The sequence below is a fragment of the Neobacillus drentensis genome (genome assembly GCF_021560175.1).
GTDB lineage: Bacteria > Bacillota > Bacilli > Bacillales > Cytobacillaceae > Neobacillus > Neobacillus drentensis_A.
Window position 1 is genome coordinate 57672 of record NZ_CP091110.1, and the last position, 57671, is coordinate 115342.

44 protein-coding genes, 9 tRNA genes, 6 rRNA genes and 1 other annotated feature (2 of these 60 cut by a window edge) are annotated in these 57671 nt (G+C 42.3%); of the genes, 58 read left to right on the plus strand and 1 reads right to left on the minus strand.

The window, feature by feature from the left end:
• The 44 genes from L1999_RS00295 to rrf (L1999_RS00510) all read left to right on the plus strand — a co-directional run.
• Window positions 1–778 carry the 3' portion of a ribose-phosphate diphosphokinase gene (locus L1999_RS00295; RefSeq protein WP_235741784.1) on the plus strand. 179 nt of this gene lie to the left of the window's left edge, so only the last 778 of its 957 coding nucleotides appear in the window; its start codon lies off the left edge, out of view; the stop codon is at window positions 776–778.
• Window positions 779–924: 146 nt separating this feature from the next.
• Window positions 925–1563 (plus strand): 50S ribosomal protein L25/general stress protein Ctc, encoded by a 639-nt coding sequence (locus L1999_RS00300; RefSeq protein ID WP_235741785.1) that lies wholly within the window; start codon window positions 925–927, stop codon window positions 1561–1563.
• A gap of 131 nt (window positions 1564–1694) precedes the next feature.
• Window positions 1695–2255 carry an aminoacyl-tRNA hydrolase gene (gene pth / locus L1999_RS00305; RefSeq protein WP_235741786.1) on the plus strand — a complete coding sequence of 187 codons (561 nt, stop codon included), beginning with the start codon at window positions 1695–1697 and terminating at the stop codon, window positions 2253–2255.
• A 133-nt stretch (window positions 2256–2388) separates the two neighbouring features.
• Window positions 2389–2619, plus strand: a complete 231-nt coding sequence (locus tag L1999_RS00310; protein ID WP_235741787.1) for an anti-sigma-F factor Fin — start codon at window positions 2389–2391, stop codon at window positions 2617–2619.
• Between the two features lie 190 nt (window positions 2620–2809).
• A complete protein-coding gene (gene mfd, locus L1999_RS00315; protein ID WP_235741788.1) occupies window positions 2810–6346 on the plus strand; it encodes a transcription-repair coupling factor in 3537 nt (1178 codons plus the stop codon).
• 205 nt (window positions 6347–6551) lie between these two features.
• Complete coding sequence (gene spoVT, locus L1999_RS00320) at window positions 6552–7088, plus strand: stage V sporulation protein T (protein WP_275677310.1); 537 nt, start codon at window positions 6552–6554, stop codon at window positions 7086–7088.
• A gap of 132 nt (window positions 7089–7220) precedes the next feature.
• A complete protein-coding gene (locus L1999_RS00325; protein ID WP_235741790.1) occupies window positions 7221–8864 on the plus strand; it encodes a putative polysaccharide biosynthesis protein in 1644 nt (547 codons plus the stop codon).
• Window positions 8848–10317 carry a bifunctional methyltransferase/pyrophosphohydrolase YabN gene (mazG, locus tag L1999_RS00330; RefSeq protein ID WP_235741791.1) on the plus strand — a complete coding sequence of 490 codons (1470 nt, stop codon included), beginning with the start codon at window positions 8848–8850 and terminating at the stop codon, window positions 10315–10317. The genes L1999_RS00325 and mazG overlap by 17 nt, the downstream gene beginning before the upstream one ends.
• Before the next feature lie 18 nt (window positions 10318–10335).
• Window positions 10336–10608, plus strand: a complete 273-nt coding sequence (locus L1999_RS00335; RefSeq protein ID WP_215045734.1) for an RNA-binding S4 domain-containing protein — start codon at window positions 10336–10338, stop codon at window positions 10606–10608.
• Window positions 10609–10684: 76 nt separating this feature from the next.
• On the plus strand, window positions 10685–10987 hold the full coding sequence (yabP, locus tag L1999_RS00340) for a sporulation protein YabP (RefSeq protein ID WP_215045736.1): 303 nt from the start codon (window positions 10685–10687) through the stop codon (window positions 10985–10987).
• Window positions 10984–11616, plus strand: a complete 633-nt coding sequence (gene yabQ / locus L1999_RS00345) for a spore cortex biosynthesis protein YabQ (protein ID WP_235741792.1) — start codon at window positions 10984–10986, stop codon at window positions 11614–11616. The genes yabP and yabQ overlap by 4 nt, the downstream gene beginning before the upstream one ends.
• A gap of 16 nt (window positions 11617–11632) precedes the next feature.
• Window positions 11633–12016 (plus strand): FtsB family cell division protein, encoded by a 384-nt coding sequence (locus tag L1999_RS00350; protein ID WP_235741793.1) that lies wholly within the window; start codon window positions 11633–11635, stop codon window positions 12014–12016.
• 95 nt (window positions 12017–12111) lie between these two features.
• On the plus strand, window positions 12112–12543 hold the full coding sequence (locus L1999_RS00355) for a S1 domain-containing RNA-binding protein (RefSeq protein WP_235741794.1): 432 nt from the start codon (window positions 12112–12114) through the stop codon (window positions 12541–12543).
• Window positions 12544–12810: 267 nt separating this feature from the next.
• A complete protein-coding gene (spoIIE, locus tag L1999_RS00360) occupies window positions 12811–15285 on the plus strand; it encodes a stage II sporulation protein E (protein WP_235741795.1) in 2475 nt (824 codons plus the stop codon).
• Between the two features lie 94 nt (window positions 15286–15379).
• Window positions 15380–16120, plus strand: a complete 741-nt coding sequence (locus tag L1999_RS00365) for a VWA domain-containing protein (RefSeq protein WP_235741796.1) — start codon at window positions 15380–15382, stop codon at window positions 16118–16120.
• Complete coding sequence (locus tag L1999_RS00370; protein WP_235741797.1) at window positions 16089–17102, plus strand: protein kinase domain-containing protein; 1014 nt, start codon at window positions 16089–16091, stop codon at window positions 17100–17102. The genes L1999_RS00365 and L1999_RS00370 overlap by 32 nt, the downstream gene beginning before the upstream one ends.
• A 328-nt stretch (window positions 17103–17430) precedes the next feature.
• The gene (gene tilS, locus L1999_RS00375; protein WP_235741798.1) at window positions 17431–18816 is read left to right on the plus strand and encodes a tRNA lysidine(34) synthetase TilS; all 1386 of its coding nucleotides are present in this window, start codon (window positions 17431–17433) and stop codon (window positions 18814–18816) included.
• Window positions 18817–18842: 26 nt separating this feature from the next.
• Window positions 18843–19382 carry a hypoxanthine phosphoribosyltransferase gene (hpt, locus tag L1999_RS00380; protein WP_235744199.1) on the plus strand — a complete coding sequence of 180 codons (540 nt, stop codon included), beginning with the start codon at window positions 18843–18845 and terminating at the stop codon, window positions 19380–19382.
• Window positions 19383–19506: 124 nt separating this feature from the next.
• On the plus strand, window positions 19507–21465 hold the full coding sequence (ftsH, locus tag L1999_RS00385) for an ATP-dependent zinc metalloprotease FtsH (protein ID WP_235741799.1): 1959 nt from the start codon (window positions 19507–19509) through the stop codon (window positions 21463–21465).
• Window positions 21466–21575: 110 nt separating this feature from the next.
• Window positions 21576–22343: a type III pantothenate kinase gene (locus tag L1999_RS00390; RefSeq protein ID WP_235741800.1), complete on the plus strand. Its 768-nt coding sequence runs from the start codon at window positions 21576–21578 to the stop codon at window positions 22341–22343.
• 33 nt (window positions 22344–22376) lie between these two features.
• On the plus strand, window positions 22377–23255 hold the full coding sequence (hslO, locus tag L1999_RS00395) for an Hsp33 family molecular chaperone HslO (RefSeq protein ID WP_235741801.1): 879 nt from the start codon (window positions 22377–22379) through the stop codon (window positions 23253–23255).
• A gap of 332 nt (window positions 23256–23587) precedes the next feature.
• On the plus strand, window positions 23588–24487 hold the full coding sequence (locus L1999_RS00400; RefSeq protein ID WP_345790870.1) for a peptidyl-prolyl cis-trans isomerase: 900 nt from the start codon (window positions 23588–23590) through the stop codon (window positions 24485–24487).
• A 199-nt stretch (window positions 24488–24686) separates the two neighbouring features.
• Window positions 24687–25613: a cysteine synthase A gene (gene cysK / locus L1999_RS00405; protein ID WP_235741802.1), complete on the plus strand. Its 927-nt coding sequence runs from the start codon at window positions 24687–24689 to the stop codon at window positions 25611–25613.
• Window positions 25614–25708: 95 nt separating this feature from the next.
• Window positions 25709–26554 (plus strand): dihydropteroate synthase, encoded by an 846-nt coding sequence (gene folP / locus L1999_RS00410; protein WP_235741803.1) that lies wholly within the window; start codon window positions 25709–25711, stop codon window positions 26552–26554.
• Window positions 26547–26906, plus strand: a complete 360-nt coding sequence (gene folB, locus L1999_RS00415) for a dihydroneopterin aldolase (RefSeq protein WP_235741804.1) — start codon at window positions 26547–26549, stop codon at window positions 26904–26906. Before folP ends, folB begins: the two co-directional genes overlap by 8 nt.
• A gap of 2 nt (window positions 26907–26908) precedes the next feature.
• Window positions 26909–27436, plus strand: a complete 528-nt coding sequence (gene folK, locus L1999_RS00420) for a 2-amino-4-hydroxy-6-hydroxymethyldihydropteridine diphosphokinase (protein ID WP_235741805.1) — start codon at window positions 26909–26911, stop codon at window positions 27434–27436.
• Entirely contained in the window at window positions 27388–27594 is a 207-nt protein-coding gene (locus L1999_RS00425) for a helix-turn-helix domain-containing protein (protein WP_215045771.1), read from the plus strand. The genes folK and L1999_RS00425 overlap by 49 nt, the downstream gene beginning before the upstream one ends.
• Window positions 27595–27611: 17 nt before the next feature.
• Window positions 27612–28613 carry a tRNA dihydrouridine synthase DusB gene (gene dusB, locus L1999_RS00430; protein WP_235741806.1) on the plus strand — a complete coding sequence of 334 codons (1002 nt, stop codon included), beginning with the start codon at window positions 27612–27614 and terminating at the stop codon, window positions 28611–28613.
• A gap of 286 nt (window positions 28614–28899) precedes the next feature.
• Window positions 28900–30384, plus strand: a complete 1485-nt coding sequence (lysS, locus tag L1999_RS00435) for a lysine--tRNA ligase (protein ID WP_235741807.1) — start codon at window positions 28900–28902, stop codon at window positions 30382–30384.
• A gap of 323 nt (window positions 30385–30707) precedes the next feature.
• Window positions 30708–32257 (plus strand): 16S ribosomal RNA (locus L1999_RS00440).
• A gap of 209 nt (window positions 32258–32466) precedes the next feature.
• Window positions 32467–35402, plus strand: a 23S ribosomal RNA gene (locus L1999_RS00445).
• A gap of 78 nt (window positions 35403–35480) precedes the next feature.
• Window positions 35481–35596 (plus strand): 5S ribosomal RNA (gene rrf, locus L1999_RS00450).
• A gap of 7 nt (window positions 35597–35603) precedes the next feature.
• Window positions 35604–35679: transfer RNA gene (locus L1999_RS00455), tRNA-Val, on the plus strand.
• A gap of 173 nt (window positions 35680–35852) precedes the next feature.
• A tRNA-Thr gene (locus tag L1999_RS00460) sits at window positions 35853–35925 on the plus strand.
• Window positions 35926–35939: 14 nt separating this feature from the next.
• Window positions 35940–36015, plus strand: a tRNA-Lys gene (locus tag L1999_RS00465).
• A gap of 35 nt (window positions 36016–36050) precedes the next feature.
• A tRNA-Leu gene (locus tag L1999_RS00470) sits at window positions 36051–36135 on the plus strand.
• A 28-nt stretch (window positions 36136–36163) separates the two neighbouring features.
• A tRNA-Gly gene (locus L1999_RS00475) sits at window positions 36164–36238 on the plus strand.
• A gap of 5 nt (window positions 36239–36243) precedes the next feature.
• A tRNA-Leu gene (locus L1999_RS00480) sits at window positions 36244–36332 on the plus strand.
• A 17-nt stretch (window positions 36333–36349) separates the two neighbouring features.
• Window positions 36350–36426: transfer RNA gene (locus L1999_RS00485), tRNA-Arg, on the plus strand.
• An 8-nt stretch (window positions 36427–36434) separates the two neighbouring features.
• A tRNA-Pro gene (locus tag L1999_RS00490) sits at window positions 36435–36511 on the plus strand.
• A 17-nt stretch (window positions 36512–36528) separates the two neighbouring features.
• A tRNA-Ala gene (locus tag L1999_RS00495) sits at window positions 36529–36604 on the plus strand.
• A gap of 164 nt (window positions 36605–36768) precedes the next feature.
• A 16S ribosomal RNA gene (locus L1999_RS00500) occupies window positions 36769–38318 on the plus strand.
• 209 nt (window positions 38319–38527) lie between these two features.
• Window positions 38528–41462, plus strand: a 23S ribosomal RNA gene (locus tag L1999_RS00505).
• Between the two features lie 78 nt (window positions 41463–41540).
• Window positions 41541–41656, plus strand: a 5S ribosomal RNA gene (rrf, locus tag L1999_RS00510).
• The 16S, 23S and 5S rRNA genes sit together here with 9 tRNA genes alongside, the layout of an rRNA operon.
• Window positions 41657–41725: 69 nt before the next feature.
• Here rrf (L1999_RS00510) and L1999_RS00515 read toward each other — a convergent pair.
• Entirely contained in the window at window positions 41726–42871 is a 1146-nt protein-coding gene (locus tag L1999_RS00515; protein ID WP_235741808.1) for an acyltransferase family protein, read from the minus strand.
• 236 nt (window positions 42872–43107) lie between these two features.
• Here L1999_RS00515 and L1999_RS00520 point away from each other — a divergent pair, with 236 nt between their 5' ends.
• The 14 genes from L1999_RS00520 to rlmB form a co-directional block, all read left to right on the plus strand.
• Window positions 43108–43569 (plus strand): CtsR family transcriptional regulator, encoded by a 462-nt coding sequence (locus L1999_RS00520; RefSeq protein ID WP_235741809.1) that lies wholly within the window; start codon window positions 43108–43110, stop codon window positions 43567–43569.
• Between the two features lie 27 nt (window positions 43570–43596).
• Window positions 43597–44145, plus strand: a complete 549-nt coding sequence (locus L1999_RS00525) for a protein-arginine kinase activator protein McsA (protein ID WP_235741810.1) — start codon at window positions 43597–43599, stop codon at window positions 44143–44145.
• Window position 44146: 1 nt separating this feature from the next.
• Complete coding sequence (locus L1999_RS00530; RefSeq protein WP_235741811.1) at window positions 44147–45217, plus strand: protein-arginine kinase McsB; 1071 nt, start codon at window positions 44147–44149, stop codon at window positions 45215–45217.
• Window positions 45218–45234: 17 nt separating this feature from the next.
• Window positions 45235–47676: an ATP-dependent protease ATP-binding subunit ClpC gene (gene clpC, locus L1999_RS00535; protein WP_235741812.1), complete on the plus strand. Its 2442-nt coding sequence runs from the start codon at window positions 45235–45237 to the stop codon at window positions 47674–47676.
• A 155-nt stretch (window positions 47677–47831) separates the two neighbouring features.
• Window positions 47832–49214 (plus strand): DNA repair protein RadA, encoded by a 1383-nt coding sequence (gene radA, locus L1999_RS00540; RefSeq protein WP_235741813.1) that lies wholly within the window; start codon window positions 47832–47834, stop codon window positions 49212–49214.
• A 3-nt stretch (window positions 49215–49217) separates the two neighbouring features.
• On the plus strand, window positions 49218–50294 hold the full coding sequence (gene disA / locus L1999_RS00545; RefSeq protein ID WP_235741814.1) for a DNA integrity scanning diadenylate cyclase DisA: 1077 nt from the start codon (window positions 49218–49220) through the stop codon (window positions 50292–50294).
• A gap of 204 nt (window positions 50295–50498) precedes the next feature.
• The gene (locus L1999_RS00550; RefSeq protein ID WP_235741815.1) at window positions 50499–51590 is read left to right on the plus strand and encodes a PIN/TRAM domain-containing protein; all 1092 of its coding nucleotides are present in this window, start codon (window positions 50499–50501) and stop codon (window positions 51588–51590) included.
• 58 nt (window positions 51591–51648) lie between these two features.
• On the plus strand, window positions 51649–52353 hold the full coding sequence (ispD, locus tag L1999_RS00555) for a 2-C-methyl-D-erythritol 4-phosphate cytidylyltransferase (protein WP_235741816.1): 705 nt from the start codon (window positions 51649–51651) through the stop codon (window positions 52351–52353).
• 136 nt (window positions 52354–52489) lie between these two features.
• On the plus strand, window positions 52490–52972 hold the full coding sequence (gene ispF / locus L1999_RS00560) for a 2-C-methyl-D-erythritol 2,4-cyclodiphosphate synthase (RefSeq protein WP_235741817.1): 483 nt from the start codon (window positions 52490–52492) through the stop codon (window positions 52970–52972).
• Between the two features lie 70 nt (window positions 52973–53042).
• The gene (gene gltX, locus L1999_RS00565) at window positions 53043–54500 is read left to right on the plus strand and encodes a glutamate--tRNA ligase (RefSeq protein WP_235744201.1); all 1458 of its coding nucleotides are present in this window, start codon (window positions 53043–53045) and stop codon (window positions 54498–54500) included.
• Between the two features lie 108 nt (window positions 54501–54608).
• Window positions 54609–54862, plus strand: a binding site (T-box leader).
• A 55-nt stretch (window positions 54863–54917) separates the two neighbouring features.
• Window positions 54918–55592, plus strand: coding sequence for a serine O-acetyltransferase (gene cysE / locus L1999_RS00570; protein WP_235741818.1), 675 nt, complete (start codon window positions 54918–54920; stop codon window positions 55590–55592).
• Window positions 55573–56970 (plus strand): cysteine--tRNA ligase, encoded by a 1398-nt coding sequence (gene cysS, locus L1999_RS00575; protein WP_235741819.1) that lies wholly within the window; start codon window positions 55573–55575, stop codon window positions 56968–56970. The genes cysE and cysS overlap by 20 nt, the downstream gene beginning before the upstream one ends.
• Before the next feature lie 3 nt (window positions 56971–56973).
• Window positions 56974–57381: a Mini-ribonuclease 3 gene (locus L1999_RS00580; RefSeq protein ID WP_235741820.1), complete on the plus strand. Its 408-nt coding sequence runs from the start codon at window positions 56974–56976 to the stop codon at window positions 57379–57381.
• A gap of 45 nt (window positions 57382–57426) precedes the next feature.
• Window positions 57427–57671 carry the beginning of a 23S rRNA (guanosine(2251)-2'-O)-methyltransferase RlmB gene (rlmB, locus tag L1999_RS00585; protein ID WP_235741821.1) on the plus strand. It continues 499 nt past the right edge of the window, so 245 of the gene's 744 nt are visible here — the first part of the coding sequence; the start codon lies at window positions 57427–57429; its stop codon lies beyond the right edge, outside the window.

Genomic DNA, 57671 nt, shown 5'->3' on the forward strand with positions numbered 1-57671 from the left:
TGTTATTCAATCAACTAGCTCGCCAGTGAATGAAAATATCATGGAAGTGCTGATCATGATTGATGCCTTAAAAAGAGCTTCAGCCAAAACCATCAACATCGTTATGCCTTATTACGGGTATGCTCGTCAAGACCGTAAAGCGCGTGCTCGTGAGCCAATTACTGCTAAATTAGTGGCAAACCTGCTCGAAACGGCTGGGGCAACCCGGGTTATCTGTCTCGACCTTCATGCACCGCAAATTCAAGGCTTTTTTGAAATTCCAACTGACCATCTAATGGGTGTACCGATTTTAGCGGACTATTTTAAAACCCGCCAATTTAATGGTGACGTGGTGATCGTTTCCCCAGACCATGGCGGTGTAACAAGAGCACGTAAAATGGCAGAACGTTTGAAGGCTCCAATTGCAATCATTGATAAACGCCGTCCAAGACCAAATGTTGCAGAAGTTATGAATATTGTCGGTAATATTGAAGGAAAGATTGCCATCTTAATCGACGATATTATTGATACAGCTGGTACGATTACTCTTGCTGCAAATGCCTTAGTGGAAAATGGGGCAAAAGAAGTTTACGCCTGCTGTACACACCCTGTATTATCAGGGCCTGCCATTGAAAGAATTCAAAACTCAAAAATAAAAGAATTAGTGATCACCAATTCAATTGAGCTTCCTGAAGAGAAAAACATTGAAAAGATTGTTCATCTTTCTGTGGCTCCATTACTGGGTGAAGCGATTATCCGTGTTCACGAAGAACAGTCTGTAAGTACACTATTTGATTAAAAGAAAAACGAAAGTATCTGTTAAATTTCACTAGAGCCGGACAACGTTTAAAGTACATTCAAATTTAACTTTGAAAAATTTTGTTTAGACCTTCCTATTTTAGGGCATTTTTATATAGACAGAAAAAAATAGGAGGGTATTTATATATGAGTACTGTTCTACAAGCAAAAGAGCGGACGGAACTCCGTCATTCGGCATTGAAAAAACTGCGCAATAATGGAAACATACCTGCAGTGATTTATGGGGCAAAGGTAGAAAGCAAACCAGTGTTTGTAAGTTCGGCTGATTTAACCAAAACAATCCGAACAGTAGGCAGAAATGGGATCATTTCCCTTGATATTGATGGAAACAAACACGATGTCATTTTATCTGATTATCAGGAAGATTCCTTTAAAAAGGAAATCCTCCATGTTGATTTCTTAGCGGTAGATAAGTCCTCGAAAATTAATGTCCAAGTGAGACTAGCACTAGTAGGGGAAGCAATTGGTGTAAAAGATGGCGGTGTTCTCCAGCAGTCCATTCACGAATTATCAATTACATCCACTCCGGATAATATCCCACAGGCAATAGAAGTGGATATTACAAACCTCCAAGTTGGAGAGACCGTAGTGGTTGGGGATATTCCTGAGATCGGCGGCTTTACCATTAATCATGAAGATGAGGAAGTCGTTGCATCCATATTGCCTCCAAGACAGGAAGAGGAAATTAACTCTGGTGAACAACAGCAAGATGGTCACCCTGATCAAGAAGAGGGAAGAGAGACCACTCCAGTCGGTGAAGAATAAATACGAGACGTAACCTATTTAAGGTTACGTCTTTTAACGCATAAATATGGAAATCATGTTATTATGGGAGAATGACGATGTTCCGAAAAATTTTTAAAAGGATGACTAAACCGGAAGAGGTGGGAACACAGATGAAATTAATCGTAGGTTTAGGTAACCCTGGGAAGCAATACGATCAGACAAGACATAATATTGGCTTTGAGGTAATCGATGCACTTTCCGACCAATTCTCAATCCCGTTAAATCAGTCAAAGTTTAAGGGGATGTATGGAATCGGACTTCATAACGGGGAAAAGGTATTACTATTAAAACCTTTAACCTATATGAACTTATCAGGGGAATCAATTAGGGCTGTAATGGATTATTATCAAATAGAGTTAGAGGATTTATTAGTTGTTTATGATGACCTTGATTTGCCAGTTGGTAAAATAAGACTCCGCCAAAAAGGAAGCCCAGGAGGCCATAACGGAATCAAGTCTACTGTTGCCCATTTAGGGACACAAGAGTTTAATCGAATTCGAATTGGCATTGACAGGCCAACTCCAGGGATGAGCGTACCAGATTATGTCCTTGGACGTTTTCGTGCGGAGGAAAGACCTTTTACCCAAGATGCAGTGAAGAGAAGTGCAGAGGCCTGTACCGCCTGGCTGCAGAGACCATTCTTACAAGTTATGAATGAATATAATCAATAATCGTTCATGATACAAGTCTTTTATTCATACATTGAAGAAAAACATCTGTTTACTCCTCTGTTAAATCTAGTGAATAACTTCCACTTGCCAGGTTAATACTAGTAGTGGAATCCTAGATCAGGGAGGGACAGGCATGGCCATCCATTATCATTGCCGTCATTGCGGTACAAAACTTGGTTCTATTGAACAAACATCGATTCATGCAGAAACACTAGGCCTTCATAAATTAACGGATCAAGAAAGACAGGAAATGGTCTCATATGAACCGACCGGTGATATTCATATCACGGCCATATGCGAAGATTGTCAGGAAGCATTAGAACGAAACCCTGATTACCATCAATATGATTTCCTTATTCATTGATATAGTTGTAAAAATTTTACTTAGATAATAGTCTAGCTTAGCGCCTTTCGCGGCTAGTTTGCGCCGCTGACCGGGCGCTTCCGCTATTCTACTCAGCTTTGGAAGCTCTCCAAAGCGTTTTTCTGTTTAAAAATTTACTCATATAAATATTGTTTTAATATAATTATTTTTTAGGAAGGGAGGAGAAACCTTGAATGGTTTAAAATCAATATTTTTAAAGCAGGAAGATGTTCACTCCATTATTGCTGGGATTGAAGAAGGATTAAAAGAACAACTGGTTGCAGGCCTTTCAGGATCATCACGTACAGTCCTAACTGCATCAGTTTATGAAAAGATGAACAGGCCGATCATGCTTGTTACCCATAATCTACTACAGGCTCAAAAGCTTTATGATGATCTTGTCAATCTATTAAGTGAAAAAGAAGTCTTTCTTTTTCCAGCGAATGAATTAATAGCCGCCGAGCTCAGCGTTGCCAGCCCGGAATTAAAAGCTCAGCGAATTGATGCCCTTAACTATTGGAGCAGACAAAATAAAGGGGTTTTAATTGTTCCAATTGCGGGTCTGAAAAAGATTGTTCCTCCTAAATCGCTATGGCAGCAATACCAGCTGTCGTTAAAGCTAGGAGAAGACATCGATATCGAAAAGTTGTTAAACACCTTTGTTAAAATGGGTTATATCCGCTCTGAAATGGTAACAACTCCAGGGGAATTTAGTGTAAGGGGCGGAATTATTGATATCTATCCTCTTACGGAAGCGGATCCACTGCGGATTGAACTATTTGATACAGAAATTGATTCCATCCGTTATTTCTCCCTTGATGATCAGCGATCTAAAGAAAAGATTCAAGAGGTGTTAATTGGACCAGCAAGCGAAATCATTCTTGAAGCCGAAAACTACAGCCGAATGATTGGGAAGCTTGAAGAAGGATTAGCTTTGTCATTACGGAAACTAAAAGATGATAAAGCAAAGATGCAGCTTAGTCAAAACCTCAGCTATGAGCTTGAACAGTTGAAGAACGGCCAAAAGCCAGATCAAGTCTATAAATATTTATCCTTAGCCTACGAGCGGCCTGCTAGTTTACTAGACTATCTGCCAAGTAATGGACTTGTGTTTGTAGATGAAATTAGCAGAGTTCAAGAGATGAATGATTCCCTTGTAAAAGAAGAAGCAGAGTGGTATACAGGGTTACTTTCTGAAGGGAAGATTATTCATGACCTGCATATTTCCCATGACTTACAGGCCATGCTGCAACGAAAAGAATTTCCGCTTCTCTATATGTCATTATTTTTGCGCCATGTAGCCAATACAAGCCCACAAAATATAATTAATATTACGTGTAAACAAATGCAAAATTTCCATGGTCAAATGCATGTTTTAAAAGCAGAAATTGACAGGTGGAAAAAAGGGAATTATTGCATTTTATTTTTAGGTGCGGATGAAGACCGGGTACAAAAATTAGAACGGGTTCTAGAGGATTATGAAATAAGTGCGAGCATGATAAAAGGTGACCAATCGCTCGTACCAGGTAAAGTTCAGATCATGCAAGGCAATCTTCATGCAGGATTCGAACTCTCGATTCAAAAAATTGCTGTCATCACCGAAGAAGAATTATTTAATAAACGCGTCAAAAAATCAACCAGCCGGCAGAAATTATCGAATGCTGAACGGATAAAAAGTTACTCCGAGTTAAAAATTGGAGACTATGTTGTGCATGTTAATCATGGAATCGGCAAATATTTAGGAATTGAAACACTCGTTATTAACGGTATCCATAAAGATTACCTGCATATTCGCTATCAAGGATCAGATAAACTTTACGTACCAGTGGAACAAATTGACCTGGTTCAAAAATATGTGGGATCAGAAGGAAAAGAGCCAAAGGTTTATAAACTCGGCGGCACTGATTGGAAAAAGGTTAAGAAGAAAGTTGAATCATCTGTACAAGATATCGCAGATGACCTGATTAAGCTATATGCCGAGCGGGAAGCAGCAGTTGGTTATGCCTTTTCACCTGACGGGGACCTGCAGCGTGAATTTGAAACTTCTTTTGCCTATCAAGAAACAGAAGATCAGCTGCGCTCGATTCATGAAATTAAAAAGGACATGGAAAGATCGCGTCCGATGGACCGTCTCCTTTGTGGTGACGTCGGTTACGGTAAAACAGAAGTGGCCATCCGTGCCGCATTTAAATCAATTGCAGACGGAAAACAAGTAGCCTTTCTGGTGCCAACAACGATTCTGGCACAGCAGCACTTTGAGACACTTAGGGAGCGTTTTCAGGATTATCCGATTAATATCGGTTTATTAAGCCGGTTCCGCACAAAAAAACAGCAGACAGAAACGATTAAAGGCTTAAAAGCAGGTTCAGTTGATATTGTTGTCGGTACTCATCGTCTGCTATCAAAGGATATTATCTATCGCGATTTGGGCCTATTGATTGTCGATGAAGAACAGAGATTTGGTGTTACACACAAAGAAAAGATCAAGAAGTTGAAAACAAACGTCGATGTGTTAACCTTAACGGCTACACCAATTCCAAGGACACTCCATATGTCCATGCTTGGCGTGCGTGATTTATCGGTGATCGAAACACCGCCGGAAAATCGCTTTCCAGTCCAAACATATGTTATGGAGTACAATGGTTCATTGGTAAGAGAAGCAATTGAACGTGAGCTTGCCAGGGACGGACAAGTATTCTTTTTATATAACCGAGTTGAAGATATCGAACGTAAGGCTGAAGAAATTTCCATGCTTGTTCCAGATGCCCGCGTAACGTTTGCACATGGACAAATGACGGAGAATGAACTGGAATCTGTTATGATTGGTTTCTTGGCAGGGGAATTTGATGTGCTCGTGAGCACAACGATTATCGAAACGGGTGTTGATATTCCGAATGTAAATACGTTAATTGTGTTCGATGCAGACCGAATGGGTCTTTCCACGCTTTATCAGCTCCGCGGCCGGGTTGGCAGATCCAATCGTGTTGCGTATGCCTATTTTACGTACCGAAAGGATAAGGTCTTAACGGAAGTGGCAGAAAAGCGTCTTCAGGCGATTAAGGAATTTACAGAGTTAGGGTCCGGATTTAAGATTGCGATGCGGGACTTATCGATTCGCGGAGCAGGGAACCTATTAGGTGCACAGCAGCATGGATTTATTGATTCCGTAGGATTTGACCTTTATTCTCAAATGCTGAAGGAAGCAATTGAAGAGCGGAAGGGCGACCTTGGAGGCGAGGTGAAAAAATCCGTTGAAATTGATCTGGAAATCGATGCTTATATCCCAGATACGTATATTAAAGATGGACATCAAAAGATTGAGATGTATAAACGGTTTAGAGGAGCCGATAGTCTTGAGGAGATTGAAGAGCTGCAAACAGAGATGCGTGATCGTTTTGGCGAATATCCGGTAGAAGTCGATTATCTATTCCAAATTGCTGAAATCAAGGTTTATGCTCTGTTAAACGGGGTTGAGCAAATTAAACAAGTGAAACAAGAAGTCACCATCCTTGTTAATGAGCAGATTACCGGCAATATTGATGGAAGTAAAATATTCCATATAGGCAGCCAGTTTGGCAGAAATATTATTCCTGGGATGGAAGGCTCTAAGTTAAAAATCATGATTAAGACAAAAGAGTACGAAACAGCAGAGTGGCTTCATGCTGTCCGGGAAATGGTCAAAGGAATACCATTGGCGAAAAGGGGCCAAGGCAATCCTGTGAATTAATGGTAATTTGGCATCTCATTTGAGCTCGACTAGTCCGATTTACCCACTATTTATATCCATAAATGTGATATTTCTCTTATATGTGAAAAAATATTATGTTTGTGAATAGAACTTTCCAGATGAAAGATACTAATTTCAAAGCTGGTGATGATTAACATCATTGCCAAGTTAGTAAAATCATCAGATGAAAGTGAGGCAACATTGGATGAAAGCAACTGGAATTGTTCGTCGAATCGATGATTTGGGTCGTGTTGTTATTCCTAAAGAAATACGCAGAACTTTGCGTATCCGCGAAGGGGATCCGTTAGAGATTTTTGTTGATCGAGACGGAGAAGTCATTTTAAAAAAATATTCACCAATCAGCGAGCTTAGCGATTTTGCCAAAGAATATGCAGAAGCCCTATTTGATAGCCTCGGTAATCCTGTTTTAATTTGTGATAGAGATACCTATATTGCAGTAGCTGGTGGTTCGAAAAAGGATTATTTAAATAAGAACATCAGTGAGTTAGTCGAAAAAACGATGGAAGAACGAAATTCCGTTCTACATACACAGCAAAGTGAAATGGCATTAATAGAAGGAAATAACGAAACCGTCTCATCGTACACCATTGGACCTATCATTGCAAACGGAGATCCGATAGGCGGAGTGATTATCTTTTCTAAAGAGGGTACTCTTGGTGAAGTAGAGCAAAAAGCAGTTGAAACTGCAGCAGGTTTCCTCGCACGACAAATGGAGTCTTAATATTGGATTTATAATTTAAAAAAAAGACAGCATCTGCTGTCTTTTTTATGTGTCTAGCCGCAGCCCCTGTTCAAGGCGCTTCCGCTTTTCTTATGCTATAATACCTTGGAGTTTTAATAAGCGGGTGAGAAAATGCAAAAGTCCATAAAACAATCAAAAGCCGTCTTCAAAGGGGCCTTCATTTTAACCATTGCGGCGATTGTTACAAAAATTTTAAGTGCCTTTTACCGAATTCCTTTTCAAAATATTGTTGGGGATGTCGGTTTTTACATATATCAGCAAGTATACCCGTTTTATGGCATGGCCGTGGTTCTGTCCACCACTGGTTTCCCAGTGGTGATCTCCAAGCTTTATGCAGAGCAGAAGGAAAAAGGAGACGTTGTACGGTCTCGCTTGCTTCTGTTTGCCTCGTACCTCTTTTTACAAGTTTTTGGGATCATTTGTTTTTGTATTCTCTATCTAGGGGCGGACGAAATCGCCGATGGGATGAACGATTCACATTTAACTGTTTTACTAAGAGTCGTCGCCATTGTGTTTTTAACCTTTCCCATCAGCTCTTTATTAAGAGGATATTATCAGGCAGTCGGCGATATGGTCCCAACAGCTTTATCACAAGTCGGAGAACAATCAATTCGAGTGTTGACGATTATCCTTTTGTCTTCGATTTTTATGAATAAAGGTCTGTCGCTGTATTTAGTCGGGGGCGGGGCGATGTTTGGCTCCATCACCGGAAGTATCATTTCCGCTATCATACTGTTTATGTTTTTAAGGATTCGTAAAGAATGGAAAATAATACAGCCTGTTAAAGGGATGTTTCTAAATTATAAAAAGGAAATAGGTGCTATTTGGAAGGCACTCTTTTTCCAAGGATTGATGATTTGTATCAGTGGAATGCTGATGATCTTTACCCAATTGGCGGATTCCCTTAATCTTTATTCCTTACTTGTTGCGAATGGAATGGAAGCAGAATTAGCCAAAAGCGTTAAAGGGGTCTTTGACCGTGGTCAGCCATTAATCCAATTAGGAACCGTTGCCGCAACCTCCATGTCACTCACCCTTGTACCGCTGATCACGAGAGCACGTTTAACCTCTAAGCCAGTGGAATTGCATAAACATATTCAATTAGCATTAAAGGTTAGTATTGTTGTTGGTGTCGGAGCATCAGCAGGTCTTTGGGCCATTATCGAGCCTACTAACATGATGCTGTTTGAAAATAAGTCAGGGTCATCTGTTTTGGGAATGCTTAGTTTTGTGATTTTTTTTACATCGATTATCTCAACGATCATTGCCATCATGCAGGGAATGGGAAAGGTATGGTATCCAGCCTTTGCTGTGATCATGGTCTTTCCAGTAAAATATCTATTAAATGTTTTGTTCATACCGGTAATAGGAATCAAGGGAGCGGCAGTTTCCTCGCTTATTTCATTAGCAATCGTTACACTAATCTTAATGAGTGGATTTAGAAAAATAACTACTGTACGAATATTCGTAAACGCATACCTAAGAACGGTTCTGACAGCAACGATCAGTATGGTCTTGTTTTTGAAGGGTTATTTATACATAACAGATTATTTCTTTGCTTATTTTGAAGTGGAGCGGCTGGGCGCCGCCATGCAATCGATAAGCGCAGTAGTAATCGGTGGTTTTCTGTTTTTGCTGATGATTATTCGCGGCGGGGTTTTTCGTGAAGAAGAACTTGCATTATTTCCGCTTGGCAGCAAATTCATTCATTTATTAGCACGAAAGGACAGGAGTGAATATGGTGAAAGAAATTGAGGTACTGGGATTGGGTGCTGGCGACTTAGAACAGCTGCCTGTTGGGGTATATAGAAAAATATTAAAGGCAAACCATCTATTCTTACGGACAAAAGAGCATCCAGTTGTCTCTAGCCTTGAAAAAGAAGGTCTAACCTATGTTTCATTTGATTCGGTCTATGAAAAGCATGATCAGTTTGAAGCCGTATATGAAGAAATTGTTCAAACCTTGCTGCAGGAGGCAATAACTGAATCGGTTATTTACGCCGTTCCCGGTCATCCACTGGTTGCAGAGCGCACCGTTCAGCTTCTTCTAGAGTATGGTCCCGAAAAAGGGATTCAAATCACTATTGGCGGAGGACAGAGCTTTTTAGATGCCATTTTTGCTTCATTAAAGATTGACCCGGTCGAAGGGTTTCAACTGCTAGATGGTACAGCACTTTTGGCCAGCCAGCTGCAGCTGGAGCAGCATATGTTTATCAGCCAGGTGTATGATCAATTTATCGCATCAGAGGTTAAACTTACCCTAATGGAAAAGCTGCCGGATGACTATGAGGTTTATATAGTGACAGCTGCCGGAAGCAGTCAGGAATCGATTGAAAAAGTTGCCTTGTATGAGTTGGACCGGAAAGTAACAGTTAACAATTTAACCTCTGTCTATGTTCCTCCTGTTAAGGATGAACAAATATTGTTGAAAGATTTTGCAAAGCTTCGTGGGATTATTGCCATCTTAAGAGGTCCTGAAGGTTGTCCGTGGGATAAGGAACAAACACATGAATCGTTAAAGAGGTACTTAATTGAAGAAACCTATGAAGTCATCGAGGCAATTAATAGTGATGATATTGATCATTTAGTTGAGGAATTGGGTGATGTACTGCTTCAAGTCATGCTCCATGCCCAAATAGGCGAGGATGATGGCTACTTTTCTATTGATGATATTATCGAGGGGCTGTCAGAGAAAATGGTTCGCAGGCATCCGCATGTGTTTGGAAATAGAAAGGCAGATACAGCGGAACAAGTGGTTCAGAACTGGCAGGAGATTAAGCAGCAGGAAAAAGGAAGTCAGCAGCCTGCCTCCCTATTAGAGGGTGTTTCACTGGCACAGCCAAACTTGCTTCGTGCCTATGAACTGCAAAAGAAAGCAGCAAAGGTTGGCTTTGATTGGAAGGAAATTCAACCAGCGCTCGAGAAAGTAAAAGAAGAGCTGGATGAATTTGTGAATGAGCTTGATGGAACAGAGGAAGGCCTTCTCCTTGCTAAAAAGGAATTCGGCGACCTGCTATTTGCTTTTGTGAATGTGGCGAGATTTTTAAGCATTCATCCGGAAGAAGCCTTATTTGAAACAAATGAAAAGTTCATCCGAAGGTTTCGCTATGTGGAAGAAAAGGTAAAGAATAGTGGTCGGTCATTTGAAGAGCATACACTTGAACAGCTCGATCTATATTGGGATGAAGCGAAGGAAAAAGGTTTATAAAAGAGGGGGGAAGTGCAAATGCGCTTAGATAAGTTTTTAAAAGTTTCAAGAATCATAAAGAGAAGAACTCTGGCAAAGGAAGTTTCGGATCAAGGCAGAATTGAAATTAATGGTAAAGAGGCAAAGGCCAGCTCTACGGTTAAAGTAGGCGATGAATTAACCATTCGCCTTGGACAGCGGAAGATGACTGCCCGAATTGATCGAATTCAAGAAACATCGCGTAAGGAAGAAGCGGCTGAAATGTATACGATTTTACAAGAAGAGAAGCTGGGCTCTCAAGACCCTTTTTAGGTAACTGTTCTAATTTAACTTTTCCTCACATAAAAATGTACAAAAGGGTTGTACAAATGATTGTGAGGGATGAAAAATGAGCCAATATTATGATAGCAATCCACCAAAAAGCACTGTTCCTGACCATGATGTCATTATGAGAGGAAGAAAGCTGCTTGATATTACGGGAGTAAAACAAGTAGAAAGCTTTGATAATGAGGAATTCTTATTAGAAACAGTAATGGGGTTTTTAGCGATCAAAGGACAAAACCTGCAAATGAAGAATTTGGATGTCGAAAAAGGGATTGTCTCCATTAAAGGAAAAATCTTTGACTTAGTTTATCTGGATGAACAGCATGGGGAGAAAGCTAAAGGCTTCTTTAGCAAGTTATTCAAATGACCCTTTCAACGCAATTTCTTACCATGCTCTCCATGATTGGCATGGGGTCATTGTTCGGCGCCATGTTTGATACGTATCAACGGTTTTTAAATCGTCCAAAACAAAAAGCTTGGATCGTCTTCATAAATGATATTTTATTTTGGGTTATTCAAGCTTTAATTATTTTCTATACCTTATTCATAGTAAATAGCGGTGAATTGCGTTTTTACATCTTTATTGCACTGCTATGTGGATATGCTGCCTACCAGGCATTGTTAAAAGGTATTTATCTTCATCTCTTAGAGATGGGGATTCAATCAGTGATCGCCATTTATAAATTTATAACCAAAATGACTCAAATGCTGATTTATAAACCTGTCGTTGGTCTTATTCAGCTATTGATTATGATCATTCTCGCACTTGGCAGGGGACTAATCACCCTTGTCAAATTTATTTATAAGGTTTTACTATTGATAATGAAAATAATTGTGTTTCCGGTGCAAAAAATATTGCTGTTATTTTGGAAACTTTTGCCGAAGGGTATTAAAAAAACCGTCGAGAAGTTATATAATAAAACGGCAGGAAATTTAAAGGAAATCATGAATTATATTAATAAATGGCGAGATAAATGGAAAAAGAAAAAAGAGTAAGGAGGTTTTAGGGGAAATGGGAGTGGATTTAAAAAGAAATGTATCTAAAATTCAGACAACCTATGTGGAGAAGCAAGAATACGCCGAAATTGCCTCAAGCAGAAAAAGAAGATTAGTGCTAAGACGTTTATCGGTGTTTTTTGTTTTTGCTAGCCTGCTAACCTATTTGATGATTTCAAATCACATTTCCCAAACCGCTAAACTCGATGCTAAACTGGCGCAAAAGAAAAAGCTTGATCATCAGCTTGCAGATTTGAAAAAACAGGAATCGATCCTTAAAGAAAATATTATAAAATTAAATGATGATGATTATATAGGAAAGTTAGCGAGGAAAGAGTATTTTTTCTCAAAAAAGGATGAAGTTATCTTTAATATCCCTGATGACAGTAAAGAAAATTGACACTGCTGTGCGAGTTATTGACACTGATTTTTTAGTTTCTGTATAATATATAAAAAGTTTGATTTTTTGAAAATTTAAGGAGGAACATTCTTTTTATGTCAATTGAAGTAGGCAGCAAGTTACAAGGAAAGGTAACAGGGATAACCAATTTCGGAGCGTTTGTGGAGCTGCCGGATGGATCAACAGGACTTGTACACATCAGTGAGGTTGCGGACAATTATGTAAAAGATATTAACGACCATTTAAAGGTTGGCGACCAAGTTGAGGTTAAAGTCCTTAATGTTGAGAAAGATGGAAAAATCGGCTTATCGATTAAAAAGGCAAAGGATCGGCCAGAGCCTGAAAAAAAGCAATATTCACATTCGCAACGCCCTCGTCAAAACCGTTCAAACGATCGTAATAACAATAAAGGGGAAACCTTTGAGTCTAAAATGGCCAAATTCCTAAAAGATAGTGAGGATCGTTTAACTTCCTTAAAGCGTAATACGGAATCCAAGCGTGGAGGAAGAGGAGCTAGACGGGGTTAACTTGCTGCACACTTAATGGGATAAGGCAGGTTTCACTTAATAGATAAAAGACAAGTCAACGGCGGCTTGTCTTTTTTGTTTGCACTAAAGGTGCCTTCACATGGTGACAGGCACCTTTTCTACTTTAAACGACATAAATATATTATTTGAATGATTATAGTGAAAACCGTCGAACGATTATTTGAACTTGTTCACTATTTTGACAAACTTTTAAATCTATTAATTTTATAATAGTTTGCAACGATGAAAGATTAGGGAGTGTGATTTATGGAAAAGGCTAACGTAAGTTTCATAGAACCAGTCGGGGAAGTCAACCTTCATTCATCTAAATGGGATTTGGGAAAAGCATTACGGAAAGGTCAATTAATGCTTGAGTCCTTTTTTATTAAAAAGGGTTATCTATTAGTATTAGTAGGATTCTTACTTGGACGGGCTTTGATTTTAGCAAAGCTAACGCCATTCTGCCTGCCTTTTTTCGCCTCAGTTTATTTAATCAAACGAGACCGGGCACCGCTTGCCCTGATCGGGTTGATCGTTGGGGCTTCTACTATTTCCTTAGGAAATGCTGCCTTTACCTTTGCCGTGACTGTTCTATTTTTAACCATTTACCGGATTAGCGAAAAGTGGCTGACGAATGAGGTACGATCCCTGCCATTTTTTGTCGGAATAATCCTAGGCGTAGGAAAGTTAATTGAGTCCTTTATTCTATCAAGACAATTAACTCTCTATGATTTGATGATGGTAGGGGTTCAGGCAAGCCTGGCCTTTATCCTGACACTCATTTTTCTGCAAAGTATTCCATTATTAACTCTAAATAAACGGAGACAGCTGTTAAAAACGGAAGAGATTGTTTGTTTAATTATCATGCTAGCCTCGATTATGTCAGGGACCATCGGCTGGAAGGTTTATGATATGTCGATCGAACATATCATGTCGAGATATTTGGTATTGGTCTTCTCCTTTATTGCCGGGGCCACAGTCGGTTCCACAGTCGGAGTAGTGACTGGGTTAATTTTTAGTCTTGCAAGCGTATCCAGCTTTTATCATATGAGTCTGTTAGCCTTTTCGGGGGTGCTTGGCGGTTTATTAAAAGAAGGTAAAAAAATTGGGGTATCCATCGGTTTGTTTATTGCTACCCTGCTGATCGGCATGTATGGGGAGGGAGGGGGCTCGATTCTCCAAACGGTCTTAGAGACTTTATCTGCCATTCTCCTCTTTCTCTTAACGCCGCAGGCACTTACATCAAGACTAGCAAAGTATATTCCGGGAACACCGGAGCATACGGCAGAACAGCAAAAATATATGCGGAAAATGCGTGATGTTACAGCACAAAGAGTGTCCCAATTTTCAGGTGTCTTCCACGCACTCTCTAAAAGCTTCTCACAAATGGAAGTGATGCAGGAGGATGAGGAAGAAAACCGTGAAATGGATTATTTCATGAGCAATGTAACGGAACGGACTTGCCAGACCTGTTTTAAAAAGGAACAATGTTGGGCAAAGAATTTTAATACAACCTATGCGTCGATGGAAGAAATTATTCATGAAATGGATCAAAATGATGGCAATGTTTCGCCAAGAATGGCAAGGGAATGGGATAAAATTTGTTCTCGTCCGAAAAAGGTATACGAAACCATAGGGCAGCAGTTAACCTTCTTTCAAGCCAATTTAAAATTAAAGAAGCAAGTGCGGGAAAGCCGTAAGCTCGTTGCAGAGCAATTATTGGGTGTATCTGAAGTCATGGATAACTTTGCAAAAGAAATCCAGCGTGAAAGAGAGAATCATTATAAACAAGAAGAACAAATTATGGAGGCAATCCAGGATTTTGGAATTCAGATTGAACAGGTCGAAATTTACAGCCTTGAACCAGGCAATGTTGACATTGAGATGACCTTACCATTTTGTAATGGCCACGGGGAATGCGATAAATTAATTGCGCCAATGCTGTCAGATATTCTCGGGGAAACGATTATTGTAAACAAGGAGGAATGCGGTCGCCTTCCTCATGAATTATGTAATGTAAATTTCCGCTCCTCGAAGGCCTATACCGTAGATACGGGTGTAGCCCATGCGGCAAAAGATGGCGGCTTAGTATCAGGAGACAGCTATTCGACGATTGAGCTTGGATTAGGTAAATTCGCCATCGCTATAAGTGACGGAATGGGGAATGGAGAAAGAGCTCATTATGAAAGCAGTGAGACACTTCAGCTGCTGCAAAAAATATTGCAATCAGGAATAGAAGAGAAGGTTGCGATTAAGTCGGTAAACAGCATCCTATCACTTCGGACCACGGATGAAATTTTCTCTACGTTAGATTTAGCGATGATTGACTTGAAAGATGCATCTGCACGTTTCCTTAAAATTGGCTCGACACCGAGTTTTATAAAAAGAGGAAATAAAGTCATTAAAATTCAAGCCAGTAATTTACCAATGGGAATTCTTCAAGAATTTGAAGTGGATGTTGTCAGTGAACAATTAAAAGCAGGAGATCTGCTCATTATGATGAGTGATGGGGTATTTGAAGGACCTAAGCATGTAGAGAATTATGATTTATGGATGAAACGAAAGGTACAGGAATTGGAGACGGACGACCCGCAAGAGGTTGCCGATTTAATCATGGAGGAGGTTATTCGTTCTAGATCTGGTTTGATTGATGATGACATGACGGTGACGGTTGCTAAAATTAAGCACAATACACCAAAGTGGGCTTCCATTCCCATTCAAAAAGTAAAGCGTCATGCCTAACTAGTTAATTTATCCATCCTTCCGATAATCTATGTATAAATCAACCAGATCCCGTCGAAAATGGTAGCAATACTATTTCTGGAGGGAGAAGGTTATGTACACAGGGAAGATTCGGCAAATTTTACTGATAACAGATGGGTGCTCAAACCAAGGGGATGACCCAATTGCGATGGCAGCCCTTGCAAATGAACAAGGGATTACGGTAAATGTCATTGGTGTCATGGAACATGACGTGATTGATGAAAAAGGAATCACCGAAATTGAAGGGATGGCCATGTCAGGCGGTGGAGTCAGTCAAATTGTTTACGCGGAAAGACTTTCACAAACGGTGCAGATGGTTACTCGTAAAGCAATGAATCAAACCATTCAAGGTGTCGTTAACCGCCAGCTTCAGGAAATATTGGGAGGTTCACAAACAATGGAGGACCTTCCGCCTGAAAAGCGCGGCGAAGTAATGGAGGTTGTCGACGAATTAGGGGAAACTGTCGAATTAGAGGTGTTGATTCTTGTCGATACAAGTGCAAGCATGAAACACAAACTCCCAACCGTAAAAGAGGCACTCCTTGACCTTTCTCTAAGCTTAAACGCCAGGACAGGAGATAATCTGTTTTCTGTGTATGTATTTCCCGGGAAAAAGAATGATGTCGAAAAATTGCTCGATTGGACACCGAAACTACAAGTTTTGACAAGTGTCTTTTCCCAGCTGTCGACCGGAGGCATTACGCCAACTGGACCGGCATTAAAAATGGCCGTATCTGCTTTCACAGAAAAAAAACAATCATTAAGGAGCCTGCTGTCTCGTGATGATGAATCGTACTTTGAAGAATCAATGTAAGGCTAGCCCAGGGACAATCATTACAGGCAAATGGCATGCGAAAAAATATACGATTATTAAGGAACTAGGATTTGGTGCAAATGGGGTGGTTTATCTCGCCAAGCATAAAGACACACAGGTCGCTTTAAAAATGAGTGATAATGGTATGTCAATCACCTCAGAGGTTAATGTTTTAAAATCCTTTGCAAAGGTCCAGGGACACTCCCTCGGACCTTGTTTGCTTGATGTTGATGATTGGTATTGGGATAACAGCCGTATTTCTTTCTATGTGATGGAATATATTCAGGGACCGGATTTCCTGTCCTTTTTGCAAACGAAAGGAACATCTTGGACGAGTGTTTTATTTTTACAGCTGCTGAATGATTTAGAGCAGCTGCACCAAAATGGCTGGGTATTTGGAGATTTAAAACCGGAGAATTTAATTGTGACGGGGCCTCCTCCAAAAATCAGATGTATTGATGTGGGCGGCACGACCATTCAGGGCAGGGCGATTAAAGAATTCACGGAGTTTTATGATCGAGGCTATTGGGGGTTAGGTTCCAGAAAGGCTGAACCCTCCTACGACTTATTTGCGGTTGCCATGATCATGATTAATACAGCCTATCCGAAACGATTTACGAAAACAACAGGTGGACTTCAGCAGCTCAAAAATGCGATTCGACAAAAACAAGAATTAATAAAATTTGAACCCGTAATTTTAAAGGCACTCCAAGGAAAATACATTCAAGCTAAACAAATGCGAGCAGATTTATTAGCTTTAATGACTGAGAATAAGCACTCTTCTGCACAAACAAAACCTCAGGTAAACAAACCTGATCCTTTTCAATCGAAGCAAGCAGGCGGGAAAGATACGTACTCCGTTCCACTTTCAAGACAGAGCTACAGGCGAAAAAAGAAAAAAAGCAGCTGGATGGAATTTTTATTTATCTCAATTGTTCTAGGAGTGTTATATGCTTGGTATACTTTTAATAATTTACCGTAATAAATTGAAACCAATTTTACTTTCATTCGTATAAAGAGAAAAGCAAATTTTCACCGCCTTTATTTTTGATAGTTCCTAATCAAAAGTGGTAAGCTAAAAAGAAAAGCGGAAGCGCACGGTTAGCGGCGTATGGATTGGATCCGCTCCGAATGAGATAAAGGAAACACGGAGAGCGTAAGCGATCCGATGTTGACTTATTGTAAGGAGGAGAGGGCCAATATACTAGCCGCTGTGCGCTGGAGCTGGAAAAAGAAAAGCGGAAGCGCACGGTTAGCGCCGTTCCCAATTTCGCTTTAATCAAATTTGCTTTAGAAAGTGTGCAATTGATATGTTAGAATCAAAAGTTGAGTCCTTTTTGCAGCACCATTCTTTTTCCCTGGAAAACAAAAGGATTGTAGTGGGCGTTTCAGGCGGGCCTGATTCATTAGCACTGCTTCATTATTTGCTGAAGGAAAGAGAAAAAAGAAATCTGTTCCTTGTGGTTGCCCACGTTGACCATATGTTCCGTGGTGAAGAATCCTTCCAAGATGCCATGTTTGTCAAAGCTTTTTGCGGACAATACAACATACCGTTTGAAATGGTGCAAGTTAATGTCAACAAAATTATGGAGGAAACGGGAAAAAGCTCTCAAATTGCTGGAAGAGAAGTAAGATATAATTTTTATCATACAATAATGGAACAGTACCACTCCCCGTATTTAGCATTAGGGCACCATGGTGATGACCAAACGGAGACCATGCTTATGCGGCTCACACGAGGAAGCAGTGGAAAGGCAAGAGCGGGTATCCCATTCTCCAGGCCGTTTTATGAAGGAATTATTTTTCGTCCTTTCTTATGCTTAACAAAAGATGAGCTTCAACACTATTGTGACAGGCATCATCTCGTCCCTAGGATAGACCCAAGCAATGCGAAGAGTATTTATAGCCGAAATCGTTTTCGTAAACAGGTGCTGCCTTTCCTTAAAGCGGAAAACAGACAAGTACATGAACATTTTCAACGGTTTAGTGAAGAACTGCAAAGTGATGAAGAGTATTTACAGGAATTAACAGCGGAGCGATTGAAAACAGTATTGACAAAAAGAGAAGAGGACAAAATTACTATTGACATAAAACAATTCCAAACAATGCCTTTACCTTTACAAAGGAGAGGGATTCAACTAATATTAAACTATCTTTACAAAGAAAAACCTGCATCTCTTTCTGCAATACATATTGATCAAGTATTTTCTTTGATTCACCATCATGAACCTTCAGGAACACTTGATCTTCCTAATGGTTTAAAAGTTATTCGCTCCTATTTTCAACTTTTTTTTCAATATGAGCAAATACAGCCAGAATCATTTTATTTTGAAATCAATGAGCCTGGAACGATTATGCTGCCAAATGGAGGGAGCATTATAATCGATTATATAACTGGGGAAAACCCTGAAGTGTTACGGAATAGTGCCATTTTTAATGCAGCTCTTCTTCCATTTCCATTGATTATCCGAAATAGAAAAAAGGGCGACCGAATGACAATCAAAGGCATACAGGGTTCGAAGAAATTAAAAGATATTTTTATTGATCAAAAAGTTCCACGGAAGGACCGGGATATGTGGCCGGTCATCACTGACAGAGAGGGATTCATTATTTGGCTTCCAAATTTAAAAAGGTCTTCTTTTGAAGGTATCGATGCAACTGCAGAACAATATATCCAACTAACATACATTATGTAATGATCTTCTAGGGGGCACATTTTATGATGAAAGATGATATTGAAAAGGTATTAGTTTCAGAAGAAGAAATTCAAGATAAGATTAAGCAATTAGCAGGGCAGCTAACGGAAGAATATCAAGACCGTTTCCCGCTTGCAATTGGAGTTTTAAAAGGAGCAATGCCATTCATGGCAGACCTGCTAAAACGAATGGATTGTTATCTTGAAATGGATTTTATGGATGTATCAAGTTACGGTACGGCTCTTGTATCTTCCGGAGAGGTTAAAATTTTAAAGGACCTTGATACTTCGGTTGAAGGCAGGGACATCTTAATTATTGAAGACATCATTGATAGTGGTTTAACACTCAGTTATCTGGTTGATTTATTCCGTTATCGTAAAGCAAAATCAATTAAAATTGTTACTTTGCTCGACAAACCGACTGGCAGAAAGAGCGACATACAGGCTGATTATGTTGGCTTTGTTGTTCCAGATGCGTTTGTGGTGGGTTACGGATTAGATTATATTGAAAAATACCGCAATCTACCATATATTGGTGTATTAAAACCAGAAGTATATAGCAAATAATGAAGTAAGAAGAAGTAATGAGTCTGGTTTTTGAAAGCCTTTTTACTGAGAGTAATTCCTTGAATTAGTAAGATTTTCTATGATACTATTTAATATAGTTTTTATCCGCGGGAGGAGGTAAGAGATGAATCGGATTTTCCGTAATACCATCTTTTATTTATTAATATTTTTAGTTATTATCGGCGTGGTGAGCTTCTTTAATGGAAGCAATGAGCCGACAGATCATATTTCATATGATAAATTTGTATCGCAGCTAGAGAGTGGTAAAGTTAAGTCATTTTCTATGCAGCCTGAACGCGGTGTTTATGAGGTTCAGGGACAGTTTGAAGCTAATAACAAGAAGTTTATTACCTACATTCCTAACAGTGAAAAGATTCTCGACCGTATTGATAAGGCTGATTCAAAAGTGGAAGTTTTACCGGCAAAAGAAACAAGCGGCTGGGTTACCTTCTTTACTTCCATTATTCCGTTCGTGATCATCTTTATTTTATTTTTCTTTTTGTTAAACCAAGCTCAAGGCGGCGGAAGCCGAGTCATGAACTTTGGTAAATCAAAGGCAAAGCTGTATAACGATGATAAGAAAAAGGTTCGTTTTAGAGATGTTGCCGGTGCAGATGAAGAAAAAGCAGAGTTAGTAGAGGTAGTTGAATTCTTAAAAGACCCTCGAAGGTTTGCTGAACTTGGAGCAAGGATTCCAAAAGGTGTACTTTTAGTAGGACCTCCTGGTACAGGTAAGACATTACTAGCACGGGCCACTGCAGGTGAAGCGGGCGTACCTTTCTTTTCAATCAGCGGTTCAGACTTCGTTGAAATGTTTGTCGGGGTTGGGGCTTCTCGTGTACGTGATTTATTTGAAAATGCGAAAAAGAATGCTCCGTGTATTATTTTTATCGATGAAATTGATGCCGTTGGACGCCAGCGTGGAGCTGGACTTGGCGGTGGACATGATGAACGTGAACAAACATTGAATCAGCTTTTAGTTGAAATGGATGGATTCGGAGCTAATGAAGGTATTATCATTATAGCTGCCACAAACCGGGCAGATATTCTCGATCCAGCATTATTACGCCCAGGCCGTTTTGACCGTCAAATTACGGTTGATCGTCCAGATGTAATTGGACGTGAGGCGGTGCTAAAGGTCCATGCACGTAATAAACCATTAGACGAAACCGTAAATTTAAAAAATATTGCGATGCGGACACCTGGTTTTTCCGGTGCCGATTTAGAAAACTTATTAAATGAAGCAGCACTAGTTGCTGCCCGCAGTAATAAAAAGAAAATTGACATGGAAGACATTGATGAAGCAACAGATCGTGTTATTGCAGGTCCTGCCAAAAAGAGCCGTGTTATTTCTGAAAAAGAACGCCGAATTGTTGCCTTCCATGAAGGCGGTCATACTGTTATTGGATTAGTGCTTGATGAAGCGGACATGGTTCACAAAGTTACGATTGTCCCACGTGGGCAGGCCGGTGGATACGCTGTTATGCTTCCAAGAGAAGATCGTTACTTTATGACGAAACCTGAATTACTTGATAAAATTGTAGGTTTATTAGGCGGACGGGTTGCGGAGGAAATTGTGTTTGGTGAAGTAAGTACTGGTGCACATAATGACTTCCAACGCGCAACAGGAATTGCTCGTAAGATGGTAACCGAATACGGTATGAGTGATAAGCTTGGACCGCTTCAATTTGGTCAAGGGTCAGGCGGTCAAGTTTTCTTAGGACGTGACATCCATAATGAACAAAATTATTCTGATGCGATTGCCTATGAAATTGACCTGGAAATCCAAAGCATTATAAAAGAATGTTATGAAAGAGCTAGAAAAATTCTTATGGAAAATCGTGATAAGCTTGACCTCATCGCAACGACACTTCTTGAGGTTGAAACGCTTGTTGCTGAACAAATTAAATATCTGGTTGAAAATGGTCATATGCCAGAACCGTCTCTTCATTTAGAAACGGTTAAGATCGGACCTAAAAAAACAGATGATGTGAAGGTAAATATCAATAAAAAGAAGGATGAAGCTGAAAATGAGGAAAAATCTTTCCTAGACAGCCCTTCAGATGATATTGATTATAAGTAATTAAAGTGGAAAAGAGTGCTCAAAGAGGCACTCTTTTTTTTACTCATATCCTATTTATGATATGATGTTGCGTATGAGGTAAAGAATATAAATAAAAGCGAGTGATAGATTTGATTTTCGTATTTGATGTGGGAAATACCAATATCGTCTTAGGTGTTTATGATGGGGATGACCTGAAGTATCATTGGCGGGTTGAAACAAACCGCAACCGTACAGAAGATGAGTTTGGAATGAATATAAAGGCCTTATTTGACTTTTCGGGTCTTACCTTTTCTGATATTGATGGCATTATTATCTCTTCAGTTGTGCCGCCAATCATGTTTGCTTTAGAAAGAATGTGTCAAAAGTATTTTCACCTAAAGCCCCTTGTTGTCGGACCTGGCATAAAAACAGGACTTAATATTAAATACGAAAATCCAAGAGAGGTTGGCGCCGACCGAATTGTGAATGCTGTGGCTGCTATTCACGAATATGGAAGCCCACTAATTATTGTGGATTTTGGTACAGCAACTACTTATTGTTATGTGAATGAAGAACGTCAATATATGGGTGGAGCAATTGCACCTGGAATTGGTATTTCGACGGAAGCTCTATACTCCAGAGCAGCAAAATTACCACGGATTGAAATTGCTAGACCAGAAGGAGTTATTGGAAAAAACACGGTTTCTGCTATGCAGGCAGGTATTGTCTATGGCTATGTAGGACAAGTGGAAGGAATTGTGAAAAGGATGATGGACCAAAGCGCAAAACAGCCTACTGTCATCGCCACAGGCGGATTAGCAGGGTTGATTTCACAAGAGTCAAAGATTATCGATATCGTCGATCCTTTTTTAACTTTAAAGGGTCTTTCACTTATCTATAAACGGAACATGGGATAACCTAAACGTATTCAGCAAGAAGGGAGCGAGACAATGAAAGATTATTTAGTAAAGGCACTAGCCTATGATGGAAATATACGGGCATATGCTGTTCGCACAACAGATACCATCAGTGAAGCACAACGCCGTCATCAAACATGGCGCACAGCGTCGGCTGCGCTTGGCCGCACGATGACTGCAGCAGTCATGATGGGAGCTATGCTCAAAGGTGAGGATAAACTCACTGTGAAAATCAATGGGGGCGGTCCGCTCGGCCCAATCGTAGTTGATAGTAATGCCAAAGGTGAGGTCCGCGGCTACGTGACTAATCCAGAGGTTGATTTTGAGTCCAATGAACACGGCAAACTTGACGTCCGCCGTGCAGTCGGCACCGAGGGTATGTTAGCTGTAGTAAAGGATATTGGCTTACGTGACTTCTTTTCCGGACAGGTACCATTGGTATCAGGAGAACTAGGGGAAGACTTTACCTATTACTTTGCCACTTCCGAACAAGTACCTTCCTCTGTCGGAGTTGGTGTGTTAGTGAACCCGGATGACTCCATTTTGGCTGCAGGAGGATTTATTTTTCAACTAATGCCTGGAACTCCTGATGAGCTTATTTCTAAATTAGAAGAGCGTTTAAAAACGATCGAGCCAATATCAAAACTAATTGAGAGAGGTCTTAGTCCCGAGCAAATCCTTGAAGAATTGTTTGGAAAAGAGCATGTAAAGGTTTTAGAAACGATGCCGGTCCACTTTGAATGTAATTGCTCCAAAGAGCGTTTTGCCAATGCGATTATTGGCTTAGGGGCTGCTGAAATAACTGCGATGATTGAGGAAGATGGACAGGCGGAAGCACACTGTCACTTCTGTAATGAAAAGTATCAGTATTCCAGAGAAGAGCTAGAAGTGTTAAGGTCTGAATCGAAATAAGCCTTTATGAAGCAAAAGGATCCAGCGCAAGCACCCAGTCCCTAGTGTATTTCGCTAACTGGCGCTTGCGCTTTTCATAAGAATAAGAAATAAGAAGAATCTTTGAGAATTGTCCAGTGCAAGCGCCCTAGCGGCTAGTGTCCTTCGCACTCCGCCCTACGATAAGTCAACACGAAAAAGCTATTGCTCTTCGTGTTTCCTTTATCTCAGTTGGAGTACTCCATAAGGAAGGCTTCGGAAGCATAAGCATCGCACGAAGAAAAAGCGATAGCTTTTTCGAGGAGGCCATACGCCGCTGACCAGGGCGCTTGCGCTTTTCTATTGGAGGTAAAATGGTGGGGAAGAAGCAGCTTTGGATGATCATTGCCGGCCTTGTTTTTTTAAACTGTCTGACTGTAGCCTTTTTTTTAACAAGGGTAAATGAGGTAAATGGTGCAGCGGCTAATGACGAAGCCGTGGCAAATGTAGGGAAGAAGGAAATTTCGAGACAAGCCTGGCTGAATGAGCTAGAGGCTAAATATGGAAAAGACGTATTGAAGGAAATGATTGATCAAAAGGTAATCGAAGAAATGGCGGCAAAATATAAAATTGAGGTATCAAATCAAGATATTGACCGAGAATATCGAATGCTTCAGACCACTTATAATGCTTTTAGTCAGAAAAATCATCAAACGGAAACTAAATGGAAGGAACAAATCCGAAGCAGTCTGCTCTTAGAAGAGCTTTTGACTAAGGATGTATCTGTTTCCAGCAGCGAATTAAAAAGGTATTATACTAAAAATAAAAATCTTTTCCGTGCACCAGCTGCGTACCATTTATCACATATTGTGGTCAAAACGAAAAAAGAAGCAGAAACAGCGGCAAAAGAGCTTACCCATGGGTCTAGCTTTTCAACCATGGCCATGGAACGGTCAATTGAGGAGTTTTCAGCCAATGAAGGCGGGGATATCGGCTATATTAGTGAAGGGGATGAGCGATATCCAAAGCAATATTTGACCACGGCTAAAAAATTAAAACTAAAGGCTGTCAGCAAGCCTATAAAGGTAAAGGACGGATATGTCCTCTTAAAGCTTAATGGAAAAATTAGTGGGAAAAGCTATTCCTTTGCTGAGGTTAAAGACCAAATCCGCAGGCAAATTGCCCTGGAGCAAATGAAGACACCAGCTACAGCCTCTATTTTTTGGGATGAAGCCAAGGTCAATTGGTTTTACGGAAATAAAGACTCAAATTAAAAACAACGTACTCATTCTGTCCTCTTAAAAAGGGTCATTTGGTAATCTAGTTCAAAGGGCTTATAATTAGTACATATCTACTACTAATATTTTCAATTTATTTGAAATTTTACAATCAAAACAATTGACAAGTTGGCTTGAAAACTGGTAAATTTAATAATATAAATCCAATAAAAATACTCGGAATAGGGGTGCCCACATGGTTCGTGTTGCAAATTCAGTGGCTGAATTAGTTGGCCAAACACCAATTGTAAAATTAAACAGAATAGTAGATGAAAATAGTGCTGACGTTTATCTAAAGCTTGAATATTTTAACCCAGGCAGCAGTGTGAAAGACCGTATTGGTCTTGCAATGATTGAAGCAGCAGAAGACGAAGGTTTAATTAAACCGGGTGATACAATCATTGAACCAACAAGTGGAAATACAGGTATCGGGCTTGCCATGATTGCAGCAGCTAAAGGCTACAAAGCAATCTTCGTTATGCCTGAAACAATGAGCTTAGAACGAAGAAACCTTCTTCGTGCATATGGTGCAGAGCTTGTGTTAACACCTGGTCCAGCGGGTATGAAGGGTGCTATTGCTAAAGCAGAAGAACTAGTTAAAGAACACGGTTATTTCTTACCACAACAATTTAAAAACCAAGCAAACCCTGAAGTGCATAAAAGAACGACAGGTAAAGAAATTGTGGAACAAATGGATCAACTTGATGCTTTTGTATCCGGAATCGGAACAGGTGGAACGATTTCAGGTGCAGGTAGTGTTATTCGTGAAAAGTTCCCAGAAGTAAAAATTGTTGCCGTTGAGCCAAAAGATTCACCAGTTCTATCGGGTGGAAACCCTGGTCCGCACAAACTTCAAGGACTTGGTGCAGGTTTTGTTCCTGATACCTTGAACACAAACATTTATGATGAAGTAATTCAAATCGGTACGGAAGAAGCATTTGAAGCATCCCGCCGTGCCGCTAGAGAAGAAGGTATCCTAGGCGGTATTTCTTCTGGTGCAGCTATTTCTGCAGCTCTAAAGGTAGCGAAAGAATTAGGAAAAGGTAAAAAGGTATTAGCGATTATTCCTGATAATGGAGAACGTTATTTAAGTACCCCACTTTACCAATATGATGCTGAATAAATAAAGAACGAGGCGTTGGCGAGTTTTTGCCGAAGCCTCTTTTTTTTGTGAAAACTATGATAAAATGTGAAAAACAAGCTGTGGGGGAATATGGAATGAGAACAACAACTCAAGAACAAATCAAGTGCGGGCCCTATACCTTGGATTATTCGAAAAAGACACTTGTAATGGGAATTTTAAATGTTACCCCTGATTCCTTCTCTGATGGCGGGAATTTTAATCAAATTGAGCGCGCGGTGGAACATGCTAGGGAAATGGCGGAAAATGGTGCGGATATTATTGATATAGGCGGTGAATCCACCAGACCGGGTTATACGGTCATTTCCGATGAGGAAGAAATTGACCGGGTTGTCCCAGTAATAAAGGCCATTTCGGAACAGGTTCCCATTCCAATCTCAATCGACACCTATAAAGCAGAGGTTGCCAAGCAGGCAATTGAGGCGGGGGCTCATATTATTAACGATATTTGGGGAGCTAAAGCTGATACAAGAATGGCAAAGGTTGCAGCTGACTACAATGTTCCAATCATCCTGATGCATAATCGTCATGACCAGAATTACAACTCCTTTATGAGAGATGTCTTAAATGACCTTTATGAAAGTATTACAATTGCAAAAAATGCCGGAGTAAGAGATGAAAATATCATCTTGGATCCCGGTATAGGTTTTGCTCGTAATTATCAGGAAAACTTGTTAACCATGCAAAACTTAGAAAAGTTTGTCATGCTGGGCTATCCTGTACTATTAGGAACATCTAGAAAGTCGATGATCGGACAAGCGTTAGACCTGCCTGTTCATGAAAGAATGGAGGGCACTGGTGCAACTATTTGTTATGGGATTCAAAAAGGCTGCCATATGATCCGTGTTCATGACGTAAAAGAAATGAGCAGAATGGCTAAAATGATGGATATATTGATGGGGAAGGATGCTGTCATTGGATAAAATATATGTAAATAAGATGGAGTTTTATGGTTATCATGGCGTGTTTCCCGAGGAAAATCGGTTAGGCCAGCGATTTATTGTGGATCTAGCCGTTTCTGTTGATTTAAAAAAAGCGGGGATAACGGATGAACTTAAGTTTTCCGTTAATTATGGGGAATTGTACAAGGTTTGTAAGGAAGTAGTTGAGGGGAAACCCTATAAGCTCTTAGAGGCGGTCGCTGAAGAAATTGCGGCAAGTATCATAAGGATTTTTCCACTTGTAATGAATGTTACTGTTAAAGTAATTAAACCAGATCCTCCCATACCAGGGCATTACAAATCGGTGGCCGTAGAAATTACGAGGAGTAGATAAAAGTGGAAAATACAGCATTTATTGCCCTTGGCTCTAATATAGGAAACCGTTATGATAATATAGTTAATGCTATTTATCGATTAAAGAGTTATCCTGCTATCCAATTGGTAAATTTGTCATCTGTGTACGAAACGGACCCTGTTGGATATGAGGATCAAGATTTATTTTTGAACATGGTAATCAAGATACAAACGAACCTAAGTGCGATGGAGCTATTAGAGACATGTTTAAAAATCGAATTAGAACTTGGAAGAAAAAGGGAAATTAAGTGGGGACCACGGACAATAGACCTTGACATTCTAACTTTTAACCAAGAAAATATTGAATCAGAGAAACTTACTATACCGCACCCAAGAATTGTTGAGCGGGCGTTTGTATTAGTTCCATTAGTTGAAATGGATCAAAACCTTAGAATAACTGGGGTGGATAAACCTCTTAACATATTGTTAGACGAACTACCAGATAAAGAAGGGGTCCGATTATGGAAGCGGAAAAATGGGGAAGACGTATTCGTGCCTATCGGAAGCTAAAGGGTTATACACAAGAAGGCTTTTCGAGGGAACTAGGTGTATCAGTATCTATTTTAGGTGAGATTGAAAGAGGAAATCGCCTGCCTGCCGAAGATTTAATTGAGAGAATCGCTGATTCCTTAAAAATTAGTATAGAAGATTTAAAACCAAGAGAATAGAGAAATGGAGGTACCGAATGGTAAAAATAGGTGATATTGAAATAAAAAATCCTGTTGTTTTAGCACCTATGGCGGGTGTATGTAATTCAGCATTCCGTTTGACGGTTAAAGAGTTTGGAGCAGGATTAGTTTGTGCGGAAATGGTCAGTGACAAGGGGATTCTTGTTAAAAATGAAAAAACAATGAACATGCTGTATATTGATGAGCGGGAAAAGCCACTTAGTCTGCAAATTTTTGGCGGTGAAAAAGATACGCTTGTGGAAGCAGCTAAATTTGTTGATCAAAACACAAACGCTGACATTATTGATATTAATATGGGCTGCCCTGTTCCGAAAATCACAAAGTGTGATGCCGGGGCAAGATGGCTGTTGGATCCAGATAAAATTTATGAAATGGTATCGGCTGTGGTTGATGCGGTAGATAAGCCTGTAACAGTAAAAATGCGTATAGGCTGGGATGACGAGCATATTTTTGCAGTTAAAAATGCCCAAATGGTTGAGCGGGCGGGTGGAAAAGCTGTTGCAATGCATGGCCGGACCCGTGTACAAATGTATGAGGGAAAAGCAAACTGGGATATCATTCGTGAAGTAAAGCAGTCTGTTAACATCCCTGTTATCGGAAACGGGGACGTGCAAACGCCTCAAGATGCGAAACGAATGCTAGAGGAAACAGGTGTAGATGGCGTCATGATCGGCAGGGCTGCACTAGGAAATCCTTGGATGATTTACCGCACCGTTCAGTATTTAGAAACGGGTAAACTATTAGGTGAACCATCGGCGAGGGAAAAAATCGACGTATGTATCCTTCACTTAGATCGTTTAATTGCCTTAAAAGATGAGTATATTGCAGTCCGTGAAATGCGCAAGCATACAGCGTGGTATTTAAAAGGGGTCCGTGGTAATGCGAGAGTGCGGACTGCCGTTAACGAGTGCAACACGAGAGAAGAACTTGTTACCTTATTAAGAGGGTTAGTAGCTGAAGTAGAAGAAATGGATGAAAGTCAGTTAATCGTGGGTTAATTTGACAGTCCTCTTCCTATTTTCTATAATATCTTTAGTTTACTGATTAGAGCTGCCAGTAGCATTACTGGCAGTTTTTATGTATTTATGAACTTTTTTGATGTCTGAATTGTCATGTTTGTGTAAAATAATATAGTATGCAAAAAAAGTGGAAGGACCGAAACCTGCGTATTGGGCTATTAGAGTCATGCATTGTCAAAGGGGTAGGTGCTAAAGCTAGTCAAGTTAATCGGCCAGTATTCTTTTAGTTTTACATAAAATAGAAAGTTATGGAGTTGAGGTAATTATGAGTCAGGAAGAATTAAACGACCAATTCTTGGTCAGACGTGAAAAAATGAATACAATGCGTGAAAATGGATTAGATCCATTTGGAAAGCGTTTTGACAGGTCTCACACTACAAAAGAGTTAATTGAACAATACGCTGAATTAGAAAAAGAGGAAATTGAAACTAAAAATGTTTCTGTTACATTAGCCGGACGGATCATGACAAAACGCGGAAAAGGTAAGGCTGGATTTGCCAATATTCAAGACTTAACCGGTCAAATTCAAGTATATGTACGTCAAGATGCTGTTGGTGAAGAGTCCTATAAGGTATTTGATTCAGCTGACCTTGGGGACATTATTGGGGTATCAGGCACCCTGTTTAAAACCAAAGTAGGTGAACTATCTGTAAAAGTAGCCAATTTTGTATTCCTTACAAAGGCACTTCGTCCGCTTCCAGATAAGTTCCATGGTTTGAAGGATGTAGAGCAGCGTTACCGTCAACGGTATTTAGATCTAATTATGAGTCAGGAAAGCAAGGAAACATTTATTACTAGAAGCCGAATTATCCAATCGATGCGCCGTTATTTAGATAACCATGGTTATTTAGAGGTTGAAACACCAATGATGCACGCGATTGCCGGTGGTGCATCCGCGCGCCCGTTTATTACACACCACAATGCTCTTGATATGCCTTTATTTATGAGGATAGCGATTGAACTACACTTAAAGAGACTAATTGTGGGCGGACTTGAAAAGGTCTATGAGATTGGCCGTGTATTCAGAAATGAAGGTGTTTCTACTCGTCATAATCCTGAATTTACAATGATTGAACTTTACGAAGCCTATGCAGATTACCGGGATATTATGAGTCTTACTGAAAACCTAATTGCCCATATCGCTCAAGAAGTTTTAGGAACAACGACTGTTCAATATGGTGACTATGAAGTAGATCTTAAACCTGAATGGAAAAGACTACATATGGTTGATGCGATAAAGGAATATACAGGAGTCGATTTCTGGAACGAGATGAGTGTTGAAGAAGCTCGTGCACTTGCTAAAGAGCATAATGTTGAAATAACAGAACACATGCTTTATGGACATATTGTTAATGAGTTTTTTGAACAGCGAGTAGAAGAAAAGTTAATTCAGCCTACTTTCATTTACGGGCATCCTGTAGAGATTTCACCGCTTGCGAAGAAAAATGAAGAGGATCCACGTTTCACTGATCGTTTTGAGTTATTTATCGTTGCTCGTGAGCATGCAAATGCCTTTACTGAACTTAATGACCCGATTGATCAAAGAGAGCGTTTTGAGGCTCAATTAAAAGAGCGTGAACAAGGTAATGATGAAGCCCACCAAATGGACGAGGACTTTGTGGAGGCGTTAGAATATGGTATGCCGCCAACAGGTGGATTAGGAATTGGTATCGACCGCCTAGTTATGCTGTTAACTAATTCCCCATCAATCCGAGACGTACTATTATTCCCATTAATGCGTCATAAGTAAGAGAATTAAAAGTGCCAGAGTAGTCTGGTGCTTTTTTTTCGCTCGATAGAAAAGAAAGAATATTTTTACTTTGAAAAAAGGTATTGCAACCACTGTCAAATGGTGATATATTAATATCTGTTGCTGCGAGACAGTAACACGAAAGAAAAAAAGATTTTAAAAAGTTGTTGACATTACGTTGATAACTTGGTAAGATGATAAAGTCGCTTTTGAGCGATGAACAAATTGCTCTTTGAAAACTAAACAAACAAAAACGTCAACAAACAATAATATTCATTTCTTACGAAATGAAGCCAACGTTTTAAATTATGAGCTAATCAACTTTCATGGAGAGTTTGATCCTGGCTCAGGACGAACGCTGGCGGCGTGCCTAATACATGCAAGTCGAGCGAATCAACAGGAGCTTGCTCCTGTTGATTAGCGGCGGACGGGTGAGTAACACGTGGGCAACCTGCCTGTAAGACTGGGATAACACCGGGAAACCGGTGCTAATACCGGATAATCCTTTTCCTCTCATGAGGAAAAGCTGAAAGTCGGTTTCGGCTGACACTTACAGATGGGCCCGCGGCGCATTAGCTAGTTGGTGAGGTAACGGCTCACCAAGGCGACGATGCGTAGCCGACCTGAGAGGGTGATCGGCCACACTGGGACTGAGACACGGCCCAGACTCCTACGGGAGGCAGCAGTAGGGAATCTTCCACAATGGACGAAAGTCTGATGGAGCAACGCCGCGTGAGCGATGAAGGCCTTCGGGTCGTAAAGCTCTGTTGTTAGGGAAGAACAAGTACCGGAGTAACTGCCGGTACCTTGACGGTACCTAACCAGAAAGCCACGGCTAACTACGTGCCAGCAGCCGCGGTAATACGTAGGTGGCAAGCGTTGTCCGGAATTATTGGGCGTAAAGCGCGCGCAGGCGGTCCTTTAAGTCTGATGTGAAAGCCCACGGCTCAACCGTGGAGGGTCATTGGAAACTGGGGGACTTGAGTGCAGAAGAGGAAAGCGGAATTCCACGTGTAGCGGTGAAATGCGTAGAGATGTGGAGGAACACCAGTGGCGAAGGCGGCTTTCTGGTCTGTAACTGACGCTGAGGCGCGAAAGCGTGGGGAGCAAACAGGATTAGATACCCTGGTAGTCCACGCCGTAAACGATGAGTGCTAAGTGTTAGGGGGTTTCCGCCCCTTAGTGCTGCAGCTAACGCATTAAGCACTCCGCCTGGGGAGTACGGCCGCAAGGCTGAAACTCAAAGGAATTGACGGGGGCCCGCACAAGCGGTGGAGCATGTGGTTTAATTCGAAGCAACGCGAAGAACCTTACCAGGTCTTGACATCCTCTGACACTCCTAGAGATAGGAATTTCCCCTTCGGGGGACAGAGTGACAGGTGGTGCATGGTTGTCGTCAGCTCGTGTCGTGAGATGTTGGGTTAAGTCCCGCAACGAGCGCAACCCTTGTTCTTAGTTGCCAGCATTCAGTTGGGCACTCTAAGGAGACTGCCGGTGACAAACCGGAGGAAGGTGGGGATGACGTCAAATCATCATGCCCCTTATGACCTGGGCTACACACGTGCTACAATGGATGGTACAAAGGGCAGCAAAGCCGCGAGGCCTAGCCAATCCCATAAAACCATTCTCAGTTCGGATTGTAGGCTGCAACTCGCCTACATGAAGCCGGAATCGCTAGTAATCGCGGATCAGCATGCCGCGGTGAATACGTTCCCGGGCCTTGTACACACCGCCCGTCACACCACGAGAGTTTGTAACACCCGAAGTCGGTGGGGTAACCGTAAGGAGCCAGCCGCCTAAGGTGGGACAGATGATTGGGGTGAAGTCGTAACAAGGTAGCCGTATCGGAAGGTGCGGCTGGATCACCTCCTTTCTAAGGATATAAGCTGGACATATGAGCCAGACAAAAAAATGTTTGTTTGATGGTTTTCTGTTTGTTTAGTTTTGAGGGAGCAATTCTCTCAAAGCTTTTTTAAATCGTTCTTTGAAAACTAGATAATCGTATAGAAGAAACCAAGTAAAAACCGAGTAAAATCGCCATTTTAGTTTTTTCTCTCTATTAATATAGAGTAAAACCTTTTAGGTTAAGTTAGAAAGGGCGCACGGTGAATGCCTTGGCACTAGGAGCCGATGAAGGACGGGACTAACACCGATATGCTTCGGGGAGCTGTAAGTAAGCTTTGATCCGGAGATTTCCGAATGGGGGAACCCACTGTTCGTAATGGAACAGTATCTTTACCTGAATACATAGGGTATTGATGGCAGACCCGGGGAACTGAAACATCTAAGTACCCGGAGGAAGAGAAAGCAAATGCGATTCCCTAAGTAGCGGCGAGCGAAACGGGATTAGCCCAAACCAAGAGGCTTGCCTCTTGGGGTTGTAGGACACTCAACATGGAGTTACAAAGGAACGGGGTAGATGAAGCGGTCTGGAAAGACCCGTCATAGAAGGTAAAAGCCCTGTAGTTGAAACTTCGTTCCCTCCTGAGTGGATCCTGAGTACGGCCGGACACGTGAAATCCGGTCGGAAGCAGGGAGGACCATCTCCCAAGGCTAAATACTCCCTAGTGACCGATAGTGAACCAGTACCGTGAGGGAAAGGTGAAAAGCACCCCGGAAGGGGAGTGAAATAGTTCCTGAAACCGTGTGCCTACAAGTAGTTAGAGCCCGTTAATGGGTGATAGCGTGCCTTTTGTAGAATGAACCGGCGAGTTACGATTACATGCAAGGTTAAGTTGAAGAGACGGAGCCGCAGCGAAAGCGAGTCTGAATAGGGCGAATGAGTATGTGGTCGTAGACCCGAAACCAGGTGATTCTACCCATGTCCAGGGTGAAGTCCAGGTAACACTGGATGGAGGCCCGAACCCACGCACGTTGAAAAGTGCGGGGATGAGGTGTGGGTAGCGGAGAAATTCCAATCGAACTTGGAGATAGCTGGTTCTCTCCGAAATAGCTTTAGGGCTAGCCTCACGTAGTTAGAGTCTTGGAGGTAGAGCACTGTTTGGACTAGGGGCCCTCATCGGGTTACCGAATTCAGACAAACTCCGAATGCCAAAGACTTATCCGTGGGAGTCAGACTGCGAGTGATAAGATCCGTAGTCAAAAGGGAAACAGCCCAGACCACCAGCTAAGGTCCCAAAGTATACGTTAAGTGGAAAAGGATGTGGAGTTGCTTAGACAACCAGGATGTTGGCTTAGAAGCAGCCACCATTTAAAGAGTGCGTAATAGCTCACTGGTCGAGTGACTCTGCGCCGAAAATGTACCGGGGCTAAACGTATCACCGAAGCTGTGGATTGACATCTTCGATGTCAGTGGTAGGAGAGCGTTCTAAGGGCGTTGAAGCTAGACCGTAAGGACTGGTGGAGCGCTTAGAAGTGAGAATGCCGGTATGAGTAGCGAAAGATGAGTGAGAATCTCATCCACCGAATGCCTAAGGTTTCCTGAGGAAGGCTCGTCCGCTCAGGGTTAGTCGGGACCTAAGCCGAGGCCGAAAGGCGTAGGCGATGGACAACAGGTTGATATTCCTGTACCACCAAAGAATCGTTTGAGTGATGGGGGGACGCAGGAGGATAGGGTAAGCGCGCTGTTGGATATGCGCGTCTAAGCAGTTAGGCTGAGAAGCAGGAAAATCCGCTTCTCGTAAAGGCTGAGCTGTGATAGCGAGGGAAATTTAGTACCGAAGTTCCTGATTCCACACTGCCAAGAAAAGCCTCTAGCGAGATTCAAGGTGCCCGTACCGCAAACCGACACAGGTAGGCGAGGAGAGAATCCTAAGGTGAGCGAGAGAACTCTCGTTAAGGAACTCGGCAAAATGACCCCGTAACTTCGGGAGAAGGGGTGCTCTTTGGGGTTCATAGCCTCGAAGAGCCGCAGTGAATAGGCCCAGGCGACTGTTTAGCAAAAACACAGGTCTCTGCGAAGCCGCAAGGCGAAGTATAGGGGCTGACGCCTGCCCGGTGCTGGAAGGTTAAGAGGAGGGGTTAGCTCACGCGAAGCTCTGAATCGAAGCCCCAGTAAACGGCGGCCGTAACTATAACGGTCCTAAGGTAGCGAAATTCCTTGTCGGGTAAGTTCCGACCCGCACGAAAGGCGTAACGATCTGGGCACTGTCTCAACGAGAGACTCGGTGAAATTATAGTACCTGTGAAGATGCAGGTTACCCGCGACAGGACGGAAAGACCCCGTGGAGCTTTACTGTAGCCTGATATTGAATTTTGGTACAGCTTGTACAGGATAGGTAGGAGCCTGAGAAGCCGGAGCGCCAGCTTCGGTGGAGGCGTCGGTGGGATACTACCCTGGCTGTATTGAAATTCTAACCCGCACCCCTGATCGGGGTGGGAGACAGTGTCAGGTGGGCAGTTTGACTGGGGCGGTCGCCTCCTAAAGAGTAACGGAGGCGCCCAAAGGTTCCCTCAGAATGGTTGGAAATCATTCGTAGAGTGTAAAGGCACAAGGGAGCTTGACTGCGAGACCTACAAGTCGAGCAGGGACGAAAGTCGGGCTTAGTGATCCGGTGGTTCCGCATGGAAGGGCCATCGCTCAACGGATAAAAGCTACCCCGGGGATAACAGGCTTATCTCCCCCAAGAGTCCACATCGACGGGGAGGTTTGGCACCTCGATGTCGGCTCATCGCATCCTGGGGCTGTAGTCGGTCCCAAGGGTTGGGCTGTTCGCCCATTAAAGCGGTACGCGAGCTGGGTTCAGAACGTCGTGAGACAGTTCGGTCCCTATCCGTCGTGGGCGCAGGAAATTTGAGAGGAGCTGTCCTTAGTACGAGAGGACCGGGATGGACGCACCGCTGGTGTACCAGTTGTCTTGCCAAAGGCATCGCTGGGTAGCTATGTGCGGACGGGATAAGTGCTGAAAGCATCTAAGCATGAAGCCCCCCTCAAGATGAGATTTCCCATAGCGTCAAGCTAGTAAGATCCCTGAAAGATGATCAGGTTGATAGGTCAGAGGTGGAAGCGTGGCGACATGTGGAGCTGACTGATACTAATCGATCGAGGACTTAACCATAGTTATAAGCGAACTCGTTTTTACAACATTTCTTCTACATTATCTAGTTTTGAGAGAATGATCTCTTAATTTAATAAGTCTGGTAATTAAGGCGAGAAGGTCACACCCGTTCCCATACCGAACACGGAAGTTAAGCTTCTCAGCGCCGATGGTAGTTGGGACTTTGTCCCTGTGAGAGTAGGACGTTGCCAGGCTTTATATGGAGGATTAGCTCAGCTGGGAGAGCATCTGCCTTACAAGCAGAGGGTCGGCGGTTCGATCCCGTCATCCTCCACCATAATTTTTCCTTACTGTATGCCGGGGTAGCTCAATTGGTAGAGCACGACCGAATAAGCTTCCTGAATAAACTTCAGCATACTGACCGAGCTGCTGCTTGAATAATCCTTCTGAGGTCAGGATGACGGTAACAAAGATAGCGTGTTTCAAATTAATATATTCCTTTTACTGTATGCCGGGGTAGCTCAATTGGTAGAGCAACTGACTTGTAATCAGTAGGTTGGGGGTTCAAGTCCTCTCGCCGGCACCTTTTCTTTGTACGAGCCATTAGCTCAGTTGGTAGAGCATCTGACTTTTAATCAGAGGGTCGAAGGTTCGAGTCCTTCATGGCTCACCATAGTTTTTTACGCAAGTAAAATAACTTTCAATATTGCGGGTGTGGCGGAATTGGCAGACGCACCAGACTTAGGATCTGGCGCCGCAAGGCGTGGGGGTTCGACTCCCTTCACCCGCACCATTTTATAATTAAAAAATTTAGCATATTTGCGGAAGTAGTTCAGTGGTAGAACACCACCTTGCCAAGGTGGGGGTCGCGGGTTCGAATCCCGTCTTCCGCTCCAGATATGCCGGGGTGGCGGAACTGGCAGACGCACAGGACTTAAAATCCTGCGGTAGGTGACTACCGTACCGGTTCGATTCCGGTCCTCGGCACCATTTAAGAAATGAATAATGCGCCCGTAGCTCAATTGGATAGAGCGTCTGACTACGGATCAGAAGGTTATGGGTTCGACTCCTTTCGGGCGCGCCATTATTTATCGGGAAGTAGCTCAGCTTGGTAGAGCACTTGGTTTGGGACCAAGGGGTCGCAGGTTCGAATCCTGTCTTCCCGACCATGTATTCAGTTAATTTTGGGGTCTTAGCTCAGCTGGGAGAGCGCCTGCTTTGCACGCAGGAGGTCAGGGGTTCGATCCCCCTAGACTCCACCAAATATGTTAAAATCATATTGACAAAGTGAAATTGCTTTGTTAGTATATAAAAGTCGCATAAGCGATAATTGCTCTTTGAAAACTAAACAAGCAAAAACGTCAACAAACAATAATATTCATTTCTTATGAAATGAAGCCAACGTAACAAAATGAGCTAATCAACTTTCATGGAGAGTTTGATCCTGGCTCAGGACGAACGCTGGCGGCGTGCCTAATACATGCAAGTCGAGCGAATCAATAGGAGCTTGCTCCTGTTGGTTAGCGGCGGACGGGTGAGTAACACGTGGGCAACCTGCCTGTAAGACTGGGATAACACCGGGAAACCGGTGCTAATACCGGATAATCCTTTTCCTCTCATGAGGAAAAGCTGAAAGTCGGTTTCGGCTGACACTTACAGATGGGCCCGCGGCGCATTAGCTAGTTGGTGAGGTAACGGCTCACCAAGGCGACGATGCGTAGCCGACCTGAGAGGGTGATCGGCCACACTGGGACTGAGACACGGCCCAGACTCCTACGGGAGGCAGCAGTAGGGAATCTTCCACAATGGACGAAAGTCTGATGGAGCAACGCCGCGTGAGCGATGAAGGCCTTCGGGTCGTAAAGCTCTGTTGTTAGGGAAGAACAAGTACCGGAGTAACTGCCGGTACCTTGACGGTACCTAACCAGAAAGCCACGGCTAACTACGTGCCAGCAGCCGCGGTAATACGTAGGTGGCAAGCGTTGTCCGGAATTATTGGGCGTAAAGCGCGCGCAGGCGGTCCTTTAAGTCTGATGTGAAAGCCCACGGCTCAACCGTGGAGGGTCATTGGAAACTGGGGGACTTGAGTGCAGAAGAGGAAAGCGGAATTCCACGTGTAGCGGTGAAATGCGTAGAGATGTGGAGGAACACCAGTGGCGAAGGCGGCTTTCTGGTCTGTAACTGACGCTGAGGCGCGAAAGCGTGGGGAGCAAACAGGATTAGATACCCTGGTAGTCCACGCCGTAAACGATGAGTGCTAAGTGTTAGGGGGTTTCCGCCCCTTAGTGCTGCAGCTAACGCATTAAGCACTCCGCCTGGGGAGTACGGCCGCAAGGCTGAAACTCAAAGGAATTGACGGGGGCCCGCACAAGCGGTGGAGCATGTGGTTTAATTCGAAGCAACGCGAAGAACCTTACCAGGTCTTGACATCCTCTGACACTCCTAGAGATAGGAATTTCCCCTTCGGGGGACAGAGTGACAGGTGGTGCATGGTTGTCGTCAGCTCGTGTCGTGAGATGTTGGGTTAAGTCCCGCAACGAGCGCAACCCTTGTTCTTAGTTGCCAGCATTCAGTTGGGCACTCTAAGGAGACTGCCGGTGACAAACCGGAGGAAGGTGGGGATGACGTCAAATCATCATGCCCCTTATGACCTGGGCTACACACGTGCTACAATGGATGGTACAAAGGGCAGCAAAGCCGCGAGGCCTAGCCAATCCCATAAAACCATTCTCAGTTCGGATTGTAGGCTGCAACTCGCCTACATGAAGCCGGAATCGCTAGTAATCGCGGATCAGCATGCCGCGGTGAATACGTTCCCGGGCCTTGTACACACCGCCCGTCACACCACGAGAGTTTGTAACACCCGAAGTCGGTGGGGTAACCGTAAGGAGCCAGCCGCCTAAGGTGGGACAGATGATTGGGGTGAAGTCGTAACAAGGTAGCCGTATCGGAAGGTGCGGCTGGATCACCTCCTTTCTAAGGATATAAGCTGGACATATGAGCCAGACAAAAAAATGTTTGTTTGATGGTTTTCTGTTTGTTTAGTTTTGAGGGAGCAATTCTCTCAAAGCTTTTTTAAATCGTTCTTTGAAAACTAGATAATCGTATAGAAGAAACCAAGTAAAAACCGAGTAAAATCGCCATTTTAGTTTTTTCTCTCTATTAATATAGAGTAAAACCTTTTAGGTTAAGTTAGAAAGGGCGCACGGTGAATGCCTTGGCACTAGGAGCCGATGAAGGACGGGACTAACACCGATATGCTTCGGGGAGCTGTAAGTAAGCTTTGATCCGGAGATTTCCGAATGGGGGAACCCACTGTTCGTAATGGAACAGTATCTTTACCTGAATACATAGGGTATTGATGGCAGACCCGGGGAACTGAAACATCTAAGTACCCGGAGGAAGAGAAAGCAAACGCGATTCCCTAAGTAGCGGCGAGCGAAACGGGATTAGCCCAAACCAAGAGGCTTGCCTCTTGGGGTTGTAGGACACTCAACATGGAGTTACAAAGGAACGGGGTAGATGAAGCGGTCTGGAAAGACCCGTCATAGAAGGTAAAAGCCCTGTAGTTGAAACTTCGTTCCCTCCTGAGTGGATCCTGAGTACGGCCGGACACGTGAAATCCGGTCGGAAGCAGGGAGGACCATCTCCCAAGGCTAAATACTCCCTAGTGACCGATAGTGAACCAGTACCGTGAGGGAAAGGTGAAAAGCACCCCGGAAGGGGAGTGAAATAGTTCCTGAAACCGTGTGCCTACAAGTAGTTAGAGCCCGTTAATGGGTGATAGCGTGCCTTTTGTAGAATGAACCGGCGAGTTACGATTACATGCAAGGTTAAGTTGAAGAGACGGAGCCGCAGCGAAAGCGAGTCTGAATAGGGCGAATGAGTATGTGGTCGTAGACCCGAAACCAGGTGATCTACCCATGTCCAGGGTGAAGTCCAGGTAACACTGGATGGAGGCCCGAACCCACGCACGTTGAAAAGTGCGGGGATGAGGTGTGGGTAGCGGAGAAATTCCAATCGAACTTGGAGATAGCTGGTTCTCTCCGAAATAGCTTTAGGGCTAGCCTCACGTAGTTAGAGTCTTGGAGGTAGAGCACTGTTTGGACTAGGGGCCCTCATCGGGTTACCGAATTCAGACAAACTCCGAATGCCAAAGACTTATCCGTGGGAGTCAGACTGCGAGTGATAAGATCCGTAGTCAAAAGGGAAACAGCCCAGACCACCAGCTAAGGTCCCAAAGTATACGTTAAGTGGAAAAGGATGTGGAGTTGCTTAGACAACCAGGATGTTGGCTTAGAAGCAGCCACCATTTAAAGAGTGCGTAATAGCTCACTGGTCGAGTGACTCTGCGCCGAAAATGTACCGGGGCTAAACGTATCACCGAAGCTGTGGATTGACATCTTCGATGTCAGTGGTAGGAGAGCGTTCTAAGGGCGTTGAAGCTAGACCGTAAGGACTGGTGGAGCGCTTAGAAGTGAGAATGCCGGTATGAGTAGCGAAAGATGAGTGAGAATCTCATCCACCGAATGCCTAAGGTTTCCTGAGGAAGGCTCGTCCGCTCAGGGTTAGTCGGGACCTAAGCCGAGGCCGAAAGGCGTAGGCGATGGACAACAGGTTGATATTCCTGTACCACCAAAGAATCGTTTGAGTGATGGGGGGACGCAGGAGGATAGGGTAAGCGCGCTGTTGGATATGCGCGTCTAAGCAGTTAGGCTGAGAAGCAGGAAAATCCGCTTCTCGTAAAGGCTGAGCTGTGATAGCGAGGGAAATTTAGTACCGAAGTTCCTGATTCCACACTGCCAAGAAAAGCCTCTAGCGAGATTCAAGGTGCCCGTACCGCAAACCGACACAGGTAGGCGAGGAGAGAATCCTAAGGTGAGCGAGAGAACTCTCGTTAAGGAACTCGGCAAAATGACCCCGTAACTTCGGGAGAAGGGGTGCTCTTTGGGGTTCATAGCCTCGAAGAGCCGCAGTGAATAGGCCCAGGCGACTGTTTAGCAAAAACACAGGTCTCTGCGAAGCCGCAAGGCGAAGTATAGGGGCTGACGCCTGCCCGGTGCTGGAAGGTTAAGAGGAGGGGTTAGCTCACGCGAAGCTCTGAATCGAAGCCCCAGTAAACGGCGGCCGTAACTATAACGGTCCTAAGGTAGCGAAATTCCTTGTCGGGTAAGTTCCGACCCGCACGAAAGGCGTAACGATCTGGGCACTGTCTCAACGAGAGACTCGGTGAAATTATAGTACCTGTGAAGATGCAGGTTACCCGCGACAGGACGGAAAGACCCCGTGGAGCTTTACTGTAGCCTGATATTGAATTTTGGTACAGCTTGTACAGGATAGGTAGGAGCCTGAGAAGCCGGAGCGCCAGCTTCGGTGGAGGCGTCGGTGGGATACTACCCTGGCTGTATTGAAATTCTAACCCGCACCCCTGATCGGGGTGGGAGACAGTGTCAGGTGGGCAGTTTGACTGGGGCGGTCGCCTCCTAAAGAGTAACGGAGGCGCCCAAAGGTTCCCTCAGAATGGTTGGAAATCATTCGTAGAGTGTAAAGGCACAAGGGAGCTTGACTGCGAGACCTACAAGTCGAGCAGGGACGAAAGTCGGGCTTAGTGATCCGGTGGTTCCGCATGGAAGGGCCATCGCTCAACGGATAAAAGCTACCCCGGGGATAACAGGCTTATCTCCCCCAAGAGTCCACATCGACGGGGAGGTTTGGCACCTCGATGTCGGCTCATCGCATCCTGGGGCTGTAGTCGGTCCCAAGGGTTGGGCTGTTCGCCCATTAAAGCGGTACGCGAGTTGGGTTCAGAACGTCGTGAGACAGTTCGGTCCCTATCCGTCGTGGGCGCAGGAAATTTGAGAGGAGCTGTCCTTAGTACGAGAGGACCGGGATGGACGCACCGCTGGTGTACCAGTTGTCTTGCCAAAGGCATCGCTGGGTAGCTATGTGCGGACGGGATAAGTGCTGAAAGCATCTAAGCATGAAGCCCCCCTCAAGATGAGATTTCCCATAGCGTCAAGCTAGTAAGATCCCTGAAAGATGATCAGGTTGATAGGTCAGAGGTGGAAGCGTGGCGACATGTGGAGCTGACTGATACTAATCGATCGAGGACTTAACCATAGTTATAAGCGAACTCGTTTTTACAACATTTCTTCTACATTATCTAGTTTTGAGAGAATGATCTCTTAATTTAATAAGTCTGGTAATTAAGGCGAGAAGGTCACACCCGTTCCCATACCGAACACGGAAGTTAAGCTTCTCAGCGCCGATGGTAGTTGGGACTTTGTCCCTGTGAGAGTAGGACGTTGCCAGGCAAAAAAAAAGACAATCCGTAAAGGGTTGTCTTTTTTTTGCGATTTTATTTCTTTGATTAGATCGGTTATTTAGAGACTTTTATTCTTAGACTGTATTCGTTTAAAATTTGTCCTATTAGCTTTAACTCCGAACAGGAATCGTGTAATGATTGTTCGTTTTATAATCAGATCATAAATAGCAAGAGAAATAGTTAAAGTTGCAAACATTATCAACAGGTATTTATAAGGGATCTCCAGGTCTAGTCTAATGACAAAATACCCAAGTATGACTAGTACAGTTTGATGAATGATATAAACAGGGAAAGCAGCTTCATTTAAATAGGGCAGCCATTTATGCTTGAAATTTAAAAATTTATGTCCATATCCTAAAATTACAATTAAACCAACCCAAACATTAAATGTTCTCAACACTGTTAATAAAATTGTAATTGAAGAAAGGTTATCCCCATGTGGATAACGCCATGCTAATAGAATCCAGGCAGGTACAAAGATAAGCATACATCCCAGCATCTTAAAGCGAACCCTATTAAACATCTCTTGATATCTCTGGTCGCTGCAAGATATAAAGCCAGTTACAAAAAGTACCAAAAAGTAAAATGGGTTTTGCCCGCCGGGAGCAGGTAATAGTTGACTCAAAGTTAAAACAATAAAAAGCAAAGTAAAAAATAATGGCTTACTAAAGATGCTATTGAAGGAGGTTGTCTTTCGGTGACGTTTAAATAAATGAAAAATTGGCAATGCAGCTATTGAAAGAACAAACAGATAAAGGATAAACCACAGATGTGCAGGAGTAAAGCTGCCGTAGTAACCAGATAAGTCAGTGAAGTCAGTAAAGAAGTTTTTTAAGAATGCAATATACGATCCTGGTGATTTTCCGCTATGATCCCAAACGGCAAAGTATCCTTGGGGTGGGACAATCAATAATACTCCCATAAACAGCGGGATGAACAAACGTGTGAATCTCTCTTTTAAAAAAAAGGGTGTAGATTTAACTCTTAGTGCGTACCAGCTGGAAGATCCCGCCAACCAGAATAGTAAGGGCATGAACCATAAGTTCGCTATGCTGATAAACCAGCTTGCTCCCCAGCTTAATCTCTCATTTTTTACATAAAAAGGATCCCAGTGATCAAACACTCTAGCGGAGTGAAAGGGAAATAACAGCAGTATTCCGCAAATCCTCAGCCAGTCAATATCATATCTACGAAAATTATCCATATTATTACTCCTTTTCAAAAAATTACTTAATTTAATCTTACAATGAGAAACATTTTTTAGATAGGCGGTAATTACGAAAATAGTCGAATTATATAAAGCTTAATTTCTGGGCTTTTTAGGTTTCGCAACCGTGAAATTTGGAGAAAATCAGTAATAGTGAATCGTTGCATCTCCATAAAATTTTCAGTATAATTAAAGTCAAATATAGTCAAAGTCAGAAGATGGGAGGTGGGAAGATGAGAAACATTTCCGATATTATTGAAAAATATCTAAAGCAGGTTTTAGAAATGAGTGAAGAAGACCTTGTTGAGATTAAAAGAAGTGAAATAGCCGATAAATTTCAATGTGTTCCTTCACAAATAAACTATGTTATTAATACCCGTTTTACGATTGAACGAGGATATATTGTTGAGAGTAAACGGGGCGGCGGTGGATATATTCGGATAATGAAGGTCCAATCCCACGACTTAGCCCATTTAATTGATCATTTGCTTTCCCTTGTTAACAATCGAATAAGTCAAGCGACTGCCGAAGACGTAATCATAAGACTTGTTCACGAGGAGGTCATTACAAAACGCGAAGCAAAAATTATGCTAAGTGTCATTGATCGTTCTGTACTATATATTGATCTTCCATTCCGCGATGAATTAAGAGCGCGAATGTTAAAAGCAATGTTAACTTCTTTAAAATATAAATAATTATGCAGCCTAAAGAGGTGAAAATAGATGATTTGTCAGGAATGCAATCAAAGGCCTGCAGCACTTCATTTTACCAAAATTATTAATGGGGAAAAAACAGAAGTCCATCTATGTGAGAAGTGTGCTCATGAGAAAGGCGAAATGTTTATCTTGAACGGGGAATCGGGCTTTGCGTTTAACAACCTATTGGCAGGTTTATTAAATATTGATCCATCTTTTCAAAAGCCGAGTGAAAGTCCTTTTCAACAAGAGGAAATCCTTCAATGTCAACATTGTTCAATGACATTTCCACAATTTTTAAAAGTTGGCCGTTTTGGCTGCGCTCAATGTTATGAGACATTTAAAGATCAGTTAAAGCCTGTTTTAAGGCGCCTTCATAGCGGCAATTGGACCCATAATGGTAAAATTCCGAAAAGAATAGGCGGTGAGTTTCAACTTCGCAAACAGATTGAAGAGTTGAAATTGGAATTAAGAGAGGCTATCAGACAAGAGGAATTTGAGAAAGCAGCTGAAATTCGCGATCAAGTCCGCACATTAGAGAAACAAGTAGCTGGAAATGAAGAGGGAGGGGAATAAAGTGTCGGTTGAAAGATTTTTTAATCAAGCGGTCAGCTCTTGGATGAGCGAAGAAGGTCCGGATTCCGATATTGTCCTTAGTTCCCGGATTCGTCTTGCACGAAATTTTGAATCGTATAATTTCCCAACTGTTTTTTCACATGAAGAGGCAAAAGTGATTATAGATACAATGGAGGATATTCTAAAAAAATCACCAGTTGAGAACTTCGGTAAAATGGAATTATTGAAAATGGATGAAATGCAGCCTCTTCAGAAGCGGGTTTTAGTAGAAAAGCATTTAATTAGTCCACTATTGGCGGAGGATTCTCCATATGGTGCTGTTCTATTAACAGAAAATGAAGAAGTTAGTATTATGATAAATGAAGAGGACCATATTCGTATTCAGTGTTTATTTCCTGGTCTGCAATTAGCAGAAGCATTACAGGCTGCGAATGAAATAGATGATTGGCTTGAAGAACAAATCCATTATGCATTTGATGAAAAATATGGCTATTTAACTAGTTGTCCCACTAATGTTGGCACTGGTCTTAGAGCATCTGTCATGATGCATCTGCCCGGATTAATTTTAACACAGCAAATTAATCGGATCATTCCTGCTATTCATCAGTTAGGTCTTGTGGTTAGAGGTATTTATGGAGAGGGCAGTGAAGCACTGGGGAATATTTTTCAAATTTCTAATCAGATAACCCTGGGGAAATCAGAGGAAGATATCAGCCGGGATTTAAAGGGAGTAGCGAGTCAGCTAATTTCACAAGAAAGGTCTGCTCGTGAAGCATTACGCAAAACTTCTAACATACAATTAGAAGACAGAGTGTTCCGCTCATTAGGGGTGTTATCTAATAGCCGAATTATTGAATCGAAGGAAGCAGCCCGCTGCCTATCGGATGTTCGGCTTGGTATAGATATGGGGTATATAAAAAATATGCCGAAGACCATTTTAAATGAATTAATGATTTTAACCCAGCCGGGTTTTCTTCAGCAATATGCGGGCGGTCCATTACGGCCGCATGAAAGGGATATCCGAAGAGCCGCTTTAATTAGGGACCGTATAAACTTGGAGAATGAAAAATAGGTGAGGAGGAAGAGAATATGATGTTTGGACGTTTTACCGAGAGAGCACAAAAGGTTCTGGCACTGGCACAAGAGGAAGCAATTCGTCTTGGTCATAATAACATTGGAACTGAGCACGTTTTATTAGGACTTGTACGCGAAGGTGAAGGGATTGCAGCAAAAGCACTTTATGGCCTTGGGTTAGGTTCAGAAAAAATTCAAAAAGAAGTAGAGAATCTAATCGGCAAAGGACAGGAAACTTCTCAAACCATTCACTATACTCCAAGAGCTAAAAAGGTGATTGAACTATCAATGGATGAAGCTCGAAAATTAGGACACTCTTATGTGGGTACCGAGCATATTCTCCTTGGTTTAATTCGTGAAGGAGAAGGGGTAGCTGCAAGGGTATTAAATAATCTTGGCGTCAGCTTGAATAAGGCACGTCAGCAAGTACTCCAGTTATTAGGAAGTAATGAATCCGGCTCGCACCAAGGGGGGGCTTCCGTGAGTGCTAATACACCTACACTTGACAGTCTTGCAAGAGATTTAACTGCGATTGCCCGAGAAGGCAGTCTGGATCCAGTCATTGGCCGAAGTAAAGAAATTCAACGTGTTATTGAAGTGTTAAGCCGTAGAACGAAAAATAACCCTGTATTAATTGGGGAGCCTGGTGTTGGTAAAACAGCTATTGCTGAAGGGCTTGCTCAGCAAATTGTTAACAATGAAGTACCTGAAATTCTGCGTGATAAGCGTGTCATGACTCTGGATATGGGAACGGTTGTTGCTGGAACGAAATATCGTGGAGAATTTGAGGACCGTTTGAAAAAGGTAATGGATGAAATCCGTCAAGCAGGAAACATCATTCTATTTATCGATGAGCTGCACACCTTAATCGGTGCGGGAGGCGCAGAAGGAGCAATTGATGCGTCTAATATTCTTAAGCCATCCCTTGCACGTGGTGAGCTTCAATGTATCGGTGCGACCACACTGGATGAATACCGTAAATATATTGAAAAAGATGCTGCTCTTGAACGCCGCTTCCAGCCAATTCGGGTGGATGAACCAACAATGGAGGAATCGATTCAAATTCTAGCAGGCTTACGTGATCGATATGAAGCCCATCACCGCGTCTCGATTACCGATGAGGCAATTGAGGCAGCTGTTAAGCTTTCAGATCGTTATATTTCTGACCGTTTCCTTCCTGACAAAGCAATTGACTTAATTGATGAAGCAGGTTCAAAGGTAAGACTTCGATCTTATACAACTCCTCCAAATTTAAAAGAGTTAGAGGTTAAATTGGAGGATGTTAGAAAAGAAAAGGATTCAGCTGTTCAAAGTCAAGAATTTGAAAAAGCGGCTTCTTTAAGAGATACAGAGCAGCGTCTCCGTGAACAGTTGGAAGAGACGAAGAAAACATGGAAAGAAAAACAAGGAAAAGAAAATAACGAAGTGACCGTAGAAGATATTGCCAGTGTGGTTTCGAGCTGGACGGGTGTACCGGTCTCTAAGCTTGCGCAAACTGAAACAGCAAAATTACTTAATTTAGAGGAAACGTTACACTCCCGTGTCATTGGGCAAGAGGAAGCGGTTATAGCTGTTTCCAAGGCCGTTCGCCGTGCTAGAGCGGGATTAAAGGATCCAAAACGTCCAATCGGTTCATTTGTGTTCCTTGGTCCTACAGGGGTAGGGAAAACAGAATTGGCACGTGCCCTTGCGGAAGCTATGTTTGGTGATGAGGACTCGATGATTCGAATCGATATGTCGGAGTATATGGAGAAGCACTCTACATCCCGCCTTGTGGGTTCCCCTCCTGGATATGTCGGTTATGAAGAAGGCGGGCAATTAACCGAAAAGGTTCGCAGAAAACCGTATTCTGTCATCTTGTTAGATGAAATCGAGAAGGCACATCCAGATGTCTTTAATATCCTGCTTCAAGTTCTCGAAGATGGGCGTTTAACCGATTCAAAGGGAAGAACAGTTGATTTCCGAAACACGGTCCTTATTATGACATCCAACGTGGGTGCGGAGGCATTAAAGCGAAATAAGTTTGTGGGCTTCAATATTCAAGATGGGGAACAGGATTACAAAGATATGAAGGGTAAAGTGATGGATGAGCTTAAAAAGGCCTTCCGTCCGGAATTCTTGAATCGTATCGATGAAATTATTGTCTTCCATGCGTTAGAGAAAAAGCATCTTGAGGAAATTGTCACCCTCTTATCTGATCAATTGGTAAAACGATTAAAAGAGCAAAATATCTCACTAGAATTAACACCTGCAGCAAAAGAGAAGATCTCTCAAGAAGGCTACGACCCAGAGTATGGAGCAAGACCACTGCGCCGTGCTATTCAAAAGCATATTGAGGATCGTCTGTCTGAAGAATTATTAAAAGGGACATTATTAACGGGACAGCATGCTATAATAGATGTACTCAACGGTGAGTTCGTTGTGAGAATGGCAGAACAAACAAGTTTAGCAAAATAAATCAAGACTTACGAATAGTTTAGTGCTTAACAACACATTGCAAGAGGTACACGTGAATAAAGTCAACCCGTGTGCCTCTTTTTTATTTATCAATAAATACTCAGGGTATTAGCGGGTTGGATATAATTCCATGTGGTTAGGAAAGGTTGAAGGTAATGGTAAAAAGGAAAACAAAGTTCATCTGCCAAGAATGCGGTTATGAATCCCCGAAATGGATGGGGAAATGCCCAGGCTGTGGACAATGGAATAAGATGGTTGAGGAAGTAGAAGTAACAGGAGCTCAAAGAAGAGGAGCATTTGCTCATTCACAAACCGGTTCTAATCTATTAACCAAACCAATGAAGATCAATGCAATTGAAATGGAAAACGAACCGAGAATTTTAACTGACTTACAAGAGCTAAACCGCGTATTGGGCGGTGGTGTCGTTAAGGGCTCGTTAGTTCTAATTGGCGGTGACCCGGGAATAGGGAAATCTACACTTCTCTTGCAAGTATCCTCACAGCTCGCGAATAAAGGCAATTCTGTTCTTTACATATCTGGTGAAGAATCATTAAGACAGACAAAGCTTCGTGCGGAACGGCTGGGGATTTCCTCAGAAAACCTATTAGTTTATTCAGAAACAAACCTTGAAGAAATAAATCGGACGATTGATAGTGAGAATCCCAGCTTTGTTATTATTGACTCTATCCAAACGATCTTCCATCCAGAGGTAACGTCAGCACCTGGAAGTGTTTCTCAGGTCCGGGAATGCACATCGGAATTGATGAGGATCGGCAAAACCAAAGGGGTCGCCATCTTTATTGTTGGGCATGTGACCAAGGAAGGTTCTATTGCCGGGCCAAGGCTTTTAGAACATATGGTCGATACCGTGCTTTATTTTGAAGGGGAAAGACATCATACTTACCGAATCCTTAGAGCCGTCAAAAATCGTTTTGGCTCTACAAATGAAATGGGCATTTTTGAAATGAAGGAATTTGGACTCGAAGAAGTAGAAAACCCATCAGAAATTTTCCTGGAAGAGCGATCTCGGGGGGCAGCTGGATCGACGGTTGTCGCTTCAATGGAGGGAACGCGTCCGGTTCTCGTTGAAATTCAGGCACTTATCTCCCCCACGAGTTTTGGAAATCCACGAAGAATGGCAACAGGAATTGATCATAATCGGGTACCACTTTTAATGGCAGTCTTGGAAAAACGGGTTGGTATGCTTCTAGCCAATCAGGATGCCTATTTAAAGGTTGCTGGAGGAGTTAAGCTGGATGAACCAGCGATTGATTTAGCGATTGCCGTAAGTATTGCTTCGAGCTTTAGGGATCGCCCGACAAGACCTACCGACTGTATTATCGGTGAAGTTGGTTTGACTGGAGAGGTAAGAAGGGTGTCAAGAATTGAACAGCGCGTTCAGGAGGCAGCCAAATTAGGCTTTGAGCGCATTATTTTACCAGCTAATAATTTAAGTGGCTGGACGGGCCCAGAGGGGATTAAGCTTATAGGTGTTTCCTCCGTTAGTGAGGCACTGCAAGCAGCGTTAGGAGGGTAGCAGATGGAAAATAAGAAACTTGGCGAGGCAACTACGGTAATTGATGTCTTACAGTTTATTGCCCCTGGTACGCCTCTTCGAGAGGGAATTGATAATGTTTTAAGAGCCAATACAGGCGGACTGATCGTAATTGGGTATAACGATAAGGTAAAAAGCATTGTGGATGGTGGATTTTCCATTAATTGCTCCTTTTCACCAAGCTTTTTATATGAACTGGCCAAAATGGATGGTGCGATCATTCTTAACGAGTTAGGTAATAAAATTCTATTTGCCAATGCCCAGCTCGCACCAAATTCTGAGATTCCTTCAACAGAAACAGGTATGCGGCATCGCACAGCGGAAAGAGTCGCCAAACAAACGAAGGCTCTGGTCATTGCCATATCACAAAGAAGAAATGTAATTACCCTTTATCAAGGGAATTTTCGTTATTCCTTAAAGGATATTGCTGTCATTTTAACAAAAGCTAATCAAGCGATTCAGACACTGGAAAAATATAAGGTTGTTCTTGAACAAAGTATAACGAATCTAAGTATTTTAGAGTTTGAAGAGTCGGTAACGTATAATGACTTTTTACTCGTTCTTCATCGTTTTGAAATGGTCCTAAAAATAAAAAATGAACTATTAACCTTTTTACATGAGCTGGGGACAGAAGGCAGGCTGATTCGGCTGCAAATGAATGAAATTCTAACAGACCTTGAAGAAGAAATTATCCTGATTATTAAAGATTATGCGAATGAGCGGGATGTCCAGGCCCGGGATGTGCTTCAGCGGATGCAGTCATTGGCAACTAGCGGCACGATTGAGGACATGGTATTGTTGAAATTAATGGGCTACCTAGGCTATGTTCATCTCGAGGAAAATAAATTCCCGCGTGGTTATCGGATTCTGCATAAAATTCCGAGATTACCTTCAATTATCATTGAGAACTTAATCACAAGTTTTGGGGAACTCACCAGCATCCTGTCAGCAACCGTGGAAGAACTTGATGATGTGGAAGGAATAGGGGAAGTACGGGCAAAGAAAATTAAAGAGGGTTTTCGCTTAATTAAAGACCGGCTATATACAGATAGATATCTATGAAAATGATTGAAAAAGAAAATCGAGTATGCTAAAATGTCCAGCCCCAATTTGTTTGACACAGAAATTTTCCAATGCTACCCTATGAGGAGTAAGATTTTTACAAAATGGATTAAATTCTAGAAGATGAAAATTGGAAAAAATAATCACAAAATCAAGGTTTCAATTTTGAGAATATGTTTATAATGAATTAGAGGAGGTGAAGGAATGTTAAAAAGAATTGTGCAGGCATGCTTCCTCATTATTGGAGGTACGCTCGGAATCTTATTACTGCCGGAATTGTTTAAATTACTTCATATCAATGACATTCCACTGATTAATAACTCATATGTTACTGCTATTATAGGGGCTATTATTTTTTACCTTATTACCTTTTGGGCAGTAGATTATGTCTTTAATTTTATTAAATGGACGGAAGATTCTTTAGTGAAAATTCCTGTTACAGATGTATTATTTGGCAGTGTCGGATTAATTTTCGGTTTATTTGTTGCTTTTTTGATTGGTTTTGCTCTTAACGCCGTACAAGTACCCATTTTAAATGCCGTAGCACCCATTCTATTGACGCTGTTGTTTGGTTACCTTGGCTTTCAAGTTGGTTTTAAAAAGCGTGATGAGCTATTAGGTCTATTTGGAAATCGAGGCAGCAAGAAGAAGTCCGGTGAGGAAGAAGAAGTGGATCCTGCGGCCGGCAAGGCTTTAAAAATCTTAGATACGAGTGTCATTATTGATGGCCGGGTTGCTGATATTTGTCAGACTGGCTTTTTAGAAGGAACAATTGTTATTCCGCAGTTTGTTCTTGAGGAATTACAGCATATTGCCGATTCCTCCGATGTGTTAAAACGAAATCGCGGCCGCAGAGGCTTGGATATATTAAATCGAATTCAAAAGGAATTATCCATTAAGGTCGAAATCTATGAAGGTGATTTTGATGAGATTAGCGAGGTAGACTCAAAACTCGTAAAACTGGCAAAATTAACAAGTGGAGTCCTTGTAACGAATGACTTTAACTTAAATAAAGTATGTGAATTACAAAATGTCTCGGTATTAAACATTAACGACTTAGCAAATGCAGTCAAACCGGTTGTTCTTCCGGGAGAAGAGTTAACGGTTCAAGTAATAAAAGACGGAAAAGAATATCATCAAGGTGTCGCTTACTTAGATGACGGAACGATGATTGTGGTAGAAGAAGGAAGAGAATATATTGGGAAGAGAATTGAAGTTCTAGTAACAAGTGTTCTTCAAACCTCTGCCGGCCGAATGATATTTGCCAAACCCAAGTTGTTAGAAAAAGCACTTTAGAAAGAAAAGCTGCAGTGCCTTTTAGGTACTGCAGCGAGACAGATAGAGAGGTATATGTATGACTTACCAAGTCATTATCCCGGCAGCTGGCCTGGGAAAAAGAATGCGAGCGGGGAAAAACAAACTTTTATTAGAGCTTAATAGTCTTCCGGTTCTAATTCATACCTTAAAGGTATTTGAAGAGGATGAAGCCTGCATTGGTATTATTTTAGCAATACATACACAGGACACTCAGGAAATTAATGAGCTGTTAAAAAAGTATCAAATCTCGAAAGTATCTGATTTGGTGCCGGGCGGGGACGAACGTCAGTACAGCATATACAATGCCCTTAAGACAGTCAAAGAAGATGGAGTTATCCTTGTACATGATGCAGCTCGGCCGTTTATTCAAAAGGACCATATTCACTCTCTAACAGAGAAGGCAGAAGAAACGGGTGCTGCTATTATGGGCGTTTCGGCCAAAGACACTATGAAGAAAGTAAATGATGGTGTGGTAGTGGAAACTGTCGAACGTTCAAGCTTGTGGGCTGTTCAAACCCCACAAGCTTTTCGCGTTTCCTTATTAAAGAAAGCTTATGAAGAAGCCGAAAAGGATCAGTTTCTCGGAACAGATGATGCTAGTTTGGTCGAGCGTATCGGATATCCTGTAACTGTTGTCGAAGGGGATTACGATAATATTAAACTGACAACACCCGAAGATTTATTCTTTGCTGAGGCTATTCTTGAAAAGCGGAAGCGCCTTGAACAGGGGCGAAAAGCATAAGACGAGCCGGCGGGAAGGTTGTTCTTTAACCTTTTCGACGGATTGGCTTATGACCTCGAGCCCCTAGGCGCTGCAGCTAGACAGTTATCTAAGTTCAAAGAATTAAATTAAATTTAATAATAAAGGGGTTTTTTTAATGTTTCGAATTGGTCAGGGCTTTGATGTTCACCAATTAACAGAGGGGCGCCCGCTAATCATTGGCGGCATTACAATCCCATACGAAAAGGGGCTTCTGGGCCATTCTGATGCGGATGTTTTATTACATACAGTTTGTGATGCCTGTCTTGGTGCGATTGGCGAGGGGGATATTGGCAAACATTTTCCTGATACAGACCCAAATTTTAAAGATGCCGACTCTGCCAAACTTACTGAACACGTGTGGCAGCTAGTCAAAGATAAGGGATACGAGTTAGTCAATGCAGACTGCACCATTATTGCCCAAAAACCGAAAATGGCCCCTTATATTGAGCAGATGCGAGCGCGGATTGCTGAATTATTAGAAGCGGCGCCGGATCAAATTAACGTCAAAGCCACTACAACGGAAAAACTGGGATTTACCGGCAGAGGTGAGGGAATCGCCTCGCAGGCAGTTGTTTTATTAAAAAAGGTTACTGATTAGGCTTTATAGATAGAAATCACAATGGTAAAATAAATCGGTTGAGACAATATATTTCGATGGAGGCATTATGATGTCAAACGAAGTTCGTGTAAGGTATGCTCCAAGTCCAACGGGACATTTACATATTGGAAACGCCCGTACTGCACTATTCAATTATTTATTTGCTCGGAATAAAGGTGGTAAATTTATTATCCGGATAGAGGATACTGATAAGAAACGCAATATCGCCGGCGGGGAAGAAAGCCAATTAAAATATTTAAAATGGCTAGGAATGGATTGGGATGAAAGCGTTGATGTCGGCGGCGAATACGGTCCTTACCGCCAATCTGAAAGAAACCATATTTATGAAACTTACTATAATCAGTTATTAGAAACTGGGCATGCTTATAAGTGTTACTGTACCGAAGAAGAGCTTGAAGCAGAACGTGAAGCACAAACCGAGAGAGGCGAAACTCCTCACTATTCCGGTAAATGCCGTCATTTAACGGACGAACAGCGCCATCAATTAGAAGCAGAAGGCCGCCAGCCAAGTATTCGAATTGCTGTGCCAGAAAATACAACCTATACATTTGACGATATGGTCAAAGGGGTTGTTTCATTTGAATCTGAAGGTATGGGTGACTGGGTCATGGTGAAAAAGGATGGAACACCAACCTATAACTTTGCGGTTGCCATCGATGATCACCTAATGGAAATCAGCCATGTACTCCGTGGTGATGACCATATTTCAAACACCCCAAAACAATTAGTGGTTTATGAAGCATTGGGCTGGGAACCACCTATTTTTGGACATATGACCTTAATTGTAAACGAAAGCCGTAAGAAGTTAAGTAAGCGTGATGAATCGATTATTCAATTTATTGAACAATATGAAGAACTTGGCTATCTTCCAGAAGCATTATTTAACTTTATTACACTGTTAGGCTGGTCACCGGCTGGTGAAGAGGAACTTTACTCAAAAGAGGAGTTTATTGAGATTTTTGATGCAAATCGTCTTTCAAAATCACCGGCGTTATTTGATCAACAAAAGCTAGCATGGATGAACAATCAATACATGAAAAAGATCGAGGTTGACCGAGCATTGGAGCTTGCTCTGCCGCACTTAATTAAAGCGGGACGACTAAGCGAAAGCTTAACAGACGAACAGCATGATTGGGCTCGCAGTCTTGTCGGACTATTACAAGAAAAAATGAGCTTTGGTGCGGAAATCGTAGGATTATCGGATATGTTCTTCGAGGATGAAGCAGTCTATGAAGAAGATACAAAGGAAATCTTAGCAGGTGAAACAGTTCCGGAAGTGTTAAGGGCTTTTTCTCATGAACTTGACCAACTTGACAGCTTCCGTGCTGACGGTATTAAAGCAGCTATGAAAGCTGTACAAAAATCAACCGGTCAAAAAGGGAAAAATCTGTTTATGCCAATTCGTGCCGCTGTAACAGGTCAAACACATGGCCCAGACCTTCCACAAGCAATCGAATTATTGGGGAAAAATAAGGTCCAAAACAGAATTAATAAAATTATTAGTTAACAAGATAAAGAAAATGTAATATAGTAGAGGAAACAAGAAAAGCGGAGTACACTAGCCGCTTGAACTGGACAGATATCAAGGTCCAATGTTAGAATCCTAATCACATAAGATAAAGCGAAGAAGAGGAAAAGTAAAAAAATGATGCTTTAAAGAGAGAACCATCACCGGCTGAAAGTGGTTTAAGCCTCCCATTTTTTGAAATGCACCTCCGAGCCCCATTTCGAAAGGAGTCAACTCGAGTAGATTTGGGCGGAGTAATCCGTTAACAAGTAGAGTGAGGTAATGATAAGCTTCTGCCCAACCAGTTGGGGAATAGCTAGTCGACCTAATCAGAGTGGAACCACGTATTATGCGTCTCTGTCGATTGCGACAGGGGCGCTTTTTCTTTTTATACACAACAGCAAAGGGGGAAGAGCGATGTTCAAGCGGATGAAGGAGGACATCGAGGTTGTTTTTGAACAAGATCCTGCGGCGCGAAGCGCTTTTGAAGTCGTTTTGACTTATTCAGGTTTGCATGCCATTTGGGCACATCGGATTGCACATGCACTCTTCAAGCGAAAATTATATTTCCCTGCCCGTGTCATGTCACAAGCAAGCCGTTTTTTTACCGGAATTGAAATTCATCCTGGTGCAAAAATAGGCAGGAGATTTTTTATTGATCATGGTATGGGGGTAGTCATAGGGGAAACCTGTGAAATTGGGGATAATGTAACTATATATCAAGGTGTTACACTTGGCGGAACAGGGAAAGAAAAAGGAAAACGCCATCCGACGATTAAGGATAATGTCCTTATTGCCACTGGCGCTAAGGTGCTTGGTTCCATTACGGTAGGCGAAAATTCTAAAATTGGCGGCGGTTCGGTTGTATTAAAAGAGGTACCACCTAACTCAACAGTAGTCGGGATCCCAGGAAGGGTGGTCATTCAAGATGGCATCCGCATCCAAAAGGAAAAAGATTTAAACCATTGCGATCTTCCTGACCCAATCGCTGACCGCATCCGCGACGTGGAAAGTGAACTCATTCAATTAAGGCGAGAGCTTCAAGAATTAAAAGATGAAAGGATAGAAGTTAATGGCCATTCAAATATATAATACATTAACCAGAAAAAAGGAAACCTTCGTACCGCTTGAAGAAGGAAAGGTAAAAATGTATGTCTGCGGTCCAACCGTTTATAATTATATTCATATAGGAAATGCCCGCCCAGCGATCGTGTTTGATACGGTACGCAGATACCTGGAATATCGCGGCTTTGATGTGAAGTATGTTTCAAACTTCACAGATGTGGATGATAAATTAATTCGCGCAGCTAATCAAATTGGGGAGGATGTTCCGACCATTGCTAATCGCTTTATCGATGCATACTTTGAGGATGTTTCAGCATTGGGCTGCCAAAAGGCGGATGTCCATCCGCGCGTAATGGAAAATATGGATATCATCATTGATTTTATCAGTCAATTGGTAGAAAAGGGCTTTGCTTATGAATCAGAGGGGGATGTTTATTTCCGGACTAGAAGCTTTGATGATTACGGAAAACTCTCACATCAATCTGTTGATGACCTCCAAGTAGGGGCTAGGATTGAAGTCGGTGATAGGAAAGAAGACGACTTAGACTTTGCTCTTTGGAAGACGGCAAAAGAAGGGGAAATTTATTGGGAAAGTCCCTGGGGACTTGGACGTCCGGGGTGGCATATCGAATGCTCAGCAATGGCGAAAAAGTACCTAGGCGAGACGATTGATATTCACGCTGGAGGTCAAGACTTAACCTTCCCCCATCATGAAAATGAAATTGCCCAATCAGAAGCTCTTTCCGGTAAATTATTCTCCAGGTACTGGATGCATAATGGGTATATTAATATTGACAATGAAAAAATGTCTAAATCACTTGGAAACTTTGTCCTAGTTCATGACATTATCAAAAGACACAACCCACAAGTATTACGGTTCTTTATGCTGTCGGTTCATTACCGCAATCCAATTAACTATAGTGAGGAATTACTTGAAAGTACAAAGGCTGCGTTTGAACGTTTAACAACCTCGTATCAAAATTTAAACCATCGGAAAGAGGCAAGTACGGATTTAACGGATCATAATCAAGAGTGGCTGGATAAGCTGACTGTCTTGCATGAACAATTTATTGAGGCGATGGATGATGATTTTAATACAGCTTTAGCCATTTCGGTCCTATTTGAACTATCTAAACTGGCGAATTATTACCTCCTAGAAAAAAATACAGCCATTGAGGTAATTGAAGCTTTTACCAGTAAATTTGAAGAGTTATTCGGTGTATTAGGATTAACACTTGGAAGCGAAGAAATGATAGATGAAGAAATTGATGCGCTAATTGAACAGCGGAACCAGGCACGGAGAGATCGAAATTTCCAACTGTCCGACCAAATTAGGGATCAGCTAAAGGAAATGAATATCATTCTAGAGGATACACCGCAAGGCACAAGGTGGAAAAGAGGCTAATTCATGCTTGATTATGAGAACAATATTGATGCCAAACAATTGAATGGTCTTGCTTTGGCCTATATGGGGGATGCCGTATTTGAATCTTATGTTAGACGGCACCTTCTCTATAATGGCCAGGTGAGGCCCAATCAATTACATCGTTTGGCGACTAGATACGTTTCAGCGAAGGCCCAGTGCCGGATCCTTTTTCAATTTATGGATGAAAAGCTTTTAAATGAAGAGGAATCCGCTGTCGTTCTGCGCGGCAGGAATGCAAAATCAGGTACCGTTCCAAAAAATACGGATGTTCAAACATACCGCTACAGCACAGCGTTTGAAGCTTTAATTGGCTATTTATTTTTAGAAGGAAGATTGGAACGGTTAGAGGAGTTAGTGGAGAGGGCCTTTAGCTGTGTTGAAGACGCATGATAACAGGCGAATATCGCTTTCTAATGAAAGGAGGAACGAAATAATATGAATCAGGAATACATTGTTGGAAAAAATCCAGTTATCGAAGCACTAAAATCGGAAAGAGATATCAATAAGATTTTAATTGCCGAAGGTTCACAACGGGGACAGATGCAGCAGATTACCCAATTGGCGAAAGAAGCCAATGTTCTTGTGCAATTTGTTCCAAAGAAAAAACTTGACCAAATTGCTGAAGAAAATCATCAAGGTGTGCTTGCCTATGTGGCGGCTTACCAATATGCGGAAATGGA

Excerpts from the sequence above, each read along its gene's own strand:
- L1999_RS00300 (WP_235741785.1), top strand. The coding sequence starts at position 925 with ATGAGTACTGTTCTACAAGCAAAAGAGCGGACGGAACTCCGTCATTCG.
- pth (WP_235741786.1), top strand. The coding sequence starts at position 1,695 with ATGAAATTAATCGTAGGTTTAGGTAACCCTGGGAAGCAATACGATCAG.
- L1999_RS00310 (WP_235741787.1), top strand. The coding sequence starts at position 2,389 with ATGGCCATCCATTATCATTGCCGTCATTGCGGTACAAAACTTGGTTCT.
- spoVT (WP_275677310.1), top strand. The coding sequence starts at position 6,552 with ATGAAAGCAACTGGAATTGTTCGTCGAATCGATGATTTGGGTCGTGTT.
- L1999_RS00325 (WP_235741790.1), top strand. The coding sequence starts at position 7,221 with ATGCAAAAGTCCATAAAACAATCAAAAGCCGTCTTCAAAGGGGCCTTC.
- mazG (WP_235741791.1), top strand. The coding sequence starts at position 8,848 with ATGGTGAAAGAAATTGAGGTACTGGGATTGGGTGCTGGCGACTTAGAA.
- L1999_RS00335 (WP_215045734.1), top strand. The coding sequence starts at position 10,336 with ATGCGCTTAGATAAGTTTTTAAAAGTTTCAAGAATCATAAAGAGAAGA.
- yabP (WP_215045736.1), top strand. The coding sequence starts at position 10,685 with ATGAGCCAATATTATGATAGCAATCCACCAAAAAGCACTGTTCCTGAC.
- yabQ (WP_235741792.1), top strand. The coding sequence starts at position 10,984 with ATGACCCTTTCAACGCAATTTCTTACCATGCTCTCCATGATTGGCATG.
- L1999_RS00350 (WP_235741793.1), top strand. The coding sequence starts at position 11,633 with ATGGGAGTGGATTTAAAAAGAAATGTATCTAAAATTCAGACAACCTAT.
- L1999_RS00355 (WP_235741794.1), top strand. The coding sequence starts at position 12,112 with ATGTCAATTGAAGTAGGCAGCAAGTTACAAGGAAAGGTAACAGGGATA.
- spoIIE (WP_235741795.1), top strand. The coding sequence starts at position 12,811 with ATGGAAAAGGCTAACGTAAGTTTCATAGAACCAGTCGGGGAAGTCAAC.
- L1999_RS00365 (WP_235741796.1), top strand. The coding sequence starts at position 15,380 with ATGTACACAGGGAAGATTCGGCAAATTTTACTGATAACAGATGGGTGC.
- L1999_RS00370 (WP_235741797.1), top strand. The coding sequence starts at position 16,089 with ATGATGAATCGTACTTTGAAGAATCAATGTAAGGCTAGCCCAGGGACA.
- tilS (WP_235741798.1), top strand. The coding sequence starts at position 17,431 with ATGTTAGAATCAAAAGTTGAGTCCTTTTTGCAGCACCATTCTTTTTCC.
- hpt (WP_235744199.1), top strand. The coding sequence starts at position 18,843 with ATGAAAGATGATATTGAAAAGGTATTAGTTTCAGAAGAAGAAATTCAA.
- ftsH (WP_235741799.1), top strand. The coding sequence starts at position 19,507 with ATGAATCGGATTTTCCGTAATACCATCTTTTATTTATTAATATTTTTA.
- hslO (WP_235741801.1), top strand. The coding sequence starts at position 22,377 with ATGAAAGATTATTTAGTAAAGGCACTAGCCTATGATGGAAATATACGG.
- L1999_RS00400 (WP_345790870.1), top strand. The coding sequence starts at position 23,588 with ATGGTGGGGAAGAAGCAGCTTTGGATGATCATTGCCGGCCTTGTTTTT.
- cysK (WP_235741802.1), top strand. The coding sequence starts at position 24,687 with ATGGTTCGTGTTGCAAATTCAGTGGCTGAATTAGTTGGCCAAACACCA.
- folP (WP_235741803.1), top strand. The coding sequence starts at position 25,709 with ATGAGAACAACAACTCAAGAACAAATCAAGTGCGGGCCCTATACCTTG.
- L1999_RS00425 (WP_215045771.1), top strand. The coding sequence starts at position 27,388 with ATGGAAGCGGAAAAATGGGGAAGACGTATTCGTGCCTATCGGAAGCTA.
- dusB (WP_235741806.1), top strand. The coding sequence starts at position 27,612 with ATGGTAAAAATAGGTGATATTGAAATAAAAAATCCTGTTGTTTTAGCA.
- lysS (WP_235741807.1), top strand. The coding sequence starts at position 28,900 with ATGAGTCAGGAAGAATTAAACGACCAATTCTTGGTCAGACGTGAAAAA.
- L1999_RS00515 (WP_235741808.1), bottom strand. The coding sequence starts at position 42,871 with ATGGATAATTTTCGTAGATATGATATTGACTGGCTGAGGATTTGCGGA.
- L1999_RS00520 (WP_235741809.1), top strand. The coding sequence starts at position 43,108 with ATGAGAAACATTTCCGATATTATTGAAAAATATCTAAAGCAGGTTTTA.
- L1999_RS00525 (WP_235741810.1), top strand. The coding sequence starts at position 43,597 with ATGATTTGTCAGGAATGCAATCAAAGGCCTGCAGCACTTCATTTTACC.
- clpC (WP_235741812.1), top strand. The coding sequence starts at position 45,235 with ATGATGTTTGGACGTTTTACCGAGAGAGCACAAAAGGTTCTGGCACTG.
- radA (WP_235741813.1), top strand. The coding sequence starts at position 47,832 with ATGGTAAAAAGGAAAACAAAGTTCATCTGCCAAGAATGCGGTTATGAA.
- disA (WP_235741814.1), top strand. The coding sequence starts at position 49,218 with ATGGAAAATAAGAAACTTGGCGAGGCAACTACGGTAATTGATGTCTTA.
- L1999_RS00550 (WP_235741815.1), top strand. The coding sequence starts at position 50,499 with ATGTTAAAAAGAATTGTGCAGGCATGCTTCCTCATTATTGGAGGTACG.
- ispD (WP_235741816.1), top strand. The coding sequence starts at position 51,649 with ATGACTTACCAAGTCATTATCCCGGCAGCTGGCCTGGGAAAAAGAATG.
- ispF (WP_235741817.1), top strand. The coding sequence starts at position 52,490 with ATGTTTCGAATTGGTCAGGGCTTTGATGTTCACCAATTAACAGAGGGG.
- gltX (WP_235744201.1), top strand. The coding sequence starts at position 53,043 with ATGTCAAACGAAGTTCGTGTAAGGTATGCTCCAAGTCCAACGGGACAT.
- cysE (WP_235741818.1), top strand. The coding sequence starts at position 54,918 with ATGTTCAAGCGGATGAAGGAGGACATCGAGGTTGTTTTTGAACAAGAT.
- cysS (WP_235741819.1), top strand. The coding sequence starts at position 55,573 with ATGGCCATTCAAATATATAATACATTAACCAGAAAAAAGGAAACCTTC.
- L1999_RS00580 (WP_235741820.1), top strand. The coding sequence starts at position 56,974 with ATGCTTGATTATGAGAACAATATTGATGCCAAACAATTGAATGGTCTT.